Source organism: Sphingobium subterraneum, from assembly GCF_014199435.1.
GTDB lineage: Bacteria > Pseudomonadota > Alphaproteobacteria > Sphingomonadales > Sphingomonadaceae > Sphingobium > Sphingobium subterraneum.
In genome coordinates, this window is record NZ_JACIJP010000009.1 from 1 (window position 1) to 57,255 (window position 57,255).

Here is a 57,255-nt window from a genome sequence, read left to right on the forward strand (position 1 = left end):
ATACTTCAGTGCCAGGATTTCATGCACTGATTTCGTCACTCTATGATTTTATATCAATAGGTTACGTTGATTGTTTACTTCTTTGTCCCGTGACAGATCGCGGCAGCACGAACCTATCGCGCCCAGGCCAAGGCCGCCAATACCCTGCGCGCCTACACCAGCGACTGGAACCAGTTCGAAGGCTGGTGCGACGCACGTTCGCTCGACCCGTTGCCGGCGCGGCCTGAGGCGGTGGCAACATACCTTGCTTCGCTCGCGCTGGCGGGCAAAGCTGATACGACCATTGGCCGCCATCTCGCCGCAATCGGGTGGAAGCACCGGCAGGACGGGCTGGTCGCACCGGTCCAGCGCGATGAACGCATGGTCATCACCGATACGCTCGCCGGGATCCGCCGCGAGGCAAGAGTGCGGCCCAGCGCCCGCAAGGCTGCGATCACCGCCAGCGAGCTGACGAAGATGATCGCGGCGGCGGATGGGCAAGGCACGCGCGCGATCCGCGACCGGGCGATCCTGGCCTTGGGCCTGGCGGCGGCGCTGCGCCGGTCGGAGCTGGTCGCGCTGGAATGGCGCGATGTCGAATTGGTGGAACAGGGCCTGAAGCTGACGCTGCGCCATTCCAAGACCGATCAGGCGGGGGAGGGGCAGGTGATCGCGGTTCCATCCGGCAAGTCGTTGCGGCCGGTCGAGCGGCTGCAGGCCTGGCTCGCGGTGCGGGCGCGCGGCGCGGGACCGCTGTTCTATCGAATCGACCCGCAGGGGCGCATGACCGACCAGCCCATGTCGGACCGTTCGATCGCGCGGCTGCTCCAGAAATACGCGAGGCGCGTGGGGCTCGATCCCGAAACGGTGGGCGGCCATTCGCTGCGCGCGGGGTTCCTCACCGAGGCCTCGCGCGCCGGGGCGACCATCGCCAAGATGCAGGAAGTGTCGCGGCACAAGAAGGTCGAGGTGCTGCTGGGCTACGTCCGTTCGGCTGAATTGTTTGACGACCATGCGGGCGGCGCTTTCTTGTAGCGAATACATGTAATTAAAGCATTGATATCACATATGATAATTGCAGTTATCACATAAGCGGATTTGACGAGTCTATATAAGGTGACGTAGGCTCGGCACCGATGGAAGCCGAAGCGCCGAACGACGAGAATGCCCTAATTCCGGCCGAAACTGGCGCGATCGCGCCCGGATCGGCCGACGATCTGTCTTGGGCGGTGGTGAACATGCGCGCGGGCGAGCGCATCGTCGTCAACGAAGCGCTGATCGCTGCTTATCAGGCAGCCTCGTCACCCCACAGCATTCGCGCGCTCAAGTCCGATCTCGAGGCGTTCGACCTCTGGTGCCGGCGCCACAACCGGATCGCGCTGCCGGCGAGTCCTGAAACCGTGGCGGACTGTCTCGACGACCGCGCCGGGAAGGGGAGCAAGCCGGCCTCACTTGGCCGCTACAAGGCCTCGATCGCCAATATCCACCAGCTTCGATCTGAAAGATACGACCCGCGACCCGCTGGTGAAATTGCGGTTGCAGGCGATCCGCCGCACGGTCGGCGTGCGACAGGACCAGGCAAGGCCGCTGCGGTTCAAGGGGCCGGTGCGCAACGTCGTCGAGGACGGAGCCAAGAGACTCAATGTGCGCTCGCTGCTGGAGGCGTGTTCGGATGATCTGCCGGGTCTGCGCGATCGCGCGCTGCTCTCGCTCGCCTACGATACCGGTTTGCGGGCCGCGGAATTGGTCGCGGTCCAGATTGCCGATGTGATCGAGGCCCTCGATCCCGAGGCGCGGCTGCTCAGCGTTCATCGCTCCAAGGGAGATCAGGAGGGGGAGGGGGCGACCGCTTTCCTCAGTCCACGCACTGTGCGGGCGGTAGTCGCGTGGACCAAGGCAGCCGCCATCATTGATGGGCCGCTATTCCGGCGGGTCAATGTCCGGCGGTTCAAAGAGATGGCTGCGGTGAAGGGCAGGAGGATCGATTCCATCTCGGGCCGCGAGCGGTGGGATTTGCGCAAGACCCTCTTGAAGCCCGCAAGCGCCGGCGCGGGTCGAATATGATGTCGGAACAGCCGCGCTGCATCCCGGCTCAATCGGGCCGATTTTTCGCGCGATGGTTTGGCGCGCGTTCGAAGGGGGAAGTTACCTGATCTGACGGGCGATGACCTGACGCGGTTGCTCAAAGGGATCAGCGCACATTCGACGCGGGTCGGACTGACCCAGAACCTGTTTAGCGCCGGTGAAGATCTGGGGGGGATCATGAACGCGCTGCGCTGGAAGAGTCCGCGCATGCCACTTGTCTATAACCGAAACCTCGCTGCAGAAGCAGGCGCCACGGGCCGATTGCTAACGCGATTGGAATGAAATTCAAGCTGGATTGGCGCGACGCTTTATCGTGAAACATTCCCTTCTCAACCGTGTCCTAGCGAACCCGTTGTGGCTGAGTACGGCGTCGCCGGCGCAGATCAGCCGAACGAGATTCAGAGCCGCCAGGGACGATACCGGCAAGATAAGCTACCGCGACTCGGAAGCGCTCTTCACGCTGATTGATGCTATAGCGGCAGGGTTTTCCGTCTTGAGGAATGCCCGAAAATAGGCACGCCGATATCGAGTTTTGAACTCACCCCATGGGGCTTCGGCTGAAGCTATGACCTGGCCCTTCAGGTCCAGGCCTTCAACATGGAGGTGGCCAGGCACTACGCCCGCCAGGAAGTTGGTTCTCCTGACATCGCCGGCGACGAGAACGCCATTCTGCTTCAGCCTCGCGGAGGCTCGGACAACGACGATCTGGTCATCCGACACGAGCGCAATTTTTGCCCCTGAAAGGTGAGCCTGAAGCTCACCCGACGAGCAAAAGTGCCACGCCCAAAACAGCAAGTTTGCGGCTTGAGCGCAACGTGAGGCGACCTGTTATCCAGAGCATGTGTTCAACGAATTCGCTGGGTGATCGCTACCCTGATCATGGATCGCGTGCGAAATCCGGATGCTATCGATATCTGAGGCGGGGATGTCCGCCGAGGCAGAGAAGCGCCACTGGCCACGAGAGTGGAATCGGTATTTTCTCCAGTTGCTTTCCTGACATCCAATCTGCTGATCATTTTTGACGAAGGCGATGTGTAAGTCACCTCGTCTGTTGGCGAACCATTTCTTATTGCGAACGTATCCCGAAACAATCGTGCGTCCGTCTTCAGCTTTAACCGTCACCCATTGCACATAAACCCAAGAATTGGGCTGAATCTGAACGGGAATATCGACGCGGGTCGGACGCGCGTTAGCTGGAGCGGTCATGAGCACCGCAGGCGCAAGGGCGCCAAGAAGCAATAGTCGCATGTGATGAGAATCCTCAGAGCGAAAGAATAACCCGGACGGCGCGTGTGAAGTTGGGAAACTCAATCCCCAGGCCAAGCGCGAGAGCTTCTCTGCGACCCCCATCAGCCGCGGCGCCAACGCAGCTTCCTGCTGTCGCCTTGCCGCGCCGGTCAGAACAGCATCGTCGTTCGCCGCCAGTCCCGCCGGCATCGGGGCCTGCCCAAGTCGCGCAAGTGCAAGGTCGATGTCAGTCACGACGCCATTCTCCTCGTAGTCATCCACTTTATACGCGGCCGCCCTGCGAATCCCTCAGCAAAATATACTCGCGCAATTTGAGGGGAAGCTTTGTCGGCTGCGCAATGCCCCTTGAACCCATTTGCCGGGGCGTTCAGCGATCTCGATGCGGCGACGTTTGCTACGCTGCTCAGGCAAGTGAGTGTGCTCTCGACGCGGGTTGTAGTGAATCAGGACTATTTTGTTTGCGGCAGGCGAGGACCTCTCGGGGATTATGGATGCAATGCGCTGGAAAAGCCGGCGCATGCCACTGTTTTACAATCGCAACCTAGCCGCCGAGCAGGGAGCTGCAGGGCGGATGTTAGGTCATGCATAACTGAAACTAATGGATAGCTCTGCCAGGTCCGCGCTTGGCGGCGATGCGCAGCCTGAGCGGTGAGTTCGATTGCCCGATTGGGGGAATTGTATATTGCAACGCATTCGCAATAAGGCTAGGGGCGGCATTAGATACAATTCGGTTCAGGGGTTCTCATGAAAAAGTTTCTGCTCGTTTCCAGCGCGTTGCTGTGCGTGCCCACCGGGGCGTGGGCCTCTGAAGCTGATGGCGATGACGCACGTACCATTATCGTCACGGGCAAGGCTGATGGTTACAAGGCCGACAATTCGGTCACCGCCACCAAGACCGATACGCCGCTGCTGGATGTGCCGCAGTCGATTTCGGTCGTCACGCGCGAGCGGCTTGACGATCAGGCGCAGCGTAGCATGGCCGATGTCCTGCGCTATGTGCCGGGAACGACAGTGGGTCAGGGCGAAGGCAACCGCGACCAGATCACCCTGCGCGGCCAGAACACCACGGCAGACTTCTTCCTCGATGGCGTGCGCGATGATGCGCAGTACTACCGTAGCCTCTACAACATCGAACGCGTGGAAATCCTCAAGGGCCCCTTCGCGCTGATCTTCGGGCGCGGCGGTAGCGGCGGCATCATCAACCGCGTGCAGAAGACGCCGTCGGCCGATGCGCTGGCAGTGGGCGGCACGGCCAGCGTCAACACCTTCGGTGCGTGGGACATATCGGCGGACATCAACGCACCGATCAGCGGCAACGCGGCATTCCGGCTCAACGCCAACTACGAGAGCCTCGACAATCACCGCGATTTCTTTGGCGGCGAACGCTATGCTATCAATCCCTATTTCGCGGTCGATCTGGGCCAGTGGAAGCTGGGCCTGTCGTATGAATATGTGAACGACGATCGCGTCACCGACCGCGGCGTTCCGTCGATCGCGACCGTGACTGGCGAGCCGAACGTTCCCATCACCGGCTATCGCGATACATTCTTCGGCACGCCCGGCGTCAACCGCACGGGTCTGGAAGCGCACATCGTTAAGGCGCGCCTGGATGGCGAATTGGCCGAAAACCTCAGTTGGTCGAGCACCGTGCTCTATGGCGACTATGACAAATACTACACCAATGTCTTCGCCAATGGCGCGGCCATCGGCCAGACCGGCACGGTTGTGCTTTCCAGCTATATCGATCCGACCAAGCGCCAGAACTTCATCGCCCAGAGCAATCTGGTATGGGATGTGGACTTCGGTTCGATCGGCAACAAGGTTCTGCTTGGCCTTGAATATGGCGATCAGGATTCCACCAATCAGCGCCGCAACGGCACGCTGTCTAGCAGCACGCTGAACCTGGCCAACATCGTCTATCCGACGGTGACTTTCGGCGCGCTGGCCCGCAATACCGAATCCAATGTGCAGTTCTTCTCGGCCTACGCGCAGGATCAGATCAGCTTTGGTGAGCATGTCGATCTGGTGGTCGGGCTGCGGTATGACCGGTTCGAGATCAAGGGCACCGATCTGATCGGCACGCCGCGCCCATTCGCGCGCAAGGATGAAAAGGTTTCCCCGCGCATCGGCCTAATCGTCAAGCCGCAGGAAAACATCTCAATCTACGGCAGCTACAGCCAGTCGTTCCTGCCGCGCTCGGGCGACCAGTTCCTGACGATGGCCGCAACGCAGGCCAACCTCGCGCCGGAAAAGTTCACCAACTACGAACTGGGCGTCAAGTGGGACATCCGCCCCGATCTGAATGTCACGCTTGCCCTGTTCCAGCTTGATCGCACCAACGCAACGACGCCCGATCCGGGCAATGTCACCGCGACGATCAACATCGGCGAAACGCGGACCAAGGGCGTCGAACTGGCGCTGACCGGCCGGATCACACCCCAGTGGCAGATGACCGGCGGCTATACCTATCAGGATGCCGAGCTGCGCGGGAACAGCTTCGTGGCGCTCGCACAGGTGCCCAAGCATCAGTTTGCGCTGTGGAACCGCTATGACTTCAGCCGCAGTGTCGGCGCAGGACTGGGCGTGGTCCACCAGTCGAGCCAGTTCGCCGCCATCCGTACTGCCGCGAACACCACACTGCTTCAGGCTTTCACCCGCGTCGATGCGGCATTGTTCTTCAAGGCCAGCGACCGGCTGGACCTCCAGCTGAATGTCGAGAACCTGTTCGACCAGGGATATTTCTCGGATGCGCACAACAACAATAACATTACGCCCGGTGCACCGATCAACGCTCGGTTCACGGCTCGGCTGAAGTTCTGAACTGACTGGGGCGCAGGGGTGGTTTAAGCCGCTCCTGCCGCTCTTCAACTGACGATCGTGTGGCGCGCCCGGATGTTCTTCAACCGGCCTGACTTCGACCTCGAATCGGCCGTCCCGCCTACATTCGCCTTGTGTCCGGAGGGCTACATGTAAGACGCCTTGCGCCGTGACTATCAGGCAATGTCGACCATGATCTTTGGCGCCCCTCCGGGCGAACCGAGAAGCCGATCGTTATGGCGGACCATCCGAGGCCGCTCATATCGCCGTGATCGATCGCTCTGACCGTGTGGGCTGCCATGCCGTGCTTCATTTGAGCGGTAATAGGAATGTTCGCCATTGTGCCGGATGCGGTGCCGCTGTCGGCGGGTTTCGGCGCTTCGGCCTGCTTGCAGGCGGCGAGCGAGACCACAGCCAGGAGGCTGGACGCAATCAACAGGGTCGGCTTCACTTCACTTCTCCTTCGGGTTGAACAGGGAATGGGGATCGCCGGCGCATCAGCAGATAGGCGGCCGGAATGACGAGCATCGAGAGCAGCGGCGCGGTGAGCATACCGCCGACCATGGGCGCAGCGATGCGGCTCATCACCTCGGAGCCGGCGCCGCCGCCTACGAGGACCGGGAGCAGGCCGGCGAGGATCACCGCCACCGTCATCGCCTTGGGCCGCACGCGCAGCAGTGCGCCTTCGCGCACGGCGGCGGTGACATCGCCGTCACCACGCGCGTCGAGCACCTGCTTGAGGTAGATCAGCATGACCACGCCGAACTCGGCTGTGACGCCGGCCAGCGCGATGAACCCGACCGCAGTGGCGACCGACTGGTTGTAGCCCAGCCAGTAGAGCAGCCATAGACCGCCGGTGAGCGCGAACGGCAAGGTGCCCATGATCGGCAGTGCCTCGTCCCGGCGGCGGAAGGTCGGGTAGTGGAGCGGGAAGATGATCGCGAGCGTGACCGGAATCACGAGTTTCCTCCGTTCGACCGGGCGCACAAGGGACTCATACTGGTCCGAGTAGGACACGCCGATGCCGCGCGGCGGCGGTCCTCTCTGGCTCAAGCTATTCTCCTGCCACGGGCGTCAAAGCTTGACGGACTCGGGCACAAGGCAGAGAATGATGGCATGCGACGAGCGCTCTCCTTGATGCTGGTCGTCAGCTTCTTGTTCGGTCTTTTCGGACAGGCTGTGGCGCTACCTCCTGACTCGGTCCCAGCGACGGCGGTCGAGCATCAGATGGCCGCTCCCACGCCAATGGATTGCCTGGGCATGACGAACGGCAACGACGAGAACCCATTGCCTTGCGATCGGATGACGCTTGCTTGCATGGCCGGCATGGGTTGTCAGACGCCATATTTGCTGGAAACGTTGCCTGTCGCATGGAAGCAGCCAGTAACGGTCTCGCCATCACCCCTCTGGCCGCTGACCTCTGCCCTTGAGGGACGGTCGCTCCAACCGGAACCTCATCCACCCAGCCCGCTGATCTGACGCTTCGCGCGGCGAAGCTTTCGGAGCTGGGAAGCCCCGCTTCCTCAGATGTCCCTGATGCCTCGCCCAATTATCCTCGGATCAAGGACAATACCCATGAAGACCATGATGATCAGCGCGGCCTCGGCTGCCGCATTCGCCATTTTGCTTGGCATTTCCGCTCCGGTATCGGCGCAAGCCGACGCGCCAAAGCCGGCCGCGGACAAATGTGAGTGGCAATCGTCACCGCAAATTGGACCGCGAACACCACTAAAGGCGCCGATCTGCAGGAAGGCTGGAAACCAACGCGAGGCTTTGACGGGCATCGGAGGCCCTAACTGCGACCCGAGCTATACCGGCAAGACTGGCCGCTATGTTTGGCGGATGCGGCCGCAGCACGGCCCGAGGGCGCCCTTGCAGGCACCGGTCCGCGAATGGGTAGACGTCGAAGCCTGCTGATGGCGTAATGTGACGGCGAGGTAGCCAATGTGCCTCGCCGTCCATTGGACGATCCTCAACAACTGTAGCTTCGGTCTGCGAAAGTTTGCCCTGAAGTCGGCGGACGGCAGACTATTGTTTGCTGATCGCTGTCACTTCGCCAGCGCTGCCCGCGATCGTGACGTCGAACACAACCTTGTCGCCCACCGCCACGCTGTCGAGCAGTTCCGACTTCGCAGTGAAGGCCATGGTCATCGCCGGCCAGCTGACTTCTGGAATCGGCGCATGGGTAAGTGTTATCTTGCCCGTTGCCTTGTCGATCGCGGTGACTGTACCGGTACTCTTCGCCATTTTCGCGTCGGCAGACATCGCCATCCCGCTCATGCTATCAGAAACTTCGGCTGTGGCCGGCTTGTCAGTCGCGGCGGTGTCAGTCTCAGCCTGCTTGCCGCAGGCTGTGAGCATAAGAGCGGCGGCAATCGTCGCAGTCAGGTACAGAGTTTTCACATGTCTTCTCCTTGCACGTTAGAGGGGTTAGGAACGGGTCCTTGATCGCCGGCGCATCAGCAGATAGGCGGCCGGAATGACGAGCATCGAGAGCAGCGGCGCGGTGAGCATACCGCCGACCATGGGCGCGGCGATCCGGCTCATCACTTCAGAACCGGCGCCGCCGCCGGCCAGCACTGGGAGCAGGCCGGCGAGGATCACCGCGACGGTCATCGCCTTGGGCCGCACGCGCAGCAGCGCGCCCTCGCGCACCGCAGCGGCGACATCGCCGTCGGTTCGCGCTTCGAGCGCCTGCTTGAGGTAGATCAGCATCACCACCCCGAACTCGGCGGCGACACCGGCGAGCGCGATGAACCCGACAGCCGTGGCGACCGACTGGTTGTAGCCCAGCCAGTAGAGCAGCCACAGCCCGCCGGTGAGCGCGAAGGGCAGCGTGCCCATGATCAGCAACGCCTCGTCCCAGCGGCGGAAGGTGAGATAGAGCAGCGCGAAAATGATCGCGAGCGTCACCGGAACGACCAGCTTCATCCGTTCCCTGGCGCGGACCAGGAACTCGTACTGGCCGGTGTAGGAAATGCTGACTCCGGGCGGCAGAGCGACCTTGCCGGTAATCGCCCGATTGATGTCACCGACCAGCGTCTGCATGTCGCTCCCGCGCCCGTCGACATAGATCCAGGTCACCGGCCTGCCGTTCTCGCTTCTGAGCATCGGCGGGCCGTCGCTGATGCGGACGCTGGCAACTGTGCCCAGCGTGATCTGCTGGCGCGACGGGGTCAGGACGGGAAGGTTCGTAAGCTTGTCGATGCTGTCGCGCAGCTCGCGGGGATAGCGCACGCTGATCGGGTAGCGCGCCAGTCCTTCGACCGTCTGGCCGACGGTTTCGCCGCCGATCGCGCCCGAGACCACCGCCTGCACGTCGGCGACATTGAGGCCGTAACGTGCGGCAGCGGCGCGGTTCACATCGACGTCGATGTAGCGCCCGCCGGTGAGCCGTTCGGCCAGTGCGGAGGAGACTCCGGGCACGGTCTTCACCACCTGTTCGATCCGCTTGGCGGTGCGGTCGATCTCGGCGAGGTTCGATCCGGCAACCTTGATTCCGACCGGGCTCTTGATGCCGGTCGCCAGCATGTCGATGCGGTTGCGGATCGGCGGGATCCAGAAATTGGCGAGGCCCGGCACCTTCACCCGCGCATCGAGTTCATCGCGCAGCTTCTCGGGCGTCATGCCTGGCCGCCATGACCCGCGCGGTTTGAACCGGATCGTCGTCTCGAACATTTCGAGGGGAGCGGGATCGGTCGCGCTGTCGGCGCGGCCGGCCTTGCCGAACACGCTCTCGACCTCGGGCACGGTCTTGATCAGCCGGTCGGTCTGCTGGAGCAGGCGGCTGGCCTCGGCCGCCGAGAGGCCGGGAAGCGCGGAGGGCATGTAGAGCAGATCGCCCTCGTCCATCTGCGGCAGGAATTCGCCGCCGATCCGCGCCATCGGCCAAAGGCTGGTGGCGAAAACCAGCGCGGCGATCAGCAGTGTCTGTTTGGGGCGCGCCAACACCCAGTCGATCACCGGGCGGTAAGCATGCGCCAGCCAACGGTTGATCGGGTTGGCTTCCTCGCTGGGGATTCGGCCCTTGATTAGGAGCCCCATCAGCACCGGGATCAGCGTGATCGAGAGGAAGGCGGCCGCCGCCATCGCATAGGTTTTGGTGAAGGCGAGCGGCGCGAACAGACGGCCTTCCTGACCCTGCAGCGTGAAGATCGGCAGGAAGGAAAAGGTGATGATCAGCAGGCTCAGGAACAGCGCCGGGCCGACTTCCGCAGCGGCGTCCGTGACTAGCCGCCACCGCGTTGGCGCGTCGGGCTCTGCTTCCGGATTGTCGTGACGCCAGCGCTCGAGGTGCTTGTGGGCATTCTCGATCATCACCACCGCCGCATCGACCATCGCGCCGATGGCGATGGCTATGCCGCCCAGCGAGAGGATGTTGGCGTTGAGGCCCTGCGCCCGCATGACGATGAAGGCGATGAGGATGCCGAGCGGCAGGGTGAGGATTGCGACCAGTGCCGAGCGCGCGTGCCACAGGAACAGCGCGCAGACGAGCGCAACGATGATGAATTCCTCGACCAGCTTGCCGGTCAGGTTCTCGACCGCGCGATCGATGAGCCCTGAGCGGTCATAAGTGGTGACCACCTCGACGCCGGGAGGCAGGCTCTTCTTCAATTCGTCGAGCTTCCCTCGAACGCCGTCGATCACTGCCCTCGCGTTCTGGCCCTGGCGCATGACGATGACCCCGCCCGCGACCTCGCCCTCGCCGTTGAGTTCGGCCACACCGCGCCGCATTTCCGGGCCGAGCTGCACGCTCGCGACATCGGCCAGTGTCACCGGCACGCCGCCTGCTGCGGTGCGGACAGGAACGCTGCGGAAGTCGTCGAGCGTCTTGAGATAGCCGCTGGCGCGCACGGTGTATTCGGCCCCGGCCATCTCGACGCTCGCTCCGCCGACCTCCTGATTGGCGCGCTTCAGTGCCTCGGCGACGTCCTCGGCACTCACGCCATAGGCGGCGAGCTTCTGCGGATCGACCACGACCTGGTATTGCTTGACCATGCCGCCGATGCTCGCAACCTCGGCGACGCCGGGCACGGTCTTGAGCTCGAAGCGCAGGAACCAGTCCTGCAAGCTTCGGAGTTGCGCGAGATCGTGCCGCCCGGTCCTGTCGACCAGCGCATACTCGTAGATCCAACCAACGCCCGTCGCATCGGGGCCGAGCGAGGCCGTCGCTCCTTCGGGCAGGCGGCTCTGGACCTGGCTCAGATATTCGAGCACCCGGCTCCGCGCCCAGTAGAGATCGGTGCCGTCGTCGAACAGAACATAGACGAAGCTGTCGCCTGTGAACGAATAGCCGCGCACCACCCGCGCGCCGGGCACCGAGAGCATCGTCGAGGTGATCGGATAGGTGACCTGGTTCTCGACGATCTGCGGCGCCTGTCCCGGCCAGCTCGTGCGGATGATGACCTGCACGTCGGAGAGATCGGGCAGTGCATCGACCGGCGTGGTCCGAACCGCCGCCACACCGATTGCGGTAAGCACGAGTGCAGCCGCGAGGACAAGATTGCGTCCCTTGACCGAAGCGCGGATGATCGCGGCGATCACTTGCCGCCTCCGATCGGCCGCGCAGCTATTCCGGTGAGGCTTGCTTCGGAATCGAGCAGGAACTGGCCCGAGGCGACGAGTTTTTCGCCTGCGGCCAGCCCAGCCAGCACTTCGGTCTTGCCGCCGCCCTCGCGGCCGGTGCGGACCTCGGCCGGACGATAGCGGCCATCGGCGAGCGCCAGCATGACGAGAGTGCGCGCGCCCGTCCTGATCACCGCTTCGCTCGGCACCAGCAGCGCCTGACCTCCCTCGCTCCCCAATGCGACAGCAGCGAACATGCCGGGTCGCAGCCGTCCGCCACGGTTGGCGAGTTCGATCCGCGCCGTCAGCGTGCGGCTGTCGGCCTGCGCTGCGGGCAGCATCGCACTCACCCGTCCGGCGAAGCTTTCGCCCGGAAAGGCGGTCAGCGTGGCGCTTGCGCTTTGGCCTACGCGTACTATACCCGCCTGCGCCTCGGGCACGGCGGCGTTGAGCCAGACCGTGCCGATGCCGCTGACCTGCGCGAGCGTCTGGCCCGCGCCGAGCGTTACACCCTGACGCGCGTCGAGCGACTGGATCACGCCCGCGATCGGCGAGCGGATCGTCACCGTGCCATTGGTCCGGCCCGTCCGTTCGACCTCGCCGATCAGCGCATCGGACATGCCCATCAGCCGCAGCCGCTGGCGTGCGGCGGCGGTCAGCTCGGGCTTGCCGAGCCTCTTCACGGCAAGGAACTCGGTCTGCGCGCCGCCCCATTCGGGCAGCTGGAGGTCGGCGATGGGCGCGCCCGCGCCGATCACATCGCCGGGCGCGCGGGCGTAGACGCGGGTGACGAAGCCGCCGGACCGGGCCTGGACGATCGCCACGTCGCGCTGGTTGAAGTCGATCGTGCCGGTAACCGTGAGGGCAGAGGGCAAGGCGCCCATTTCGGCCGCGACCACGCGCATGCCAAGATTCTGCCGCGCAGCGGGATCGACGCTGACGCCGGGCATCGCATCGCCCATGGGGGCGTCGTCGGCATATTTGGGCACGGTCTTCATCCCCATCGACGAGAGCGAATTGGGGTTATCGTAGTGCTCGGCCGGCACCATCGGATCGTACCAGTAGAGGATCTTGCGACCCGATTGGGCCGATCCCGTTTCAGTCGTGGCCGGGCCGCCTTTTTGTCCGAGCCAATAGCCGCCACCACCGGCAAGCATCGTGACTGCCAGCACCCCGGTGCCCCAGCGCATTGCGTTTGTCCTGTCCAGCGTCATGGCCGAACTCCTCCATAAGTGTAGTTGATCCGGATCGCGTCGCGGGCGACCTCGGCTTCGCGCGAAAGCGCATCGACTTCGGCTTCGGCGAGCGCCAGGCTCGATAGCAAAGCACTTCCGAGATCGAGCTTGCCCGCGGCGTAACTCGCCATGTCGAGTTCGGCCCGGCGCTTGGCGAGCGGCACCAATGTATCGCGCGCATTCATCAGCCGCTGGTGATGCAAGGCATAGTCCGCAAGGTCGGCATTGAGTTCGGCCAAGAGGTCACGCTCTCCAGCTTGGCGCATCAACCCAGCACGTTGCGCCTCGCTTTCGCGCGCGGCGATCAAGGGATCTTGCCGGCGCTTTGCGAAGAATGGCAGATCGATGCTGACCGTGACCGAAACCATGTCGCCATAAGCGGGAGCGCGACGACCATAGGATGTTCCAACCCGCCAGTCCGGGCGTTTGTCAGCGCGGGCAAGCGTGACATCCGCCTCGGAAGCACGGGCTCGGGCGTCCAGAGCCTGAAGTCGAGGTAGGGAAGCCACATGGGTCCGCAAAGCAGGACCATACACCTCAAGCACCGGCGGGTCCCCGGTAACATCGGAGTCGGGGTCGCCGGTAAGGCGCGCAAGTCTCGCCTGCGCCTTGGTTACATCGGCCCTGAGCTCGCTGCGACGGTCGTTGATGGCTGCGCGCAACTGCTCGGGTTCAAGCGCCTGCGAAGGACGTGCCGAACCAGACGCGAGCCTCGCCGTGACGGTAGCTTGCAGATCGCCAAGGCTCGCGTCGAGCCGCTCAAGTTGGGCAAGGCGCCGCTTGGCATAGTAGAGATCGACCCAGGCTAGCGCGGTTTCGAGCCGCACATTCTGGGCATCGACCGCCAGATCGGCCTCGGCCACGCCGATGTCTGCTTGTGCTCGCCCCTGTTGAGCACGGCGCTTGGCGGGATTGGGAAACGCTTGTTCGATTCCGACGCGTGACATTGTCATGCTGTCCCTGTTCAATGTGAAAGCAGGTGGCCCCGAAACAGGGAAATTCTCGAGGCTTACCACCAAGGTCGGATCGGGCAGCCGACCGGCGGCAATTGCCGTCGACCGCGTGGCTTCGACGCTCGCCTCGCTCGCTGCAAGCGACGGCGCTTCGCGTGCAGCGCGGTCGAGCGCGGCATCGAACGTCATGGGTTCGGCCAGCACGGCGGCCGGGATGGCCACGAGCAGTGGCGCCAGAAAAATCTTTCGCATGGAGCTCTCCTGATCGGCGGAGGCCGGACCGAAACGTCAAACAATCAGGGGCAAAACGTGCGCCGGCGAAGCAATGAGTTGCCTCGCCGGCGACACGCGCCTGGCCAGGTTGCTTTTCGTTATCGGCCAGGCAATCGCCTTAACCAGCCGAAGGCATGGCGCGCTTGCCCGGCATGTCCATCATGCAATCGGCCGCGCTCATCTTCATCATGCTACAGTTGCAGTCCGCCACCTCGGTGCCGCTATCCTTGATCCAGACCCGGACCTGCTGGGGAAGGTTGGACTTGTTCGGGCCGGGGGTCGGGCGCGATTGCCATTCCCAATGGCCGCCGGCAGGCGTGCTCGCAAAACTGGCGGATGCGGCTGTGAGTGCCGCAATTGCTGCGGCCAGTGTCAGTAACGTCTTCATGTCGAAAATCCTTGATTGAACGGTGAGGTGACGCACCGCGAAAACAGGTTCGCGGGCGCGCCAGTGAGGTTCAACCAAGGCGTGCGGGTGGATGCGGTTCTGGACTGGTTTCACGCCCAACAAGCACCGCGACCTGCATCTGGCGAGGAATCGATGGGCGAAATTCGGTCGGACTGGCGCTCGGAAGCGGAGGAACCAGCGCCACAGCAACTGCACAGCCCATCTTGGCTACGCAATCAGGCGTCATGCCCTGACACGGCTTGTCGGGCTGTGGCTTCTGCTTCCCGAGATGCATCATTTCCGCGCATTCGGGGCTCATCGGTGCGGCGGTAGCCACAAGCTCTGCCCTTTCAACCGGAATGGCGTGCGCAAACGCCGCTTCTTGCCCGATCAGACCGAGGAGTGCTCCTACGAGCATCAGCAGAGAGAACCAGCGCTTCACGTGACTTCCTTCGACTTGTAATGGGCGACTGTCAATTCGACACTCGCTTCTTGCATCGCCGGCGCAACCCACTATCGCTTGACCGGAGTGCGCCGCACCATTTCAGATTCCAATGCCCTGCTGGGCAAGGGTCTTGGAATGATCAGGGACGAGGCAGTTGACGTCGCTACTGGCCCTTGTCTGGTTTCGCTGACCAGACCTTGCAATATCTCCCACGGATGGCGGGATGATTTCTCTTTCTTCGGTTTCAAGGCGGCCAATTTTTTATTGGCGCTAGGAAGCAAAAGTGGGTGCAAAGTGCTGATCGGGATTGTCATGGTGCTGCTCATTGGCGCCTTGCTGTGCCACGCTCTGAAGACGGGGCGAGCGCCGCTCGCATCTTCGCGTGTTCGGCGTCAGACCGCGCCAAAGCTATACTGGACGACCGTTCTGATCTGCGCCGTGCTTCTGGTGCTTGGCATGGCTTTGACGCTCGCTCCCATTCAGCAGAAGCACCGTGTTCCAGGTCCGACACCGGACCGTGCGGCTGAAATTTCCGTCGCGAGGCAAGGCGTGACCGGCTCAACAGGGAAGCAGCGTGCAGGCGGAGTGGTAGCGCCTGCGCAGGGCGATGATGTTGATCAGCGGTACGCCGAAATATCCGGCATCTGGAACGATGTTCCAGGTTGCGCGCCGGGATCCGGGTCGTCGCTTCGCATATCAGCTGACGGTTTGGATTTTGGGCACAGCCATTTTCACGTCGAAGAGGTCAAAATTCGCGGCAATGACCTGCTCCTGCACGGTCACTACGTTACTCACCGCGGCATTGAGAACAGCAGTTTAACGGTCACGGTGATCGAGGGTACTCCACCAAAGCTCAAGATCTCCGAGAAGTTGTATTTCAGTTGCTCCTAGGCGGTGACGGTGCGGCCGGATTTGCTGGCCGCAGTCAGGTTCCCGCCCTTGAACGCCGTCGATCCCGGGTCATGTCAATCGATCATTTGGCCGCATTGGCTAAGAACTCTGCCCGCACGCTCATTCGGGGCTAGGGCCAGAGTCGGTCACCTGCAAAACCGGGGCGAACCCGCCTCCCGGGGTGCGCATGTTGGTGGTTTGGCCCTGGTAGAGACGTGCTGCGGCCAGCAGCAGCTCGCCTGCATATGTGTAAAGTCGAATATCGGTCTTGAGAGCGATGCTCTCCCCCGCCACGGTCGCATTACGAACAGTGGGCGCGGCGAAGGTCTGCGCGACATATTCGCCGCTGACAATCTCGTCCCACACCCGCCGCGTGACTTTGTCACCTCGATATGCCGCCTTGCTGCCGTGGCCGCGCGCCGGTTTGAAAAACAGGTTCCGTCGTTCTCGCCAAAGATCCTCGCTGTTCGCGCGAGTGACGACAACAGTCTGCGGCAGGCCGTTTCGCAGAACGGCCCGATATGCAGCCGGTAGACCCCAATCTTCAAGCCGGGCATCATCCGAGAGCAGTGAAAGGTTGCGCTTGTCGGCCAAAAGCGCGTGCACGTGGGGTGACGGCGTCACGACCACTGCACCCTGAAGGTAGGCGGCCTTCAGCGCGGCATGTCGCGGCTCGTCAAGCGAGAAGTCGACCAATCGGTTGTAGACCAGGTCGATCACCTGCCCCTCAGCCGTGAGTTTCTGTCCATCGTAGACCATCTGCGCAGGGTCAACGATGACTGCCCGAATGCCCTGTTTCTCGAGCAAATCCTGCGCCAGCTGGAACTCCGGGTAGAGATGCTGCTTCTCGGGCATATCGTCGACAATTGCGATCAGCGCGGGTCGACCCTTGCTTCGCTGCCGCTGCCATTCGGCGACAAACATGCGCGCCACGCGCTCGGCGAAATCACTTTCGGTTGGGGCACGAACGGCAAATCGGTCCTCCGGACAGCAGGCACGCTGTGCGCCAGCCAAAAGCGCATTGAGGAAGGCCCCGCCAGCATTCGTGTTCACTTCAATCAGCTTGGGGCCGTCGGAAGCGAGGTGAAAGTCATAGCCCATGAATGCCCCAAGCGGGCCGAAGTCCTGCCTTGCCGAAAGCGGCGCATAGGCCAGCGCTGCCGCACGATAAGCCGGCAATCGCGCCGCCTCTTCGACGGCACCAACAATCAGCATCATTTGGGCCAGCATTTCCGATGGCACGAACACAGGAACATTCGAAAACAACGTCGGATGCGACGCGCCCAGGCGCGCCGCGAAGCCCTCGCTCCGGACTGCCCTGTCCAGGGCATCTGCCAGTTCCCTGCGATCGAGCGAGATGCAGAAGCAACCCAAGTTGAGCTGCTCTGCCACCGATTGGGGTGGAACCGGCAGGCCGTCAGGTGGGATCGCCCGCACGTCATTCCTTTCAGGCTCGAATCTGTGACTGGATCCGCCAGACCGGCGTGAACGTGAGGTGAGGGTTCTCCTGCGAGACGTCTGTCAGGTTATCCTTCTACACGGCCTTGCGACGGGCTTCATCCTGCGCGATGCCATTGATGATCGGACACTCGGGCCGTGAATCGCCTGAACATTGTTCGGCCAGATCCAGCAAAGTGGCGCGCATCTGTTCGAGTTGCAGCGCCTTGCCATGAAGCAGTGCTGCTCGCGCCAGCGCCAGGGCTTTGACATCTGCGCTCGACCGGTTCCGGTCGCCCCATAATGAAAGCAGTTCCCGTATTTCCTCGATCGGAAACCCGAGATCGCGCGCATTAGCAATGAACCGCAGACGATGGACGTCGTCAGGCGAATAATCCCGGAAAGTGCCGTTGCGCCGTGGTGGCGCGGGGATGAGGCCGATTTTCTCGTAATGCCGGATCATGCGCTGCGATACGCCCGATCCCTCGGCTACCTGACCGATGTTCATGGCCTACCTGCCTGTCGATGTTGGATTTCCCGCACCATATTATTGACGCACCAACGGGCAAACATGCCCCCAAATGCGCGCGCCAGCCAACGCGCCAAGCCGGGTTCTGGCAGTGCATAGTCGATCCAGACAAGGAGGAGATTCCCGGCGCCGGATGGGGTGATTGCAAATCCCATCCGGTAAGCACGTATGACGACAAGCTGCGGCATACCGATGGTCGCCCAGACCTTGCGCGTTGGCGGCACGCGAGCCTCGACGACTTCCTCAGCCGCTATGGTCAATCCAAAGGCCGTTCCGGCAAGCCGGATCACAGAGCCCGTAGCCTTTCCACCCAGAGCGTCAAGCTCGCACCGCATGGAGCCGCCGCCCATCATCAGCGAAGGGCCGCCCATATGCTTGGTCATCAAGTCCGGCTCGTCGGCCATCGCGAAGATGCTTTCCGCCGAGCGGGCGATTGTCGCGCTCGCCTCGTAGTGAAGCGGCAAATCAGTCATAGCCGGACAATCCGCAGGCGCAGGGCATTGCTAATGACGCTGACCGAGGACAGGGCCATGGCAGCCGCTGCAATGGCGGGCGAAAGCATCCAGCCAAATGCCGGGTACAGCGCGCCTGCCGCAATCGGGATACCCGCGACGTTATACGCGAACGCGAAGACCAGATTCTGGCGGATGTTGCGCATGACGGCCCGCGACAGCCGCCGCGCTCGCACGATGCCGCCCAGATCGCCCTGCAGCAAGGTCACGCCCGCACTTTCGATAGCGACATCGGCGCCCGCACCCATGGCGATCCCAACCTCTGCCGCAGCGAGGGCCGGTGCATCGTTGACGCCGTCGCCGGCCATGGCGACGCTGCGGCCTTCGGCGCGCAGCTTCTGGACGACGCTGGCCTTGTCCTCGGGCAGGACCTCGGCCTCGACATCATCAATTCCCAGACGGGCTGCAACCGCGAGCGCCGTGGTGCGATTGTCACCGGTCATCATGACGATGCGGATGCCATCGGCTTTAAGGTCGCGGATAGCCTGGGCGGATGTTTCCTTGATCGGATCGGAAATCCCCAGGAGCCCTGCCAGTTTACCATCGACACTGGCGAAGATCGCGGTCGCGCCTTCGGCGCGCATCGCTTCGGCGTCGGCGTTGAGCTGAGCCGTGTCGATCTTCTGCTCGGCCATGAAACGCGGGCCGCCAAGGAGGACATGCTTGCCCGACACTGTACCTGTCACGCCGCGCCCCACCGGAGAATCGAAATCGCTGGCCTGTTTTAGTTCGAGCTTGCGGTCCTGCGCAGCGCGCAGGATGGCATCCGCCAGCGGGTGTTCGCTTCCCCGCTCCAGGCTGGCGGCCAGGCGAAGGATCTCGTTTTCCTCCCAGCCACTGACAGTGCGGATACCGGTCACAGCGGGCCGTCCCTCGGTCAGCGTTCCGGTCTTGTCGACGACGAGCGTGTCGATCTTCTCGAAGCGCTCGAGGGCCTCGGCATTCTTGATCAACACGCCCGCTTGCGCGCCGCGCCCGACACCGACCATGATCGACATGGGGGTGGCGAGGCCAAGAGCGCAGGGGCAGGCGATGATCAGCACCGAGACCGCAGCGACCAGGGCATAGGTCAGGCGCGGGTCCGGCCCGAATAGCGCCCAGGCGGCAGCGGCAACAAGCGCGACCGCAATAACCACAGGGACGAACCAGCCAGAGACCTGGTCCGCCATGCGCTGGATCGGCGCGCGGCTGCGCTGCGCCTCTGCCACCATCTGGACGATCCGCGAGAGCAGCGTCTCACTTCCAACCTTCTCGGCCACCATGACGAAACTACCGGTCTTGTTGAGCGAGCCAGCGATGACCTTGGCGCCGGCTTCCTTGGTCACCGGCATCGACTCGCCGGTGACCAGCGATTCATCGATCGAGACCCGCCCCTCGGCTATGACGCCATCGACAGGCACCTTTTCGCCGGGACGAACCCGAAGGTGATCACCGACAACGATCAGGTCGAGCGTGACTTCTTCGTCCTGCCCATCCGCGGTGATGCGCCGCGCAGTCTTAGGCGCCAGATCGAGCAACGCCTTGATCGCGCCTGAGGTGCGCTCTCGCGCCCGAAGTTCCAGAACCTGTCCCAACAGGACGAGCACGGTGATCACGGCGGCCGCTTCGAAATAGACCGGAACGGTGCCCATCGTGTCGCGAAAGGCCGGGGGAAACAACGACGGCGCGAAATGTGCGACGAGGCTGTAGAGATAGGCGACGCCCACGCCCATGGCGATCAGCGTGAACATATTGAGGTGGCGCGACTTGATCGAGGCCCATCCGCGCACGAAGAACGGCCAGCCAGCCCACAACACGACCGGTGTTGCGAGCCCAAACTGGATCCAGTTCGATGTCTGCTTGCCAACGAACATCATGAGCCCGGTCAGGTGACCGCCCATCTCGAGCGCGAAAACGGGTAGGGTCAGGACGAGTGCAATCCAGAAGCGCCGGGTCATGTCGGTGAGTTCTGCACTGGGTCCGGTATCGAGCGTAACGGTCGCAGGCTCCAGGGCCATGCCGCAGATCGGGCACGAGCCCGGCCCGAGTTGCCGTACCTCCGGATGCATCGGACAGGTGTAGATGACGTCGTTCGCCCCTGCTGGCGGCGGTGCAGCCACCTTGGAGAGGTACAGATCGGGGTTGGCGACAAACTTGGTGCGGCAGCCAGCGCTGCAGAAATGGTAGTCCTGACCATGATGAGCAGCATGGTGTTCGGTCGCCGACGGATCGACTTTCATCCCGCAAACCGGGTCGATCGTGGCCGGACTGCCGGCCTTTTTCGCCGCACCACTGCAGCAGGCGCCATCATGGTGATGCGCCTTGTGATCAGTCGATGTCATATCGATTCTCCTCTAACGCATCATCATATGGGGTCTGACATCATGTCAGGGTCAAGCGTTCATTTTATACAGGCCAACGGACTGGCATCTCACCTGGCGCTTTCACTATGCCATCTGGGGAAGAAGCCACCGGTTTGCGCCATATAGTCACGATAGGCATCGCCGAATTCCGCAATCGCAGCTTGCTCTTCATGGCGCGCTAGGCGGACGTACATCACCACCAGAACCGGATACATCACAACCGTCAGCAGCGTTGGCCATTGTAGCAGGAAACCGGTCAGGACCATGATGAAGCCGACATATTGCGGGTGTCGCAGACGTTCGTAGATACCGGTTGTCGCCATGGCGCGATTCTGCTGGGCGGCATGGAGGACGGCCCAGCCTGCAGAAATTAGCCAGAAGCCGGCACCGATCAGGACGAAGCTTGCCATGTGGAAGGGGCCAAAGTGCGGGTTGACCCGCCATCCGAACATCATTTCGAGCAGATGGCCTGCGTCGTGACTGAACCAATTGACGCCAGGATAATGCGACTGCAGCCAGCCCGAGAAGAGATAAATGGTGAGCGGAAAGCCATACATTTCGGCAAAGAGCGCAACGAGAAACGCACTGAAAGCGCTGAAGCTGCGCCAGTCCCGCGCCGACTGCGGTTTGAAGAAGCTCAGGGCAAACAGGATGAAGATCGCCGCGTTGACGAAGGCGAGGCCCCACAGGCCGAAGCCCTGCATGTCATGCGTTCCCATTGTCGCCTCCCTTTTCCGGCGTTGATTCTGACGCAGGCGGCACGGCATGGGTGCGACCGTGATTATGGCCGTGATGCATGAAGAGATGCATGATCGGGCAGGATAGGAAGAGGAGCAGTGGCAGTGCGGTCAGGACATGAGCTGCATGCTCCGTCATTAGGTAATAGCCTGCGACGACTGCGAATCCGATAAAGACCACTTTTGCCCCGGTCGGCATTCTTGTCCTGCAATGATATTGAGCGTCCGGCATATATTATTCCTCCTGCTCCGCTGCCGATTATTTAAAAACAATCGAGATGGCCGTACGCAATTCAATAATTAATGCACTTTCACCATGCCAACTCTTTTAATGTTGTTGAACGAGTCGGTTTGATGGCAACTGTAGCACTGATCGACTCGGGCATTGTGTTCGCCTGAAATAGGCTGATCCATCATTTGAAAATGCATCATGTAATGGCTCGGAGGTGCCTTGTGGCACTGTGAACATTCGGTCGATCGTGGACTGGGATGGAGATAGCCCGGAATTTTCCAGCTCGAAGTCTGGTGGCAACTGGCACAATCTTTCCCGAAATACCCTTTGTGCCTGTCGATCGGGGCATGACAGGATAGGCAGTCGAGCGTGGTCGCGGAGCCGCCTTTTTGAATGGCGATCCGTTCAAGCAGACCGTGATCCATCTTTGTTGGCCTGATACCGAACCCTTGATGTTCAACATGACAACCGGCGCATTCCGATATCTTCGCGTGGAATGCGGTCGCAGGTTTCATCAGCAAATCCGTGGCGGCTGCGTGGCATGTTATGCAGTTTTGTGCCTTCACGCCGCTGTTGGGGGTGTGGCAACTCTCGCACTTGTTCTCGAGGAAGGCATGTGCCTTCGAGAGCGGCCCTGGTTCGACAGCTGACACCCAGCGCGGAGCTGCGGCGCTACTCGAACGATAGACGCTAACCGGAATGGCGATGGCGGCAAACAGGGCGATGGCTCCCAAAGCCAGGTACAACAGGTTGCTGGGTTTCATGGGAGCCACCGCAGGCCGAAATAGTAGCTGCTCCAGACATGGATGAAGAGGAGCCCGTACATTGCGATCGCGGCACCAATATGCAGGATGAGCCAGCGTGAAAGAGTGCGCTTGATCGCGTCGCGGGCCATGATGGCAAATTCGAGGTCGGATATCGCGCCAAGCAGGTGGCCCAGAGGTAATCCTGCCGGGCCTATACTAGGCGAACCAGGTATCTGCGCCGGGGCTGTGCGTGCAAACGCGTCGAACTGGTCTCGCAGCAGTTTAAGTTCGCGCTGCTGCAGTTTCAGTTCTTGGCCGATCTGGGCTAGATAGTACCGGCCGATAAAGCCGGTGAAAGCGACAATCAGCATAGTTGCAACCAGCGCCACGCCAAGCGTGCTGTCGAACTTGTGTCCCGAATGAACAATTCCGAGCAAGGCGCCGATGCTTCCGGCATAGGCGTGGAAGGTCATCAAGGCGCTGAGCGAAATCCGGCCAGTCACTAGTTGCTTGAGCCTGGGCTGGTGCTTGACCGCCGTGTACACCATCAACAACAGGAACAGCGCCGCCGCGACAATGCCGATTATGCTGCCCGTCAGGCTCCCGGGGAACCTCGGTGCAGTGTGGATGATGAATGCGGGCACAAGCAATACGAGCGCCCCGATCAGCCCACTGATTGTGGTTTTCTCGGTCTCGGTCATTTCACGCGTCCACGACCAGGTTTCCGGTGGACTTGGCCTGACAGGCCAGAATCACTCCCGACGCTTTTTCGGCCGCCGAGAGGGCATCTTCGACCTCCATTATGACCTGGCCTTCGCGCAGCGGCACTTTGCATCGGCCGCAAGTTCCCTGACGGCAATCGTAGTCGATGGTGACCCCTAGTGCTTCCGCCGCTTCCAGCACCGACTGGTCCGGCGCCAATGGACTGGACTTCCCCGACCCCGAGAAGGTGATCGATGCATGTGCGGAAAGCGCGGGAACAGGCGGTGAGGCGTCGGTTCCGGTTTCTGCCGAGGCCGAGGCCGAGGCCGACGCCTGCGGCAACGCTTCAGCTTCCAGTACCGGTCCGCCTTTCGGGGGAGCGAAGTCCTCAGTTTTGACTTGTTCGGAAGGCACTTTAAGCTCTTCGAGCGCGGTCTTTACCGCTGCCATCATGGGTGGGGGTCCGCACAGGTGAATGCGGCGGCGAGCTATGTCCGGAACGGTCGAGGCGATGAATTCGGCCGTGATATAGCCAACCGGGCCCGTCCACTCTGTGCCCTCAGGCTTGGCGACAACGGAAGCAATGTGCAGCCGGGGGTGACGCCGGGCGAGATAGTCGCATTCCTCGGCAAAGATCAAATCCGCAGGCGTATTCACTCCATAGAGCAAAAAGACGTCGTAGGCGTACGATCGGTCGGTTAGGCTGCGCAATACACTCATCATCGGGGTTATACCGACGCCGCCAGCAATCAGGACGATTCCTTCAGCCTCTTCGCCGGTGAAGAAAAACCGGCCCGCAGGCGCGGCGATCTCGAGGAGATCGCCGGCGAGTGCGTGATCGTGCAAATGGCGCGATTCCAGGCCATTCTGCTCGCGTTTGATGGTCAGCTCGATATAGTCGCGTTGGGTTGGCGACGATGAGATTGTATAGGATCGTCGCACCTTCTGGCCGTCGATCTCCGACGTGATGGTGGCATATTGCCCCGGCAGGAAGCTGAAGGGAATGGCCCCGCCACTTGGCTCCATCAGCCGGAAGGTCTTCACAGCGGGTGTTTCCTGGAAGATCGCCTTGATCCGCAAGGTACCCTTCCATGGCTTTTGCTGTGCTGCGGCAGGCGAGGACGGCATGGTGGTTGGCGGCGGGGGCGGACTTGCGGGACCGGTGGTTACCGGAGCTCCCGAAGCCAAACGCTCGACAAGCCCGGCAACACGCCGGCGCCGGGCGTTCCATGACAGCAGCGCTGCCGCGACTGCAGCGGCAAGGAGTGCCATTGCGATCAGGTGCCACCATGACAGACCTGCAAGATCGCCATGAGTCGGCATCTGTTTGTCTCCTCCAATTGCAGTCTCGGTTTTGAACCAGCTGAGCGCCATATCGCGGGGCGCGCGTTCCTCGGCGAGCCCCTTGAGCACGCTTGCGCCGCTCTCCGCGAGCGCTATATTCTCGCGTGCCCGTGAAATGGCCGTGGAAGCGGCGGCAAAATCGTTCATGGACATTGCATGGTGGATTTGCGTCTGCTGTGTCGAAAGCGCGACCATTCCGGCATTGAGCCGCTCAAGCGCCAAGGGGCGCACGGCACTGCGTGCGTCGTCGGTCAGCGCCGGCCATTCCATCAGGGACGCGTAATAGGGTTTTACTCCGCCCATGCCGCAGCAGCCTGCAGCCATACCGCCCGGCGATGAGCCGGCCGGAGCCATCATCTTCTGCATCATCTGAGCCATTGCACCGCCCGCAGCCGGGCTGCCCGAATTGCCGGGCATTTGCGCGGCGCTTCCTGGAGGAGGGATAGCTTGCGACGATCCGGCAGCGGTTCCGGGATGATGGGAGGCATGCTCGGCTGCGGGGTCCTGCGCCACAAGCGGCTGTGCCGCCACAAGCGCCAGGCCGGCCAAGAGGATTCGCGGGCGTCCAGCTACGCGCCGGGAAGTTGCTCTGGTTAGAGAGTTAAAATGGACCTGCAACGCCCCGATCCTTCATTCATTGGTGTCATTACGTCGAACTGATGCGCGGGGCTGAAGGGATCGAGCTGGACCGACCGATTTTCGGCCCCCCTTGGCGGCGTAATTGAGATACGACAGTTAACCATGCATGCCCCGGGCAAGGCGATCGAACCTGAATTGCGCGGGAAGGGCGCTTTCAGGTTCGATCTGCCTCACGGTGCAACCCGTGTCCAAACGGACATAGACAATAGCGCGCTCGTCGGATCGACAAGCCTGCTTACATATCCTTCATGGGTGCTGCCGGGCTGTCGCTCGGCGACGGGCTGGCTCCTGGCCCCATCTGTGGGCCCATCTGGTTCCCTTGGCGCATGGAATCATGGTCCATTTTCTGGCGGTGACGCTCAGCCATATCGTTTGGCATCGTATCCCCGCTTGCACGGTTGGCATCATCAGCTGCGCTGGCCGCGGCCTCGTTACCGGTTGCAGCCGGTGCATTGGTCGTTGCGCTCGCGGTAGGCGTTGCTGTTGTATCGCTGGCCTTCTTGTCACAGCCGGCAAGCAAGCCAGCCAGTGCAAATGCACCAATCGCCGACGCGGTGATCTTGGTAAACAGTGTCATGACGTCTTCTCCTTGTGATGTAGTGAGTGGAGCCGCCGAGGCGAAGCAACGACCTGCTGCCAGCCTCGGCGGCTCCAGGCGGCTATTGCTTGAGAATCTGCTGGCAGCGAGCATGCGACAGGTTCATCGGATTGATACCCCGTCCCTTCATTTCGTTATGGTCGTGGGTCTGCCCGACGCCCATCTCGCTTTCCATTCTCTGACAACTCTCGACCTCTGCGCTCGTCGGCGGAATGGTTGCGCAGGCGCCCAGCAGGCTGGCCGGCAGAAGAGCCAGGATCATTGCGTACCTCATGTTAATTCCCTCCTTGTTGTAAGAGTGGTGGTCCTCTCCATCTTGCTCGTTTTTTGTTCTTTCGACCCGAGTTCCACAAAGTCCCCATTTGAGAGGAAATCGAGGATCGGGCAGGCATCGGTCGCGGCATCCTGGGGGCAGGCATCGGCCAGCTTTTGAAGAATCTCGCGGATGTGGCCGAGCCGCTCGACCTTGAGTTTGGCTTGATCCAGTTTGGCCAGTGTCACGGCCAGAATATCCGAGGCCTTGGCATGATCGCTCGCTTTCAACTCGAGCAGCGATTTCGTTTCGGCGAGGGTGAAATCGAGCGATTGGGCGGCACGGATAAACCTCATCCGATCGACATCCGACTGGTCATAGAGCCGGTACCCCGAACTGGTGCGCTCGGGGGGCGATAGCAGACCGGTGCGCTCGTAATAGCGAATGGTATCCCTCGGTACATTTGCAGCCTGGGCCAATTCGCCGATTTTGAATCGAGTCATAGCCGATCACATTCCAAAATAACCCTTGGACCATGGTCCAAGGTCAAGAAGGATTCTGCGCCGGAACTGCTCTGAATTGTCGTCGTCAGTTCAGGAGTGCCAGCTCAGGCATTGCGGCGGTGGGCGTGGAAACAGCCGTTTGCTGTCTCCACGCCCTGCGTTTAGCGCCGAGTGCGGCGCAATTCGACAATGTCGTGTACGGCCGGAGCGCCATCGACGACGCTTACGTGGGCGAAGTGAGCGTCATAGACGTGGTCGATACGGACATGACCAGTCCGTTCCCGGCGAAATGTCGGGCCCGCGCCTTTATTGCCGGGGCCTGGGTTCTGCACGACCTTGTAGGCATCGAGAATCTGGCCAACCGTCGCCCCATCTTCGCTGCCGATGCAGACGACCTTGCCTTCTGCTTGCTCGCCAACGATCGAGCCGCGCATGAACCAAGAGTGGCCGACGCTAGCGGCAGCTACGGGGACGGCGCCCAGCATGGCGATGCTGGCGATGGCGAGAGAAATTTTGGTCTTGAGCTTCATTTTCGGTCTCCGTGTGTGAAAGTGGTTGTTCGCCTCTCCGGAACCAGAGACTATGGACCCTACTCCCGGTTCTATATCCGCAATGTCCCCAAGGTGGCGAAGCTGCGCAAACCGCCAAATTGAGGTACGCTTCGACGATGACCGGCATTTGTTCCATGTGCTCAGACGGGTCGCTGGCGTTGCCCTGAGAGCTTGGCTACAGCACCTGGGTGGTGTTGGGTGGTGTTGGGTGGAGACCTTGACTTTGGCTGATTTCGACATGCGGGCTCGACAACTGATCCAGCGCTGGAAAGAGGATCCCAACGCCACCTACCAAAGCTGGTTTTTGTGGGACGAACGCCTGAAGAACTTCCGTTCGATCCGTCGCGGTCTTGCCCAAGTCGTTGACGCTATTGAGGATGGCAGTTTTGGCGTGGCGTACCGCGGCTCTTCGCTCGAGACCGTGGTCCATTCAATCGCCGAGCAGCGGCAGATTTTCAAAGGTGCCGACCACGCCTTTCTCTGGAAGCCGAAGCTGCGGATACCCGACATCTACGAGAACCCGGTCAACCAGCGCGCGTTTGGACAGCTACTGCACCATTGCGCCTGCTGCGATACCGCCGAAGAGGTTGTCGCCGGCATTCACGAGATCGATGCGCTGAAAATAAAGGGCTTGGGCCCGGCGGTTGCCAATCTTCTCTATTTCTTGCACCCGACTCTTGTACCCCCGTTCAACACGGCTATCGTGAACGGGTTTAACAAGCTGACTGGTGCGAAAGTCAAACTTGGCAGTTGGCAGCACTTCCTCGCGATGCGTTCCGGCATGTTGGACCTCAATGAGCAGTTTCGGGATCTGCTGTCCAATGACCTCGGGGCAATCGGAGGTTTGTTGTTCGATATTGGTTCCGGAAGGTACCCAGCGCCACCCCGTGACGATGTAGACGAAAAACCTGGAAACTGGATTGCGCGGCTTGAACAGGCACGCATTGAAGCCGCGGCCCTAAACAAGCCGCTCGCCAAACAGGGAGAAAGTGACCGCACGCACTCGGAGATACAGGCCTGGCTGAGAGACCTCGGCCATGCACTCGGATATGATGTCTGGATTGCGGCGAACGATCGCAGCCGCCTGCATGATGGCCGCAGACTAGGCGAAGGGTGCCTGACGTCATTGCCTGAAACTATTACGACCTCACGCGGCGGTGATGCCATTCGTCTGATCGATGTGCTCTGGTTGGACCAGGGCGCTGCCACGGTGGCGGCCGCTTTCGAGGTCGAGCATTCAACGTCGATTTATTCGGGCATTGTGCGTATGCTGGACTTGGCCTTGAGTGGCAGCGACCTTCACGCCTCGGCCGGTCTTTATCTGGTTGCCCCCGATGCGCGCGAAGCTGAAGTCCGCGCCCAGGTATCCCGGCCCGCATTCAGCCGCATAGCCGATCTGGAAATTGCTTACCTTTCCTACGGCGAGCTTGAGCGACATAAAGACGCGATCTCGCGATTTGGCTCGGGCCTCAAGGCCATAAAATCGATCGCGCGGCCTTTGCCTTGACTACTTACATAGCTGAAGCCGGCGGTGGGAGCAGACCCAGCCACGCAACAAGACCCAGGACCAGCAATGCGATTGTGCTTTCCAAGGCGAGGCTTCTTCGCAGCGATCGGACTGCTGATCCGGTATCCCCGGTCTCCATAGCGGTTGCCAGCGCTGGCGTATAAACAAACCGGTTCGCTCCGGCCAGGACGAGCATCAGGGCGAAGAGCATGAGTTTGACGAGCAGGAGTTGCCCGTAGAGCGTCGTAAACAGGTCGCCAAGATGGGCGGGCCCGACTAATATCCAGCTGTTGACCAGGCCCGATGCGATCAAAGCCGCGACCGCTCCCGAGCCGACGATGCCAAATCCATGCAGTGCCCGGTGCGACAGCACAACACGATCGTGGCTCTCGTCAATCGGCGGCATGAAAAGTAGCAGCAGCATTGCCAGCAAGGCACCGATCCAGATCCCGGCGGCCCAAAGATGGAGAATATCTGCGCTGAGATGGACCCATCCGGTCAATCCCTCGTCCGCAGCGCCATGTCCCGCCCAGGCAAGCGTCGCCAATGCTATTGCGCCACAGAGCGAGGCCGTCTGCAGGACAAGAATTGGTCGCCACCTGAGCAGCAAAGCGCACAGACCGCTCGCCACAAGTGCCAGCAGCCGAACCAGCCATGCGGTACCGATTGACGTCCCTGTTATCAGCATGGTCAAGGTCGCGCGATCGACTTCGGTGATCGGCACGTCCGCCATCGAAGCGGCAAGAACCATCATTGCTAAAACCGACAGCGCTATACCGAGGATTGATCCCCAAGCGAGGATCGATCGAAATGGCAGGACCGAGCCAGTTGCCCGTTCGGCTCCGCGAAGTGCATAGAGCCCGAACAGCGGAAGCCCAAAAAGCGCCATCAGGTCGAGGTAGAGCCCCGACCTGATGGCTATGGAAACCGCTTCCGTCATCAACTTAGTTCACCTTGAAAGTATAGGTACCCTGGATCCGGTGCGTGTCGGCAGACACAACATGATAATTGAGCTTGTAGGTACCCCGCGCCAGCGGGCGGGCCAGCGCTACGACGAGGGTCTTTCCGTCCGGCGCTACCGTCGCAGCCACGCCATTGATCTTCATCGGTCCCATCTTCATCCCCGGCATTTCGGTCATGGTGAGATCGATGCCGGAAAATTGCCCGACAAGGTTTTCCGAGAAGGTCAGTTGGATGCGGGTGGGTGCTGCGACCGTAGCATTGGCCGCAGGCGTAGCACCGATGAGGCGCGGATGTGCCATGGCGGCGGTGGCCGAGAATGCAGCCGACGTAAGCGCCAGGACATAGAGTGCTTTGCGAAACATTATCTTCTCCAATGATGCGGAGGTTTCCGCCAACACTGATTATTACGCACGGCAAACGACGACCCCTCATGGCGAAAACAAAAAAGTCGGCGCAGCCCGAACATTTTGTTGCGATTGCGGGGAGTGCAGCAAATTTTTTGAGGGCTTCGCTCCCGCGCCGCGTATTTGCTAGTAGGTCAAGACAAAACTGCGTTGTGTCAGGCTTTTTGAGTAGGAGTCGCCACATTGCTTGAGCGAACCGGCGATGCTGGCGCTGGCCGTGAGGATTGGAGAACGGGCAATGACGAATGACCTTGATGTTTTGCTCCGTCGTTTGCGCGAGGAGCCGCTCCCTTCCGGGCTCGACCGTCTGGACCAGATGGTGTTCGAGCGTTTGGCATTGATCCAGCAATTTCCGCCTGAAGCGCTCAGACGGGCGAGCTTGTTTGCAATCGTCGGGGCAGCCCTGCTCGGCATGGCAAGCAGTGCGTTCTTGCCCTCGGAGGCGGCCAGTTCACCTTTGACATCCTTTGCGCTGGCAAATCCTCTTGCCCCATCGACGTTGCTATTGGGTGCGCGATGAACAAGCGTGCCTTGTTCCTGATCATTTTGGCCGGGTTCTCCGGCGCCCTGGGCGGGGTATTAGTTGGTCGGCAAGTTTCCGCTCCGCCTGAGGCAGGTGCTGCGCTCCATCAGCTTCTGCACCGGGATTTGGATTTGGACCCGCGTCAAAATGAGCAGATTGAAGTGCTTGAGCGTCAGTTTTCGGTCAAGTTGCAGGCGCTTCAACTCGAGATGCGCGCGGACAACGCGCGGCTCGCAGCGGCTATCGAGGCCGAACACGACAATGGCCCCCAGGTGGTTGCTGCAATCACAAGGAGCCACGAGGTCATGGGCGAGCTGCAAATTGCAACGCTTGGACACATCTTCGCGATGCGGAAAGTGCTTCGTCCGGAACAGGCAGATAAATTTGACCGTGCCGTAGTTCAGGCGTTGACCGCCGACGTGCGGTGAGCATCGACTTTGCTACCTGTACCGACGGAGAGCTTGCGGCGCTTACGCTGGCGGGCCGCCAAACTGCCTTCGCCGAAATCCTGAATCGGCATCGAAAGCCGATCTACCGTCTCGTCCGCGGATTGGTCGGGGACAGCGAAGAAGCAATCGATTTGACGCAGGACTGCTTTGTCGCCGCTTATTCCCATCTGGGATCCTATGATGGGAATAGGCCCATGCGGGCGTGGCTGTCCCGTATCGCCATAAACAAATGTCGCGACTGGCGCCGCCGACGCTTGGTACGCCGCCTCTTTTCCGGGGCCGAGGTCTGGAGTGAAGAGGAGGTCAGAGCAGTACCCGATGACGGACCATCAGCTTTTCAGACGCTGGCAGCAAAGGGGGAGCTTGGCCGCCTGACCAAGGCGATCGACCGGCTACCATCATCGCTTCGCGAAGTCCTGCTGCTGCGTACTGTAGAAGGATTGAGTCAGGCAGAAGCCGCCGCAGTTCTCGCAGTCAGCGGTAAGGCGGTCGAAACGCGCCTGCATCGCGCCCGGACGCGTCTTTCCGAATTTCTCGGCGATCGTTGAGGGAAAATGGGAGTTCGTGCGTAAGGCATTATGAGTGGTTTCTGTCCCCGGCTCAGGGGACCTGTTAGCGATCGAGAGGGAACGATATGCGCCGGGCGCTGAATCGCCGTGCTTTTATTCGCAATGCAACCTTGGCGGGCGGCGGTTTCGCGGCTTCGGCATGGTTCCCGGCTTGGGCCCAGTCGGGATCGGCGGGAATTGTGAAGCCGCTCCCGACTCTGGCAGGTAATGACATTGCCTTGCGGATTGCACACCAGGTGATGATGATCGATGGTCACCAAAGCCATGCGATCGGGATAAACGGTACCGTACCTGCGCCCTTGATACGGCTGCGCCAGGGCCAGACGGTTCGCCTGGCTGTGACCAACGATCTTGAGGAAGACAGTTCGATCCACTGGCACGGCCTTTTGGTTCCCTTCCAGTTTGACGGTGTGCCAGGCGTCAGTTTCCCGGGCATCAAGCCAAGAAGTACGTTTGTATATGAGTTCCCGGTCGTCCAGGCCGGAACGTACTGGTATCATAGCCACTCGGGCCTTCAGGAGCAGCTTGGCCATTATGGTCCGATCGTAATCGATCCCGCCGGCGAGGACCCCATCCAATCTGATCGAGAGCACGTCATCGTGCTTTCTGATCACAGTCAGATGCACCCGCACGCGATCTATCGCAAACTCAAGCAGGTTGGCGGCGGCTATTTCAACCACCAGAGGCAGACCTTGGGTGGCCTGGCGAAGGGTGAGGATCAGCCGCTCAAGGACCGTCTTGAGTGGGGCAAGATGCGGATGGATCCTGCCGATATCTCGGATGTGACCGGTTCGACCTACACCTATCTGGTCAACGGGCACGGGCCAAAAGACAACTGGACGGCGCTGTTCCGGCCGGGTGAGCGTGTCCGGCTTCGCGTTATCAATGCCTCGGCCATGACCACGTTCAACGTCCGAATTCCCGGCCTCAAACTCAGTATCGTCCAAGCCGATGGACAAAATGTCAGACCGGTCGAAGTCGATGAGTTCCAGATCGGGGTTGCCGAGACCTACGATGTAATTGTCTCGCCGTCCGACGATCGCGCCTATACTCTCGTTGGCGAATCCGTTGATCGCTCAGGCATGGCCCGGGCAACGCTTGCCCCCAGGGCTGGAATGGCCGCGGACGTGCCAAACCTGCGCAAGCGTCCCCTCGCGACCATGAAGGACATGGGTATGGACATGGCCGCCATGGATCCAGGCGCGGCCCAAGCAGGGGGCACCCCGGCAATGCCGGGTATGGATCACGCGGCCATGGGGCATGACATGACGGGATCCGCAGCTGGCGGGATGGCCGGGATGGATATGGGGTCAGGTCAGTCTGCTGGAGGCATGAACCATGGCTCGGCAGGGAGCGCGGCACCCGGCGGAGCTGCCGACAGCTCGATGGCTGGCATGGCCATGGGTTCGATGAGTATGCGGGATCCTGCCAATGCACCGCAAGTCAAAATGGGTCCTGGCGTGCAGACAATTTCTCCGATGCCGATGGATCGTACCGGCGAACCAGGGCAAGGGCTCGACGACGTCGGGCATAAGGTCCTTGTCTACCGCGATCTGATGGCCCTTGAGCGCAACCCCGATGTCCGTGCGCCCGATCGCGCCATGGAAATCCATCTGACCGGGAACATGGAGCGCTACATGTGGTCGTTCGACGGCGTGAAGTTCAGCGACAAACGCGAGCCCATTCCCTTTCTTGCGAACGAGCGCGTGCGCGTGACGCTTGTGAATGATTCGATGATGTCTCATCCAATTCACCTGCACGGACATTTTTTCGAACTGGTCACGGGCCACGGCGAGTTTTCGCCGCGCAAGCATACGGTCAACGTGCAACCGGGCGGGAAGGTAACGTTCGACTTTACCGCTGATGCCGTGGGCGATTGGGCGTTCCACTGCCATATGCTTTACCACATGCATGCCGGGATGATGCGCGTTGTCTCGGTCCGTCCGCGAGGAGAAGCATGATGCGCTGCTTTCATCTTTTCGCTGGCGTTGCTGCCTTTGCGGTCCTTGTGACGGGTGAGGCGCAGGCCCAATCGATGCCGGGCATGCCGGGCATGAACACGCCACATGTCGCAGTCCCGGTGCCTAAAAAGAAGGCAACGAAGGCCCCACCAGGGGCGAATAAACGAAGGGCTGTGGCGAGGCCCCCTGCAAGGCGCGCGCGAGCCCCTGTAGCACATCCCGCAGCTCCGGCTCCAGTAGACCACACGGGGCATGACATGTCAGGGATGCAGATGTCTGCGCCGTCCGCCGAGACTCCCGTAGTGTCGCAATCCGGCGAGCATGCCGGGCATGATATGTCTAGCATGCCCGTCATGGCTCCGTCTTCCCAAACAAACGGCGCCGCAGCTGACGAAATGTCCGGCATGGATATGTCGCAGGGTTCCGGATCGGCCCTGGACCACAACATGGCCGACATGCCCGGAATGAAAGATCGGCACAGTGGGGGAACAAGCCTTTCTGCCGGTGAAGCGCCGGCTCCGGCACCGCCGTCAGATCACTATGCCGATCGCGTGTACGGGCCTGCTGCCATGGTGGATTCGCGAAGCTCGCTTCAGCGCGAACACGGCGGGACCAGCACTTCTTTCGTCTCACTGAACATCGCTGAATATCAGGTCAGGAATGGCAAGGATGGGTATCGCTGGGACGGCGAGGCCTGGTATGGCGGCGACGTCAACCGCCTTACCTTGAAGAGCGAGGGAGAAGGCGAGTTCCGGGGCGGCAAAGCGTTCATGGAAACCGCGGAGATCCAAGCGCTTTATAGCAGGGCAATCGACCCGTACTGGAACCTGCAGGCAGGGGTCCGCTATGACTTCAGGCCCGATCCGTCCCGGACATATGCCACGATCGGCATCGAGGGGGTGGCACCTTACTGGTTCGAAACAGAAGCGGCAGTTTTCCTGTCCAACAAGGGAGAAGTGCTTGGCCGTATCGAAGGGTATTACGACCAGAGAATCACCCAGCGGTTGATCCTCCAACCGCGCGTAGAGATCAATTTGTCGGCACAGGATGTTCCGGAAACCCGCATCGGGGCGGGCATTACCAATGCCGAGTTTGGCCTCAGGCTGCGGTACGAGCTGAAGCGCGAGTTCGCGCCCTACATCGGAATTTCGTACGATCGGCGTATGGGCCGAACGGCCGACTTTGCACGGGCGGACGGCGAGAATGTTTCGGCGACAAGTTTCGTCCTCGGTGTACGGACCTGGTTCTGAGTCCCGTCCGCCATCGCTTCCATGTCAGGTCGAGCCGACTGCACCGCTGGCTCGCGCTCATTATTGGCACCCAATTGCTGCTCTGGTTTGCAAGTGGTCTGCTGATGAGTGTCCTTCCGATCGAAAGGGTGCACGGTGATCACCTGATCGATCGGTCGGCGCAAAATATCACGATCGATGCTGATCATTCCGCGCTCGGCAGGATCCTGCAAACGGTAGGTCGTCCAGTCCGGGAAGTGCGGCTGCGCAGTTTGCTCGACAGACCGGTGGTCGAAGTGGAAGGTGTCGACAGTTCCTTGCAGCTCTTTGATGGGCAGAGCGGTCACCGACTTTCTCCGCTAAACGAACAGTGGGCGCGGTCGATAGCCATGGGTGTCTATCGCGGGGCTGGAAAGCAGCCCCCTACGGCTTTGCATATTGCTCAAGCATCGACGGAATATCGCGGGCCACTTCCAGCTTGGCAACTGGCTTTTCCGGACGAAGAATCGACCCGAATCTATGTATCTGCAAACACAGGGAGAATTACAGCTGTCCGAAATGGGACTTGGCGGCTCTATGATTTTTTCTGGGGACTTCACATCATGGACTGGAAAAACCATGAGGATTTCAACACGCCTTGGTTGATGGCTTTTGCGGCAGGCGGTCTGGTTTTGGCATTGTGTGGAACAGTGCTGCTGTATTTCCGCTGGCCAAAGAAGCGGCGTAAACCCAAAGCCCTTTGACCACTCCAGTTTATTTTCCCCCGGCATTCACGACGAGGAATTTGACTAAGTAGCGTTGTCAGATTTGATATAAAGCAAAGAATTTCTGAAAATTAAGAGTATCTCGCGCAAGCACAGAAGCGTAAAAATGTTTTTACCTTCTTGATACCTGGAGCGTACGATGAGGACATCTTCAATTCTCGCAGCATTGCTTGCATTCGCCATCCCTTCTGCAGCAATGGCTGCCGCGGACATTGCCGTTCACAGAGATCCCGGCTGCGGATGCTGTGAGAAATGGGCTAACCAGGTGCGCCAACAGTTCGCGCGCCGGGTTGTCATCATCGACGATCTACAGCGCGTGGCGTTTCAGCGCGCGAAAGGCGTCCCAGGCAGACTTTCGTCCTGCCATACCGCGATCGTTGATGGCATGGTATTCGAAGGACACGTGCCCATCGCGGATATGAAGCGGGTGCTTGCGCAGCGACCTCGCGGCGTCGCCGGCCTCGCGGTTGCTGGAATGCCAATGGGATCGCCGGGCATGGAAGTGCGCGGGCAGGCACCGCAACCTTATAATGTGATCGCATTTGGCCCAGGCGGAGAGAAGGTCTTTGCCCGCCACGGCAGGTAAAGTGGCCCGTCCGTACGCAGAATATCAGTACGCCATAAGCTTTGGCGGCTATTCCTATCCGCTCGCTCACATGCCCTCGGCACGACGCAAGCGTCAGCTTGTTTGCGCCTAATAACCTGGGCACCTCCATCAACCCGTTGATATAAGCGGATTTGGGGAAGCGGCGTTGGATTTGACGTGATTTCAAGCCTCTTGGGGCTCGATATCGGCTGTTTTCGGTGGTTTTCCTTTCTTTCGGACGCAGCTATCCTGTCGCTGCCCGTCGCTCGTGGAATATCAGGCGGTGCATGTTGTAGGCGAGGTTGGCGAGTGCGATCTTGGCCTCGGCGCGCTTGATACCGATGGTGCGGATGAACAGCCCCATCTGGTCCTTCTGCCGGGCGAAGACGTGCTCGACGCGGGCGCGGACCTTCGATTTGACGGCGTTGGCCTTGGCGGTGCGCTCGGTCATCGGCCTGCCGCGCGGTTTCTTGCGGTGGATGCGGCTGACCCGGCTCTGCCGCTTGAGCCACGCCTCGTTGGCCTGGCTGCGATAGGCGGTGTCGGCCCAGACATCGGAGGCGGTGTTGTCGCTGCTGACGACGTCGCGCAGCATTTTCCCGTCAAAGCGCGCCACATCGGTGACCTTGCATTTGCGGATGAAGCCGAAGGTCCGGCAGATCGACACGCTGCTCTTGTAGCCGAAGCTGGGGATGGCGATGTCGATGCCCGGCCTGCCGTCAGATAAGGGGCTTGGCTTTGACGAACTTCAGCGTCCAGCGCGCGTCCGTATCCTTTTGCGCCGCCCGGGCAGGCTCGTCAGGCCATATCTCGCTGGCGGTCTTGCCTGCCTTGATGGCGTCCTTCTCAGGCGCGGTGTTGCGCTGCTTGGGCGCAGCCACCAGCGTGGCATCGACGATCTGACCACCCATGGCGAGATAACCGCGTTCCTTGAGCTGCCGGTCGAAGTCTGTGAACACCGCGTCAAGCGCACCCGCCTCGGTCAGCTTCTCGCGGAACAGGCGGATCGTGTTGGCATCGGGCGTGGCCGCGCCAAGGTCAAAACCGAGGAAGTGCAACCAGCTCAACCGGTCCCGGATCAGATACTCCATCCGCGCGTCGGCCACGTTGTTCTGCGCCGCCAGCACCAGAACCTTGAGCATCGCCACCGGATCATACGGCGGGCGGCCGCCCTTGGCACCGTCAGCATAGGCCAGCGCCGCAGCCAGTGTCGGACGAAAAGCCTCGAAGTCGTTGATCCGGTCCAGTTCTTCCAGCGGATCGCCATGCGCCGACAGCCGCTTCAGATGTTCCGACAAACCAAACAATCCCGCCTGACGCATCGCTGTCCCGTCAGGAAGACTGAATCAAATCAGGCCGGAAATGTCGAGGGGTTGTTGGAGGTGCCACCTTGTCGAGCAAATACTTGCTGCAGACATCTCCCGCAAGCGGCATCCGTAACATTCCTCATATCGCTAGCAGATGCAAAACTCCATTCCTGCGGGCGATCAGCACGGGTCCTTACGCAGTTTTGGTCCCAATGCGAAACAAGGAGTGCAGACGTGAGCAAGATTTTCAATCGTACGGTCATGGTTCCGGTTATTTCCGCCCTTGTGGCGTTTGGTGGTGGCTACGCAATCGCCGACGAGATCCCGCCGGGAATGAAGGATCTTCCGGCAAAGCCGCAAGCCGCTGCAACGACGGGCCAAACCTCCAATCCGTGCGGCACTGCGACACAAGCGGCGCATCGAGCAGGGATGCGCCATGGTGAGCGTGACATGCACGGCACGATGATGGAGGAACACCAGATGGGCGCGAGCGGATCGCAAGCCATGCCGATGGGCGGTGGCGGTATGCAGTCCGGTTGCGGTGGCAAGGCCGGATGCGCCAAGGATATGCCCAAGGGTTCGACTGGCGGCTCAATGGCACCAAGCCAGGGTAGTTCTCCGATGCCAATGAATGACATGTAGCAGCAACATTCACTAGGTGGGCCGGCAAAGGAAAACTGCCGTCCCACCTGGTCGACGTACTGACCTCGCTCGGCTCAGCAGCGCGGTCATGCCTGCGGTCTAATGGCACCCCTCAAAATTCTGGACAGACCATCACAATGCATGATTTGTACCGTGTACCGCAACCCGCTGCCAAGCTCGGACGTCGGCAGTTTGTTCAGGCGCTTTCCTTGGTAAGCGGATTGTGCGCCGCCGGTTTGGCTTGGAATCCAGCCAACGCGGCACCGGCAATCAGGCGGTCTGAGGAGCTCAGCGGCACGGAATTCGATCTGGAGATCAGCCGGATACCGGTGAATTTCTCAGGACGGACCCGGTTCGCCACCGCCGTCAATGGCACGGTTCCGGGACCACTGCTGCGCCTTCGAGAGGGCGATACCGTCACGATGCGGGTCAAGAACAGTCTCGATGAAATGACCAGCGTGCATTGGCATGGTATTATCCTACCGACAGACATGGATGGTGTGCCCGGGATCAGTTTCAAAGGCATCGCGCCCGGAGAGACATTTACCTACACGTTCGAGCTTAAGCAGGCGGGTACGTACTGGTATCACGGACATACTCTCGCCGAGCAGACCGGACTATACGGCCCGATCGTAATCGAGCCTCGATCCGGGCCAGGGACAGCCGCGGATCGTGACTATACGGTTATGCTCAGCGACTGGACGGATGAAGCGCCTCTGCAGGTTTTTCTCAATCTCAAGAAGATGAGTAGCTATTACAATTTCGCCCAGCCAACGGCAGGCGATTTTGTCTCCGATGTGTCGAAGCTTGGTTGGACGGCAGCAGTGGCCAAGCGCGAGATGTGGAACAAGGCGCGCATGAATCCGACGGATCTCAGCGATATCTCGGCAGCGACCTACACCTATCTTTGCAATGGGAGCAACAACACTCGCAACTGGACCGGGATTGCGCGCAAGGGCGAGCGGGTGTTGTTGCGTTTCATTGGCGCGGGCACTGCGACTTTATTCGACGTCCGCATTCCTGGGCTGAAGCTGACCGTGATCGGCGCCGATGGTCAACCGGTTGAACCTGTTGACGTTGATGAGTTCCGCATCGCGCCGGGCGAGACCTACGATGTTCTGGTGACGATCCCCGATGACCGGGCTTATACGATTTTTGCGCAATCCATGGACCGGTCCGGATCCGTGCGCGGCACGTTGGCTCCGACGGAGGGAATGGCGGCGGAGGTCCCGAAGAGGGACCCGCGCGCGTGGCTCGACCCGATCGACATGATGGGGGCCATGGGCGCCATGACGGGCGGGGAGCACGACCATGGCGTTGTCCAAAAAACTGAGGTCGCCCATCACGCTCGCACCGAATATGGCCCCAATGTTGATATGCGGGTCGACTCTCCCCGCATCAACCTCGACGATCCCGGCGTGGGCCTGCGCGGCACGGGACGCAGAGCACTGACCTATGCTGACTTGCGGACGTCCGGTGGGGCAATCGACCCACGCTCACCCGAGCGGGATATCGAACTCCATCTGACCGGCAACATGGAGCGCTTCATCTGGTCGATTGACGGCGTCAAATTGAATGATTCAAAACCGCTGCATTTCAAGCCCAACGAGCGTCTACGGATCATCCTTGTGAATGATACCATGATGACCCACCCGATGCATCTTCACGGCATGTGGAGCGACCTGGAAGACCCGGGGGGCAATTTCCAGGTCCGCAAGCACACCATATCGGTGCAGCCGGCACAGCGCATTGCCTTTCGCGTCACAGCCGATGCCATGGGCCGATGGGCGTTCCACTGTCACCTCCTTTACCACATGGCGGCGGGCATGTTCCGTGAGGTTGTCGTCGCATGAACCGGACCCTTATCATCGGCGTCGCGGCCATTTCGACGTTTATGGCCGCACCCCGGGCCTGGGCTCAAACCACCCAGGAACAGCCTGCAGCGCATGACCAGCAAACGCCGCCAGGCATGGTCATGCCCGACCCACAGCAGCCCGCTACGGCCAGTCCGCGGCCTTCCGATACGACTATGGCCGGGATGGACATGGGGGCGATGCAAAGTAGCAAACCGGCTGCCGATGCCCGTGACACCGACGCCTATTCGGACGGCTATGTGAACTCGACACTGCCCGGATACGAAATGGCAGATCGCCTGTCCGTATCGAAGGTGCTTATCGACGAAGCAGAGTTCACGACTAACAATCAGGGTCAAGGTTTCAGTTGGTCCGGTGCGATCAGCAACGGCCCCGATAACAACAAGCTCTGGCTGCGCAGCCAAGGCCTGAAGCAAGCGGGGGAGCAGCTCGATCCGGAATCTTCGGTCGAGGCGATGTGGTGGCATGCCCAGCGCCCCTATTGGGGGAGTCTGGTCGGTGTGCGGCAAGATATAGGTCCTGGCGCCCATCGCTGGCTGGCTGCAGGTATTGAGGGTCTTGCCCCCTACTGGTTCGACATTCAGCTGACAGGCTATGTCGGTGACGACGGCCGCTTGGCGGCGCGGCTCAAGGCGACCTACGATGTCCTCTTGACGAACCGGCTGATTGCTACCCCGCAACTTGAGACGAATGTTTATAGCAAGAGCTCAAACGACCGCAAGTTGGGGGCAGGGCTGAGCAATCTCGAACTAGGCTTGCGCATCCGCTACGAAGTTGAACGCAAAATTGCGCCTTACATCGGATTTGTCTGGGAGCGATCCTTCGGCAAGACAGCAGATTTCAGGCGTGCAGTCGGTGAAAATCCGACCGAACGCCGCTTTGTCGCCGGCTTTCGCATTTGGTGGTAACATGTCCGAATATCGAGGCGGTTTGCTTTAATATTGCGGAAAAGGGAGGCTGAAATGCTCGATCGGCGTGCGGTTATAGGTTCGGGCGCTGCGCTGGCAGGGGTGGCTCTGACCAGCTCGGCGGCAGCGGAGGCGACGGCCTCTGGGCGAGACTCGATGGGGGCGATGAACTTCGATGCATGCGTTGACAAATGCATGGCCGCCCATCGCCAGTGTGTCGAAACTGCCACTTATGCGATCGGGCAGGATCGTTCGGCGGAGTCCGCGAAGCGTATTGCCATTCTGCTCGATTGCGCCGAGCTCTGTCAGGTAACAGCCAATTCGATGCTGCGAAAGTCGTCGCAGCACGCGCTGCTTTGCGAAGCCTGTGCCCGCCTCTGCGAGAACTGTGCCGAGGCATGCCTCTCGAAAGACAGCGATGCCGTGATGCGCAATTGCGCCACTATATGCCGCGACTGCGCCCGTGCCTGCCGTGATATGGCGAGTATGCGGATGTGAGGAGTCTGCAGAACCGAAATTGAGTTAGTCGTTTCCGCGTTCTGATGTGCCTGGGTGTCAGCAGGAGCACTGGTCGTTCGCGGCGGCATCGAGCAGACGTCTGATCGATGCCAGCAGCATGTGTTCGCCAAATGGCTTTTCCAGGACATTGGAAAAGCCGGCGGCAATTGCCCGATCCGCCAGTTCCTGCGAATAATGCCCGGTGATCAAGATCGCGGGCTTTGTCCAACCAGCAGCGCGCAAGGCTGTCAGCATGGAAATACCATCGATATCGGGCATGAAGTAATCAACCACGAGGCAATCGCTCTGATGCGCGCCGGGATCGAGCAGCAAGGCCTTCGCCGTCGTGTAGGACCGCACATCATAGCCTTTCGATCTGAGCAACAGTTGCAGCGAGCGCCGCACGCCGACATCGTCCTCCGAAAGGATAATTCTGCAAGCACACACTTTGCCGTGCTTGGTGCTAGGGCGCATACGACCGCATTGCCTCGTCAATTTGCTTGTTGGTAGCATATGGAATGACAAGATACGGCGATGGCGTCGTTACGTATTGATCCCATGGTTTGGGAGGACGCTGACCCTGTCAGCCGATTCTAGTCCGATTTCTGTTCGTCGCCGTCGTCGTTTTTCAAGACGCCCACATCACCTGAACGGCCGAGGCCGGCAGCAAATGCTATTCGCAGGACATCGGACAAACTGATTGCGCCAAGTTTTGTCATGAGGTTCGCGCGGTGAACCTCGACCGTACGCGCCGAGATACCAAGATCATAGGCAATCGTTTTGTTGGGGTAGCCGTTCGCCAACCCTTCAAGCACGTCGCGCTCCCGGCCAGTCAAACCGGCGATCATCACGGTCGCCTCGGTAGAGCGGGCCGAACGGCCTAGTGCATCGTCAAGTCTCTCAAAGCCTTCTTCGATGGCCCGCAGCAAAGCCGCCTTTTCGAACGGCTTCTCCAGAAAATCGACGGCACCGGCGCGCATGGCACGCACTGCGAACGTTACGTCGCCATGCCCGGTCAACACGATCACCGGCATTGTTATTCCGCGCTTCGCCAATGCGGCCTGAACTTCGAGGCCGTCCATATCTGGCATGCGAATGTCGAGCAGGACACAACCTGCCTCCGCTGACCGGGCCGTCTTGAGAAACTCAACGCCCGACGCATAGGTAATCACCTTGATGCCGATCGTCTTGAGCATGAAACCCACCGACTTGCGGATGGCTTCTTCGTCATCGACAAGATGAATGATCTTATTGGGCGACATGGTCGTCCTCCGTCTGCGCTTGCATTAAGGTGAAATGGAAAACGGTGCCGCCGTTCGGCACCGCTTCGGCCCAGATTCGACCGCCATGCGCTTCGATTATTGTGCGGCAGATCGACAGGCCGAGCCCCATCCCATCCGCCTTGCTGCTGACGAACGCCTCGAACAGTTGCGGTAGGATACCGGGAGCGATTCCGGGTCCGGTGTCCGCGATGGACACGAGGATAACACCTCCGCTCATCATCTCGGTCGAGACCACTAGGTCGCGCACAGCGCTGCCGGCCATTGCCTCGATTGCGTTGCGAATGAGATTGATCAGCACCTGCTGGATCTGAACGCCGTCGACCAGGACCGGTGTGGCGGCGGGATCAAGCTTGAGAATGGCACGTACACCCCGCTCGCGAGAACCGACGAGCGCAAGCGCGCTGGCATTTTCAATCAGCTGTGGCAGATCTTCGATGTGCTTTTCGGTTTCGCCATGCGCCACAAAATCACGAAGCCGCCGAACAATGTTGCCCGCCCGGAGCGCTTCCTTGGCCGCCTCTTCCATAGCTTCGCGGACGATTTCAATGGAATTGTCACTACCGTCGATGAGCAGGTCTCGGCATGCCTCCAGGTAATTCGCTACTGCGGTCAGCGGCTGATTTAGCTCATGTGCGAGCGTCGATGCCATCGTGCCCATTGCACTCAGCCGCGAGACATGGATCAATTCTGATTGCAACTCCTTGAGCCGCAAATCGTCGCGCTCCCTGGCAGTCAGGTCGCGGATGAAACCGGTAAAGAGCTGGCGTCCGTGGGCGCGCGCCTCTCCGACCGAAAGCTCCATCGGGAAGGTCGTGCCATCCCGCTTCTGCCCTGCAACGATCCGCCCGATCCCGATAATCCTGCGCTCGCCAGTTTTGTGATAATGATCGAGATAACCGTCATGCCTGTCCCGATCGGGCGAGGGCATGAGGCAGCTGACGTTTTGCCCGAGCAGTTCCTGTTCGGTATACCCAAACAGGCGTTCCGCGGCCGCACTGAATGACGTGATCCGTCCCTGCTCATCAATGACAATCATGGCATCGGGAACGGTGTCGAGAATGGATTGGAGGTGCTCCTCACGCTCCTGGACTGCCCTTTCCGTTGCCGCCTCGTCCGTGATGTCACGGCATATCCCGCCAAACCCCATAGGCGCGCCGAATTCATCGTGGAGCGCAGTCAACGTCGTGCGCGCCAGAAACTCGGATCCGTCCCGGCGGACGCGCCAGGCTTCATACTCAATCTTCCCAGCCGCCAAAGCCCGGCTGAGTTCTTCGGCGGGATCCCCGCCCTCCGTTTCGTCGTGAGGATAGAGAAATGCAATGTGCTGACCGCGCACATCCTTCTCGATCCAGCCACTCATGGTCTCGAAGCCGGCACTCCAGAGCGTCACGTAGCCGGATGTGTCGAGCACAAAGAAACCGTAAGTGTCCGCGCCGTCGAGGAACTGCTCGAGCACCCCAGATCGAGCGGGCCTGGTCGCATGCGGTCGTTTAGTGGTCATATGACTTTCGCGCGCCCTTTCCAGGACATCTGGCACGACTGCACGCGAGGCGGATGGTACACATCCCTTGAATTCACCCTGCAATGGCCCTTGTTATAAGTTACGCATCAGCCGACGGTACCCCTCACAAAAATCAAAAAATATTCAAACTAAGCCCGCTATGACCGTTTGTGTGCCGGCGGATCGAAGCACCAGTCTTTGCTGCCTAACGATTGCGCGGCGACGACACGACCGTCCCGGTTTTCGCAATGGGCAAGATCGATACCGGCGGGCTGTGGGTCTACGTCCGCGACGACGTTCCGTTCGGCGTACCTGAGCCACCTGTCGCATTGTTCCAATTTTCCCGCGACCGGCGCGGAGAGCAAGGATTTCAGCTGGTTGATGTCGATGGTATTAGCGCACCAAGCCCATTCCCCCAACCAGCCCGCCGAAGTCCATGATTCTGGGGTAGGCACCCGGCTCCCACAGACCTTCGATTAAACCTGCGCCAGGATAGGCGACGAGCAATTCGACACCTGAATCAAGGCGCAGCGCGGTCTCACCCTCTGCGAGCCACACTCCGCCTGCCTCGAAGCACTTGTTGTCGATCGTACCACTCCCTTCGAGCGGTACTAGCCAGATAGGCCGGCCGTCGCTGGCGAGCGTCGCCTCGCCGGAGCGCTTCCAGCGCTCAAGCACGAAGGAGGCGTTGTCTGCAAGGATGGTTCGACCCAGCGCGACCTCCTTGGCAACGTACGGTGCGACATACGGCACAGGATTGCTCACCGCGATGCCATCTTCGAGGTGCAGCTCTCGCGGCCGACCATAGTCGTAAAGGCGGTAGGTCAGGTCGACATTCTGTTGCACTTCGACCAGCGTCAGGCCCGGCCCGATCGCATGGACGGTGCGCGCGGGCGAATAATAGACATCTCCCGCCTCGACCGCCTTCCAGTCGACAAGATCCTCGATCGTGCCGTCAAGCGCGGCGCGGCGAAGTTCGTCTTGGGTCATGGGTATCACCGTCCCTATCGCGATGGTTGCACGCGGTTCTGCGGCAAGTACCACCCACGCCTCATCCTTGCCGCGCCGATAACCGTGCGCCTGCGCCGCCGTATCGTCGGGGTGAACCTGGATCGACAGCTTCTCGCTGGTGAAGAGATATTTTATGAGCAGCTCGGGATCGCCGGGGGCCTCGAACCATATCTCGCCGACGGGGTCGTCGCCTGGCGGCACGCTGCCAAAGCACGGCCACAGGTTGGTCCGCCCCCAAGGTTTCCTTACCCGCTTGGTGGTGAGGCGGATGGCGGGCATGGCGGGCTCCTTCAACCGAGGGTGGCGAATATCAGGGTGAGCGATGCATCGCGCGTGTCATTGAGACGTCGCAGGGCTCATGCCACTCTCCTTGTGGAGAATTCGAGAATTTGCGCATTGCCTGTCCGGTCCGACCGCCGCGCTGTTCGCGTTCAGCTCAACCCGATTACGGTCAGGCGCAGGCTGGAAAAATACACTCGAACCTGCCAGTCTTCGCGGCAATCGCTCTATTTTGTGCGCGGCGATTCCGGCAATCCGCTCAAGCGCTTCCATCTGCGGAATGTCGCACGGAAATCGCCCGTACGATTCTGTGCGTTCGCCCATGCTGGGACCGGTCCATATTTCCAAATCATACCCAGATGCTCGAGGAGGATGAACGCACATGCCGACGATCAGCTTTTCGTCGGCAGCGAGTCGCAGAAGCTTGGCAAACATTATCATCTCCTGTGTGTTTGAGGGCCTATCTGCTGATCAGGAAATCCAGCCACGATCTACCTCCGAGATCCTGATTCGGCGAGAATGACCAAATCGAGTCCATAAGTCCTTACGTATTGATCCCCTGGCCGGTTCTGCCTGAAGAGACCTTATTGTTATGTGCGGCACTGAAGTGGTTACGTAAAAATCCCAATTCAGCGCGAAGGCACCGTGCCCTACCGACGCGACAGTGCCATCCACCGAGGGCGAATGTCGGACCAGGACAGGCTCGCGCAATTTGGCGCTCGCGTCTTTATTGATCAGCGCGGATTATTCGAATGGAGACCGATCAGCATGACCGCACGCGCAAAGCTGAACTTCTATGATCGCGTTCTTCGGCCGGATCCATCGCGCACCGTCGTCCGTCCTTTTGAGCCGAATTATCCCAGAGATTTCGACGGCGGCACGTCGCGCACCCAGGAGACTGTCGATCTGATCGTGGCGCTCGACGAGGCTGAGTTGGCGCGTCAGCTGAAAGGCGTCACACTATCCCTGGACGAGAACCACCGCGACGTCGATGCGATGTTGCTTCGCCGGTTCAACGATATCGCCGGGCGGATTGAGGGCGCCGACCGGATCACCGTTGAGCAGCAGCGGTTGATCGGTGCCTATTGCAGTGAAGAATTTGCATACGAGGCCGCTGCGCTGTTCAACCCAAGCGCGGTACTTCATCCTGATCAGTCGGGGCTCCCTGTAGGCACCATCCGTTTCGTGATGTCGCTGCGAGGCATCGGCGAGGGGCATGTATCTTCCGTGACGTTCCGCACCGGCACATGGACGCCTGGCGGCGCACTTTTGGTCGATGATCCCAGCCCGACATCGGTATCGCCCCTCATCGATACGTGCGGGAGAGGGGAGGGCATAGCAGCACGCCTGTGTTGCGCCGGCAGTCGCACGATCTCGGAGACAGTGCTTTTCCCGGTCCTGCCGAGCCAAACGCAGGGTATCGAGGATACGCGCCTTGTTCGCTTCTGCGAGGATGATGGCAGCATCAGCTACCATGGTACATATACAGCGTTCGGCGGTGGCCAAGTGCGATCGGAATTGCTGAGCACGGCCGATTTTAGATCGTTCGAGATGCGCGTCCTGACCGGCCAGGCCTCGAGTGGAAAGGGCATGGCCCTTTTCCCTCGCCGCATAGCGGGAAAATACGCCATGCTTGGGCGTCAGGACAGCAAAAACATCTGGCTTCACTTCTCCGATGAATTGCTTAACTGGGCAGGTGGCGAAAAGCTCATTACACCAAAATTCCCTTGGGAATTCGTCCAGATGGGCAATTGCGGGTCGCCGATCGAGATTGACGAAGGCTGGTTAGTGATGACCCACGGCGTTGGTACGGTCCGCAACTATTGCATTGGCGCATGCCTGCTCGACAAGAATGACCCATCAAAGCTGCTGGCGCGCACGCCGCGCCCGGTACTGGCCCCGAGCCCGCACGAGAGGGACGGGTACGTACCCAACGTCGTCTATAGCTGCGGTGTGATCGTTCACGATCGAACGATGTTACTACCCTATGGAGTGGCCGATAGCTTCACTGCCTTTGCTACGGCCTCGATTGATAACCTCCTAAGTGTGATGGAGTAGGTCACTCGAACTGATTGGGAATTGCTGACTGTTCGAGCGGTAGATGCCGTTCAAGGAAGACGAACGTCAATTCGGGGCGGCCGCGCGTCGTTTAGCGATGTTGGCTGTGCACAGGGGATACCATGCCATAGCAATCGGATCAGGGTTTGAGGCAAGCGAGAATTGCCATCATCGCGGTCCGGGTCTCCGCCACGTCTCGCACGGGGATTACGTCGATTCCGGCTGTGCGAACGGGATCATCGTTGCCACCGGGATAGATCGCGTCTCCCATGAACAGCATCGCCGACTGCGGAATGCCGGATTCCTCGGCAAGACGGCGCATTCCATAAGCCTTGTCGATGCCCTGGCGAGTAATGTCGATGGAGGTTGATCCCCCCACGTTGACGGACAGCTCGGGCAGTCGTGATCGAAGCGCTGCCTGCAGTGCCTTGCGCTTGGCGAAGTCGGGATCCCACGCTTTCTTTGCGTCGAGCGGCGCCTCCTGTCCAAGTCCAGAGAAAGTAATCTGGCTGCCGCGGTCCTCAATCCGCTCACCCCATGTCCTCTCGTCAGGAAGGCCCACTTCCCTTGGGGCCAGTTCAAACGCCTGAAGAATGCGCCTGCGCTCGTCGGGGTCGAATACATCAGCATAGACCGGCTTCCAGGCATCCGTGAAGCGGTAGAGCTTGGTGCCCGTGGTTGGCATGATGAATAACTGACGGAGGTCAGCTCTGACGGGCAATCGCGACACGACTTGTGCTTCGAACTGAGGCCAGTCGCCACCGGAGATCACCGCGACGCCGACGAGATCAAGCAGCTTGGCAAGCAACTCGGCCGTTTCTTGGCCTATAGGCTGTTTGCTCTCGGCCAGGGTGCCGTCAAGGTCGAAGGCGATAAGGCGCTTCATCGCGGGACTCCAATCAGGGTGCTGTCGCTCGGCGGATAGGCGGCGCTCGAGCGATCGGGTTCGATATTCTTCAGGCGGACGGTAACCGGTGCGACGGTTGCATCGAGGATCGCCTGCGCGATAGCCGGCTTTGACGGCCCTCCGAACGCGATGAACTTTTCCAAGATGTCGCGGCGGATCCGCTCTTGGCCAGGCTCGATCATCTCGAAGCCTCCATCAGGATGATATTGTCTATCGCTTGGGCAGCGCCGTCCTCCTCGTTCGACAGGGTCACCTGGTCAGCGGCGGAGCGGACCGCATCGGGACCCTGCCCCATCGCAATCGAGAAGCCGGCGCGCGCGAACATCGGCAGGTCATTACGCTCGTCGCCGAGCACGGCAACGTTGGCGAGCGGTACGCCGATCGCGGCTGCCAGCGCGGCGACGCCATCGCCCTTGTTGGCCTGGGGAGCGGTAATGTCGAGATAGTAAGGCTGCGAACGGCCGACAGTCGCAAACTGTCCGAGCGCTGCCGCGATCTCGCCGTCAAGTCGCGCGAGGAATGCATGGTCACCGCTGACGCCGACGATCTTGTCGGGATGAGCGAGCAATGCCGCGAAGTCGTCCTTGATTATCGGCTCGATGCTTGCCGCGCGTCGCTCGCGCGGAACATACACATCGTCGGTTGCTTGGGCATACCAGAGGCCGCCCGAGAACAGCCACGGCGTGACGGCCGGGTGCTCAAGCAGGGCGAGTGCTCGCGCGGCGCATTCGGGATCAAGCTGATCTGCCGAAACGACAGTCCCGTCGGGCCGGACGATCGTGCCGCCGTTGAAGGCGCCGATGACGCCTGTGAGCTCCAGCCGCTTCGCGATCCAGAGCATGCCGCTGGGCGGGCGGGCACTGATCAGGCTCACCGCAATACCAGCCGTCCTGGCCCGTCCAACCGCAGAGATCACGCCGTCGGAGAGGGTTTTGTCCTGGCGGAGGAGCGTGCCATCTATATCAGAGACGATCAGGCGAATAGGGTCGCTCATCCGAGGTGATGCCAGCGTCGATGCGAGCGGTGCATCAGCGCATCTGCACTTTCGGGGCCGGCGCTGCCTGCGGCGTATTCCTCGGGGGTGCCTTGCGCCCACAGATCGAGGAGCGGCTGCACGGCGCGCCAGCCGCCTTCGATCTGCGCGGCACGTTGAAACAGCGTCTGGTCGCCCGATTGCACGTCATACAGCAAAGTTTCGTAGCCGGTCTGGTGGCCCACGTCGAAATGGTCCCGGTAGCGGAAATCCATGGCGACCGGCGCAGTGTTCACGACGAGCCCAGGCCGCTTGACCACAAACTCAAGGCTGATGCCCTCGTCGGGCTGAATTTGCACCACAAGACGGTTGGGGGGCAGCCGGTCCACCACCGTCTCCTGGAAAAGCGCCAGCGGCACGTCGCGGAATTGGACGACGATCTCAGTATCACGGGTCGCCAGCGCCTTCCCGGTGCGCAGATAGAAGGGCACGCCCGACCACCGCCACGTCTCCACGTGCAACTTGAGCGCGGCGAAGGTCTCCGTGCGGCTGGCAGGGTCAACGTCGGGCTCATCGAGATAGGCGGAAACGGCCTTGCCAGCGATGGCGCCGGAGCAATAGCGCCCGCGAATTGCCTCGGTCGGGTCGATCGGGCGGATGGCGGCAATGACCTTCTCTTTCTCCGTCCGGATCGCATCGGCATCGAAGCTGATCGGCGGCTCCATCGCTATCAACGCCAGCAGTTGGAAGAGGTGATTGGGAACCATGTCGCGCAATGCGCCGGTGGCATCGTAGAATCTGCCGCGCGTGCCGACGGTCACCGCCTCGGCCGCCGTTATTTGGACATGATCGACGTAGCGGTTGTTCCAGACGGCTTCGATCATGGTGTTGCCGAAGCGTGTGACCATGATGTTCTGCACGGTCTCCTTCCCAAGGAAATGATCGATCCGGTAGATCTGGGACTCGCTGGCGCGGGAAAGGATTTGCCGGTTCAGCGCCTGTGCAGAGGCAAGGTCGGTCCCGAACGGTTTTTCGATCACGACGCGGCGGAAACCATCGGTCTCGTTGAGCAGCCCTGCATCGCCGAGCTGATTGACGACGGTCCCGAAGAAGGCCGGCGCGGTGGCGAGGTAGAAGATCGCGTTCCCGGTAAGTTGGCTGCCGAGAGCCTGATACATTGTCGAATCGGCGAAATCGCCCTTCAAATAGCGGATACGACTGCGGAGCCATGGCCAGTTGGCATCGTCCTTCACGAATTCGTCAAGCGCCTGGCGCAGCTGCTCGTCGTCGCTGTCATGATGGCTGACACCGACGAGCGCCATGTCCTCATTCAGCAAGCCGGCCCGAGCGAGGTTAACGAGCGCGGGTATCAGCAATCGGCGGGCGAGGTCCCCAAATGCGCCGAAGATAACGAAGGTAGCAGAGGGTGCAGTCAGAGCATCGCTCATTGCGGCATCTCGACATGGCCGCCGAAGCCGAACCGCATCGCCGAGAGCAGCTTGTCGCCGAACGTCGTGTCGACCCGGCTGCGGTAGCGCGCGAACAGTGCCGCTGAGAGCACGTAGGCAGGGACTGCCTCCTCCATTGCCGCCTCGATCGTCCAGTGACCCTCGCCGGAATCCGCGACCTGGCCCGAGAACTGCTCCAGCATTTGGTCTTTGGCGAGCGCCGTCGCGGTCAGATCGAGCAACCAGGACGAGATCACGCTGCCGCGGCGCCAGACCTCGGCGATGTCAGTGAGGTTGAGGTCGAAGCGCTCGTCTTCCGGCAGCTTGGCGGATGACTTGCCCTTCAGGATGTCGAACCCCTCAGCATAGGCCTGCATCAAGCCATATTCGATGCCGTTGTGAACCATCTTGACGAAATGGCCCGAGCCGGCTGGACCGGCATGGATATACCCCTTCTCGGCGCGGGTGTCCTCGTTGGGACCGCCGCGATCCGGCGTGCGTGCGATCGTCCCAAAGCCTGGTGCCATGGCCTCGAAGAGAGGATCGAGACTGTCGAGCGTCGCGGCATCGCCTCCGATCATCATGCAATAGCCTCGGTCAAGGCCCCACACACCGCCCGAGGTGCCCACATCGACATAGTGGAGCCCCTTCATGGCGCACAGCTTCGCCCGGCGGATGTCGTCCTTGTAGAAGCTGTTGCCGCCGTCGATAATTATGTCGCCTGGGGAGGCCAGGCCCATCAGCGTCTTGATCGTGCTCTCCGTCGGCGGCCCAGCCGGCAGCATCACCCAGAAAATGCGCGGGCTCTCCAGCTTGGCTGCGACCTCCTCAAGCGAAGCGGCGGCGGTCGCGCCTTCGCCGGCCAGCATGTCCACCAGCGGCGGGTTCCGATCGAAGGCGACGATCTCGTGACCGCCGCGCATCAGACGGCGCGCAATATTGGCTCCCATTCTGCCGAGGCCGATCATCGCTATACGCATGTGCTCATTCCTCAGTTTTGGGTCGCCGCGATGACAGCTGCGCGCAAGGTTTCGATGCCGCCGCCGTCCTTCTTGATGTGGACCCGCAGCACTGGCCGCCCGCGCGCAGCAAGCACGGCCATGTCGCCGCGCGCCTGCGCAATCTGAATGGTGCCGAAGCTCGCTTTCCTGCCTGGGATCGACAGATCGGGATGGGGATCGCGCGTGATCGTCAGAAACAACCCGCTCGCCGGGCCGCCTTTATAGGCCTGGCCCGTCGAGTGCAGGAAACGCGGCCCAAAACCCGCGACCGTCGCCACCGCCTTGGTAGCGCGCACCGCCACCCGCATCGCAGCCATTGCCGCCGCGTTCGCCTCGTCGCGCTCGATAAATCCGAGGAATCCGGCATAATGCCCGGGCTCCAGCCGGGCAAAGTGGAGCCGCAGCAGGTTCGCCGGATCGCCCGAGCCGAATCCGCTTTCGCCAGCAGCGTAGATCGCCAAGTCTGCGTCTTCCGCGATCGCAATCTCTGGTTCAAGCGCACTGGAAGCTTCATAAGCATCGACGAGCTTGCGCGTGGCGATTTTGGCATCCTCCACGTCGGGCTGGTCGAACGGATTGATCCCAATAATGGCGCTTGCAATTGCCGTCGCGATTTCCCAGCGGAAGAACTCCTGGCCGATCAAATCGCGTGAGGCGACCGTGATCCGGATGAGGGGATGGCCGGCCTGCTTTAGCTGCGCGAGCTTGCTGTCCAGCCCGTCCTCCGCGTCTCCTTCGAGGTGAAGATGCACGAACAGGCGATCGCTCCCGTAAACCTCCGGCGGTCCCGCGGGCTCAAGGTCGACCGGAATAATCCCCTTGCCTTTCTTGCCCGTCGACTCAGCAAGCAACTGCTCGAGCCAGGCCCCGAACGGTTCTAGTCCCTTGGATGCCAAGATGGTTAGCTTGTCGCGCCCGCTGATAGCCGCCTCGCCGATTATCACCCCAAGGCGCACGCCAGGGTTTGCTGCAGGAGGTGAATCGGCACCGCAGGCGAAGACCATTGGCTGGGTTTTCTCGTAGAAATCCTGGATATCGATGCCCATCGCGGCGGCGGGAACCATGCCGAAAGCCGACAGCACCGAATAGCGCCCGCCGACCGCGGGATCGCCTGCGAAGATATGTGCGAAGCCATCCGCCTTCGCGGTCTTGTCCAGCTTCGATCCAGGGTCGGTGACCGCAACGAAATGGCTGCCGTCCCGGCCGGCCGCTTCATAGAAATAGGCGCGCAGGAGCTCAGGCTCCATTGTCGATCCCGATTTGGAGGATATTATGAACAGCGTGTTCGCCGGGTCAATCGCTGCCGCGACCGTCGCGATCTGGCCGGGGTCGCTGGTGTCGAGCACGTGCAGCTTTGGGCTACCCTTTGCGCTGCCGAGGATGCGCGCGATCACCTCGGGGCCGAGGCTCGATCCGCCCATGCCGAGCAGCACCGCGTCCTTGAAGCCTTTGGCTTCTTCACCGAGCATCTTGAGCGTGTCTGGATCAACCTGCTCACTGCGGGCGGCGGCGAGCCACCCGAGCCATTTGCCCTCGTCCTTGCCGGTCCAGAGCGAGGCATCGCCCTTCCACAGCCGGCGCGGCCACGCCTCGGCGCGAGCGGTTTCGAGGCGCGTGGCGACAGCCTCCTGAAGTCCTGCCGGGAGATCGACTGCCATCAAGTTTTGTCGGCGGCCGAGGAACGCGGTACGCTTGCCCGCGACCGCGCCAAGCAGTGCATCCGCCGCATCGGCGAACAGCGTCACGCCCGCCTCGACCAACCCGGTGGTGACGTCGCCCAGTTTGAGGCCGAGACGCTCGGTTTCGGCCAGCACATGGAGTGCTTTATCCAGATTATCGGTCAGTGTGGCCAGGGCCGTGCCATGGTCACGGAACGCGTCCATCGTCCCAGGCGGCATCGTGTTGACAGTGTCGGGTCCGATCAGCGAGTCGATGTAGAGCGTATCGGGGTAGGCGGGGTCCTTAACCCCGGTTGAGGCCCACAGTAGTCGCTGCGGCATCGCTCCCCTGGCGGCCAGCGCCTGCCAGCGGTCGCTCGCCAGCATCTCCTGGAACCAGGCATAGGCAAGCTTGGCATTGGCGATTGCGACTTGGCCGCGAATTGCATTTAGAGCCTCGCTCTCCGGGTCGCCTTCCCTGACGCGCGCATCAATCGTCTTGTCGATCTGCGCATCGATGCGGCTGACGAAGAAGCTCGCGACGCTAGCGATCCGGCTGATCGCTTCTCCCTTCTTCACCCGAGCCTCGAGGCCGGCCATATAGGCCTCCGCGACCGCCTGATAAGCGGCGAGCGAGAAAAGCAATGTCACATTGATGTTGAGCCCATCCTCGATCAGTCGACGGATCGCAGGAATGCCAGCCCGTGTGCCGGGCACCTTCACCATCAGATTGGGCTCGGCCACCATCTGCCACAGTCGCCTTGCTTCCCCGATCGTCTCCTTGGTGTCGGTGGCGACATAGGGCGAAACCTCAAGGCTTACATAGCCGTCTTTGCCGCCGAGGCGGTCGTACACCGACCGCAGATCCGCGGCGGCTGCCTTGATGTCCGCCGTCGCCTCGCTTTCGTAGGCATCAGTGACGCTCGCGTCGGCCTTGCCGAGGAAGCTTCTGAAACCCTCGTCATAGGCGTCCCCATGGCCCATCGCCTTCTCGAAGATCGAGGGGTTGGAGGTGACGCCGGTCAGACCGTCCTTCTCAATCAGCTTGCGCAGCCCGCCTTCGTTAAGAAATTTGCGGTCTACGAAGTCTAGCCACACGGCCTGTCCCGCAGCACCAAGGTCTTTGAGAAGGCTGGTCATTTGTTCTTCTCGATCAGATCGCGCGCCACGGCGCAGATATTGTCGACGGTGAAACCAAATTTTTCCTGGAGATTGGCGAGCGGCGCCGAGGCTCCGAAGGTCTTCATAGTTATTGTCCCGCCGTCATGTCCGACATAGCGGTCCCAACCCATCGACCCGCCCTGCTCGACGGCGAGCCGCGTGCGCACCGCATCGGGGAACACGCTCTGGCGATAGGCGTCGTCCTGCTTTTCGAACAAGGACCAGCTCGGCAGCGAAACCACTCGCGATCGGACGCCTTCGCCCGATAACTTCTCGTGGGCGGCCACCACCATCGGCAGTTCGCTGCCGGTACCGATAAGGATGATCTCGGGATCTCCGCGCTCGGCGTCGCCAAGGATGTAGCCGCCTTTCTCCAGCCCGTCGGCGGATGCATATTTACGCCGATCGAGCGTCGGGATCGCCTGGCGCGAGAGGATCAGCGCGGTCGGCTCGTGGCTATGGCTGAGAGCGACCTTCCACGCTGCCGCCACCTCGTTTGCGTCGCCCGGCCGGATCGTGTCGAGCCCGGGGATGGCTCGAAGCGTGGCCAGATGCTCGATCGGCTGGTGGGTTGGCCCGTCTTCGCCGACGCCGATTGAATCATGCGTGAACACGAAGACGACCGGCAGTTCCATGATCGCTGCCAGCCTTATCGGCGCGCGCATATAATCCGCGAAGACTAGGAATGTGCCGGTGTAAGGGCGCAGGTACGATAGCGCCATGCCATTGGCGATCGATCCCATTGCATGCTCGCGCACACCGAAGTGCAAGTTGCGACCTGAATGGTCGTTCTTCCCAAACGAAGCCGCCCCCTGAAAAGTCATGCTAGTCTTGGTCGAGGGCGAGAGATCCGCCGCGCCGCCGATCAGCAGCGGCACGTGCGGTGCGATTGCGTTCAGCACCTTGCTGCCGCTGTCGCGCGAGGCCAGCCCCACGGCATCGGGAGGGAAGGTAGGGATTGCCGCCTGCCAGCCGCTCGGCAGCTTGCCCTGACGCAACAAGGCCATCTCGGTGGCTTCGGTGGGAAAGCTCTCGCGGTACCGGGCGTACATCGCTTCCCATGCTTCGCGCGCGGGCCGACCTCGACCGGAAACAGCATTGCGGAAGGCCTCGGCTATGCCATTTGGCACAAGGAACTTGGCTTCTTCAGGCCAGCCATAGGTCTTCTTGGTCGCACGGACATTGTCCTCGCCCAATGGCTCGCCATGCGCCTTCTCGCTGCCTGCTTTTGGGCTACCCCACCCAATTACGGAATGAACGACAATGAAAGTTGGCCGATCATCGGTAGCACGAAAGGCGTCAATCGAGCGGGCAAAGGCTTTGGTGTCGTTGGCATCGTCGACATGGATGACGTTCCAGCCATAGCCCTCGAATCGTTTGCCGACATCCTCGGTGAAGGCGAGCTCGGTCGAACCTTCGATCGAGATATGATTGCTGTCGTAGATCCAGCAGAGATTTGACAGGGCGAGATGTCCGGCGAGTGATGCGGCCTCACTCGAGACGCCCTCCATCATGTCGCCGTCGCCGCACAGCACATAGATGTTGTGATCGAACAGCTCGAAACCGTCGCGGTTGAAGCGCGAGGCAAGCGCCCGCTCGGCAATCGCCATGCCGACCGAATTACCGCACCCTTGGCCCAGCGGACCGGTGGTCGTCTCGACACCAGTAGTCATGCGGTATTCGGGGTGGCCCGGGGTCTTCGAGCCGAGTTGGCGGAACTGCCTGATGTCGTCGAGACTGACTGCGGGCTCGCCCGTCGGCTTGCCGTCAGCGTCGATCTCCTTGATCCCGGCCAAGTGCAGCACCGCATAAAGCAACATGGACGCATGGCCGATCGACAAAACGAAGCGATCACGGTTCGGCCAGTCGGGCATATCCGGATCGTAGCGGATGAAGTCGCGCCAGAGCGTGTAGGCCACCGGCGCCATCGCCATCGGCGTGCCCGGATGGCCGGAATTGGCCTTCTGTACGGCATCCATCGCCAACGTGCGGATGGTGTCGATCGCGAGCCTTTCGAGCGCTTCGTCCTGTCGGACCAGCTGTGTCGAAGCCGTGTTCATGAACTTGGGCCTCCTCGGGAGACATTGGGCGTGGGTTGGCTTTCGTATCCGGGATTTGTCAGAAGACATGTTTGGTGCATGCAGACCGTTCTGGATGGCGAGTCGTGCGTGAGTTGGTGGACTAGCCAACTGGCAGCGCAGATATCCGCCGACCGGTTTCCGAGGACTGCGCTTGGTGCATCCGACCCGACCATGATGTCGGGCTTGAGCGCGCTTGCTCCGCTGTTGGCGAGGGCAAGGCCTTTGCGAGCACCTTTGATGGCGTCCTGGGCCGTGCCGACGTCATTCGACATCAGTGCATGGTGAAGCCGCGCCTGCTCGGCCGTTAGAAGCTCGGCACCCGATCCCAGGCGATTGAGCGCTTCGTCACGTACTGCGCCCCGTGCCTCGTTGAACAGCTTTGGCCAGTCCATCATCGGCGGATGAAAGGGCTTAGCGCCCATAGGCCCGCAACAACCGGTTGGTGCCGCGCCCATTTTGGCTCCCAGTGACGGCCCCATCATCTGCTTTATCATAGCGGCCATCGGATTGCCCGAAACCGGCATGGCGGATGGCGCGCCACCACCACCACTCGGGTGGCGTGAGGCATGGTCAACCGCGGACGTCAGCGCAACTGCGCTCATCATCAGCGGCCGCGACAACGTGAGAGTATTGATGTTGCTGCGCGCGTGCTTCATTTGGGCGTATTTCTACATGTCATCCTGCATGGGCATCGGTTTGTCTGCGG

Annotated in this window: 54 protein-coding genes and 4 pseudogenes (1 of these 58 only partly in view); 19 read left to right on the plus strand and 39 right to left on the minus strand. The window is 61.0% G+C overall.

Features of this window, described 5'->3' with window-relative positions; translation table 11 throughout:
• Positions 1 to 96 precede the first annotated feature (96 nt).
• Positions 97 to 1,014: a site-specific integrase gene (locus FHS92_RS16480; RefSeq protein ID WP_343056757.1), complete on the plus strand. Its 918-nt coding sequence runs from the start codon at positions 97 to 99 to the stop codon at positions 1,012 to 1,014.
• A gap of 203 nt (positions 1,015 to 1,217) precedes the next feature.
• Positions 1,218 to 2,346 (plus strand): annotated as a pseudogene (locus FHS92_RS16485) (tyrosine-type recombinase/integrase).
• 546 nt (positions 2,347 to 2,892) lie between these two features.
• Here the strand turns inward: FHS92_RS16485 and FHS92_RS16490 are convergent.
• A complete protein-coding gene (locus FHS92_RS16490; protein WP_184081786.1) occupies positions 2,893 to 3,546 on the minus strand; it encodes a hypothetical protein in 654 nt (217 codons plus the stop codon).
• A gap of 126 nt (positions 3,547 to 3,672) precedes the next feature.
• Here FHS92_RS16490 and FHS92_RS18435 point away from each other — a divergent pair.
• Positions 3,673 to 3,901, plus strand: a pseudogene (locus FHS92_RS18435) (integrase); the annotation flags it as partial.
• A gap of 155 nt (positions 3,902 to 4,056) precedes the next feature.
• The gene (locus tag FHS92_RS16495; RefSeq protein ID WP_184081787.1) at positions 4,057 to 6,132 is read left to right on the plus strand and encodes a TonB-dependent receptor; all 2,076 of its coding nucleotides are present in this window, start codon (positions 4,057 to 4,059) and stop codon (positions 6,130 to 6,132) included.
• A 444-nt stretch (positions 6,133 to 6,576) separates the two neighbouring features.
• On the opposite strand, the pseudogene FHS92_RS16500 reads toward FHS92_RS16495, so the two are convergent.
• The 8 genes and pseudogenes from FHS92_RS16500 to FHS92_RS16535 all read right to left on the minus strand — a co-directional run.
• Positions 6,577 to 7,161 (minus strand): annotated as a pseudogene (locus FHS92_RS16500) (efflux RND transporter permease subunit); the annotation flags it as partial.
• Between the two features lie 491 nt (positions 7,162 to 7,652).
• Positions 7,653 to 7,913 carry a hypothetical protein gene (locus FHS92_RS16505; protein WP_184081789.1) on the minus strand — a complete coding sequence of 87 codons (261 nt, stop codon included), beginning with the start codon at positions 7,911 to 7,913 and terminating at the stop codon, positions 7,653 to 7,655.
• A gap of 244 nt (positions 7,914 to 8,157) precedes the next feature.
• Complete coding sequence (locus tag FHS92_RS16510; RefSeq protein ID WP_343056754.1) at positions 8,158 to 8,532, minus strand: copper-binding protein; 375 nt, start codon at positions 8,530 to 8,532, stop codon at positions 8,158 to 8,160.
• 27 nt (positions 8,533 to 8,559) lie between these two features.
• Complete coding sequence (locus FHS92_RS16515) at positions 8,560 to 11,673, minus strand: CusA/CzcA family heavy metal efflux RND transporter (RefSeq protein WP_184081790.1); 3,114 nt, start codon at positions 11,671 to 11,673, stop codon at positions 8,560 to 8,562.
• Positions 11,670 to 12,908: an efflux RND transporter periplasmic adaptor subunit gene (locus FHS92_RS16520; RefSeq protein WP_184081791.1), complete on the minus strand. Its 1,239-nt coding sequence runs from the start codon at positions 12,906 to 12,908 to the stop codon at positions 11,670 to 11,672. Before FHS92_RS16520 ends, FHS92_RS16515 begins: the two co-directional genes overlap by 4 nt.
• Positions 12,905 to 14,134 carry a TolC family protein gene (locus FHS92_RS16525; protein ID WP_183956216.1) on the minus strand — a complete coding sequence of 410 codons (1,230 nt, stop codon included), beginning with the start codon at positions 14,132 to 14,134 and terminating at the stop codon, positions 12,905 to 12,907. Before FHS92_RS16525 ends, FHS92_RS16520 begins: the two co-directional genes overlap by 4 nt.
• A 139-nt stretch (positions 14,135 to 14,273) precedes the next feature.
• On the minus strand, positions 14,274 to 14,543 hold the full coding sequence (locus FHS92_RS16530; protein WP_184081792.1) for a hypothetical protein: 270 nt from the start codon (positions 14,541 to 14,543) through the stop codon (positions 14,274 to 14,276).
• A gap of 70 nt (positions 14,544 to 14,613) precedes the next feature.
• Positions 14,614 to 14,985: a hypothetical protein gene (locus tag FHS92_RS16535; RefSeq protein WP_184081793.1), complete on the minus strand. Its 372-nt coding sequence runs from the start codon at positions 14,983 to 14,985 to the stop codon at positions 14,614 to 14,616.
• Between the two features lie 78 nt (positions 14,986 to 15,063).
• Here FHS92_RS16535 and FHS92_RS16540 point away from each other — a divergent pair, with 78 nt between their 5' ends.
• Positions 15,064 to 15,879 (plus strand): hypothetical protein, encoded by an 816-nt coding sequence (locus FHS92_RS16540; RefSeq protein WP_221231122.1) that lies wholly within the window; start codon positions 15,064 to 15,066, stop codon positions 15,877 to 15,879.
• Between the two features lie 120 nt (positions 15,880 to 15,999).
• On the opposite strand, the gene FHS92_RS16545 is transcribed toward FHS92_RS16540, so the two are convergent.
• From FHS92_RS16545 to FHS92_RS16605, 13 genes are all read right to left on the minus strand, one after another.
• The gene (locus FHS92_RS16545; RefSeq protein WP_184081795.1) at positions 16,000 to 17,316 is read right to left on the minus strand and encodes a hypothetical protein; all 1,317 of its coding nucleotides are present in this window, start codon (positions 17,314 to 17,316) and stop codon (positions 16,000 to 16,002) included.
• Positions 17,317 to 17,413: 97 nt separating this feature from the next.
• Complete coding sequence (gene cueR, locus FHS92_RS16550) at positions 17,414 to 17,824, minus strand: Cu(I)-responsive transcriptional regulator (RefSeq protein ID WP_184081796.1); 411 nt, start codon at positions 17,822 to 17,824, stop codon at positions 17,414 to 17,416.
• Entirely contained in the window at positions 17,821 to 18,318 is a 498-nt protein-coding gene (locus FHS92_RS16555; RefSeq protein ID WP_184081797.1) for an SRPBCC family protein, read from the minus strand. The genes cueR and FHS92_RS16555 overlap by 4 nt, the downstream gene beginning before the upstream one ends.
• A complete protein-coding gene (locus FHS92_RS16560) occupies positions 18,315 to 20,678 on the minus strand; it encodes a heavy metal translocating P-type ATPase (protein ID WP_184081798.1) in 2,364 nt (787 codons plus the stop codon). The genes FHS92_RS16555 and FHS92_RS16560 overlap by 4 nt, the downstream gene beginning before the upstream one ends.
• Before the next feature lie 89 nt (positions 20,679 to 20,767).
• Entirely contained in the window at positions 20,768 to 21,418 is a 651-nt protein-coding gene (locus tag FHS92_RS16565; RefSeq protein ID WP_184081799.1) for a methyltransferase family protein, read from the minus strand.
• The gene (locus FHS92_RS16570) at positions 21,405 to 21,668 is read right to left on the minus strand and encodes a DUF2933 domain-containing protein (RefSeq protein WP_184081800.1); all 264 of its coding nucleotides are present in this window, start codon (positions 21,666 to 21,668) and stop codon (positions 21,405 to 21,407) included. The genes FHS92_RS16565 and FHS92_RS16570 overlap by 14 nt, the downstream gene beginning before the upstream one ends.
• 68 nt (positions 21,669 to 21,736) lie before the next feature.
• Entirely contained in the window at positions 21,737 to 22,432 is a 696-nt protein-coding gene (locus FHS92_RS16575) for a cytochrome c3 family protein (protein ID WP_184081801.1), read from the minus strand.
• Positions 22,429 to 23,115: an iron reductase gene (locus FHS92_RS16580; RefSeq protein ID WP_184081802.1), complete on the minus strand. Its 687-nt coding sequence runs from the start codon at positions 23,113 to 23,115 to the stop codon at positions 22,429 to 22,431. The genes FHS92_RS16575 and FHS92_RS16580 overlap by 4 nt, the downstream gene beginning before the upstream one ends.
• A gap of 1 nt (position 23,116) precedes the next feature.
• The gene (locus tag FHS92_RS16585; protein ID WP_246352072.1) at positions 23,117 to 24,682 is read right to left on the minus strand and encodes a 2Fe-2S iron-sulfur cluster-binding protein; all 1,566 of its coding nucleotides are present in this window, start codon (positions 24,680 to 24,682) and stop codon (positions 23,117 to 23,119) included.
• A 652-nt stretch (positions 24,683 to 25,334) separates the two neighbouring features.
• Entirely contained in the window at positions 25,335 to 25,676 is a 342-nt protein-coding gene (locus FHS92_RS16590) for a hypothetical protein (RefSeq protein ID WP_184081804.1), read from the minus strand.
• An 82-nt stretch (positions 25,677 to 25,758) separates the two neighbouring features.
• A complete protein-coding gene (locus tag FHS92_RS16595) occupies positions 25,759 to 25,959 on the minus strand; it encodes a hypothetical protein (protein ID WP_246352073.1) in 201 nt (66 codons plus the stop codon).
• Between the two features lie 8 nt (positions 25,960 to 25,967).
• Complete coding sequence (locus FHS92_RS16600; RefSeq protein WP_184081806.1) at positions 25,968 to 26,453, minus strand: heavy metal-responsive transcriptional regulator; 486 nt, start codon at positions 26,451 to 26,453, stop codon at positions 25,968 to 25,970.
• Positions 26,454 to 26,614: 161 nt separating this feature from the next.
• Entirely contained in the window at positions 26,615 to 26,983 is a 369-nt protein-coding gene (locus FHS92_RS16605) for a hypothetical protein (RefSeq protein ID WP_184081807.1), read from the minus strand.
• 259 nt (positions 26,984 to 27,242) lie between these two features.
• On the opposite strand from FHS92_RS16605, the gene FHS92_RS16610 reads away from it, so the two are divergent.
• Positions 27,243 to 28,511: a type II restriction endonuclease gene (locus tag FHS92_RS16610; protein WP_184081834.1), complete on the plus strand. Its 1,269-nt coding sequence runs from the start codon at positions 27,243 to 27,245 to the stop codon at positions 28,509 to 28,511.
• Positions 28,512 to 28,515: 4 nt separating this feature from the next.
• On the opposite strand, the gene copD is transcribed toward FHS92_RS16610, so the two are convergent.
• Positions 28,516 to 29,451, minus strand: coding sequence for a copper homeostasis membrane protein CopD (gene copD, locus FHS92_RS16615; protein ID WP_184081808.1), 936 nt, complete (start codon positions 29,449 to 29,451; stop codon positions 28,516 to 28,518).
• A gap of 4 nt (positions 29,452 to 29,455) precedes the next feature.
• Positions 29,456 to 29,836, minus strand: coding sequence for a copper homeostasis periplasmic binding protein CopC (gene copC / locus FHS92_RS16620; RefSeq protein WP_184081809.1), 381 nt, complete (start codon positions 29,834 to 29,836; stop codon positions 29,456 to 29,458).
• A 229-nt stretch (positions 29,837 to 30,065) separates the two neighbouring features.
• Here copC and FHS92_RS16625 point away from each other — a divergent pair, with 229 nt between their 5' ends.
• From FHS92_RS16625 to FHS92_RS16655, 7 genes are all read left to right on the plus strand, one after another.
• Positions 30,066 to 30,398, plus strand: a complete 333-nt coding sequence (locus FHS92_RS16625; protein ID WP_184081810.1) for a hypothetical protein — start codon at positions 30,066 to 30,068, stop codon at positions 30,396 to 30,398.
• Positions 30,395 to 30,829, plus strand: coding sequence for a periplasmic heavy metal sensor (locus FHS92_RS16630; RefSeq protein WP_184081811.1), 435 nt, complete (start codon positions 30,395 to 30,397; stop codon positions 30,827 to 30,829). The genes FHS92_RS16625 and FHS92_RS16630 overlap by 4 nt, the downstream gene beginning before the upstream one ends.
• Positions 30,826 to 31,398, plus strand: a complete 573-nt coding sequence (locus tag FHS92_RS16635) for an RNA polymerase sigma factor (protein ID WP_184081812.1) — start codon at positions 30,826 to 30,828, stop codon at positions 31,396 to 31,398. The genes FHS92_RS16630 and FHS92_RS16635 overlap by 4 nt, the downstream gene beginning before the upstream one ends.
• An 86-nt stretch (positions 31,399 to 31,484) precedes the next feature.
• Entirely contained in the window at positions 31,485 to 33,380 is a 1,896-nt protein-coding gene (locus tag FHS92_RS16640) for a copper resistance system multicopper oxidase (protein ID WP_184081813.1), read from the plus strand.
• Positions 33,377 to 34,630: a copper resistance protein B gene (locus FHS92_RS16645; RefSeq protein WP_184081814.1), complete on the plus strand. Its 1,254-nt coding sequence runs from the start codon at positions 33,377 to 33,379 to the stop codon at positions 34,628 to 34,630. The genes FHS92_RS16640 and FHS92_RS16645 overlap by 4 nt, the downstream gene beginning before the upstream one ends.
• A gap of 38 nt (positions 34,631 to 34,668) precedes the next feature.
• The gene (locus tag FHS92_RS16650; protein WP_281377841.1) at positions 34,669 to 35,352 is read left to right on the plus strand and encodes a PepSY domain-containing protein; all 684 of its coding nucleotides are present in this window, start codon (positions 34,669 to 34,671) and stop codon (positions 35,350 to 35,352) included.
• Positions 35,353 to 35,569: 217 nt separating this feature from the next.
• The gene (locus FHS92_RS16655; RefSeq protein WP_425506262.1) at positions 35,570 to 35,959 is read left to right on the plus strand and encodes a DUF411 domain-containing protein; all 390 of its coding nucleotides are present in this window, start codon (positions 35,570 to 35,572) and stop codon (positions 35,957 to 35,959) included.
• 244 nt (positions 35,960 to 36,203) lie between these two features.
• On the opposite strand, the pseudogene FHS92_RS16660 reads toward FHS92_RS16655, so the two are convergent.
• Positions 36,204 to 37,281 (minus strand): annotated as a pseudogene (locus FHS92_RS16660) (transposase).
• 219 nt (positions 37,282 to 37,500) lie between these two features.
• Between FHS92_RS16660 and FHS92_RS16665 the strand changes: the two are divergent.
• The 4 genes from FHS92_RS16665 (at position 37,501) to FHS92_RS16680 (ending at position 41,188) form a co-directional block, all read left to right on the plus strand.
• The gene (locus FHS92_RS16665) at positions 37,501 to 37,908 is read left to right on the plus strand and encodes a protein kinase family protein (RefSeq protein WP_184081816.1); all 408 of its coding nucleotides are present in this window, start codon (positions 37,501 to 37,503) and stop codon (positions 37,906 to 37,908) included.
• Positions 37,909 to 38,045: 137 nt separating this feature from the next.
• The gene (locus FHS92_RS16670) at positions 38,046 to 39,761 is read left to right on the plus strand and encodes a copper resistance system multicopper oxidase (RefSeq protein WP_184081817.1); all 1,716 of its coding nucleotides are present in this window, start codon (positions 38,046 to 38,048) and stop codon (positions 39,759 to 39,761) included.
• A complete protein-coding gene (locus tag FHS92_RS16675; RefSeq protein ID WP_184081818.1) occupies positions 39,758 to 40,690 on the plus strand; it encodes a copper resistance protein B in 933 nt (310 codons plus the stop codon). The genes FHS92_RS16670 and FHS92_RS16675 overlap by 4 nt, the downstream gene beginning before the upstream one ends.
• A 54-nt stretch (positions 40,691 to 40,744) precedes the next feature.
• A complete protein-coding gene (locus FHS92_RS16680; protein ID WP_184081819.1) occupies positions 40,745 to 41,188 on the plus strand; it encodes a four-helix bundle copper-binding protein in 444 nt (147 codons plus the stop codon).
• Between the two features lie 57 nt (positions 41,189 to 41,245).
• Here the strand turns inward: FHS92_RS16680 and FHS92_RS16685 are convergent, their stop codons facing one another.
• The 3 genes from FHS92_RS16685 to FHS92_RS16695 all read right to left on the minus strand — a co-directional run bounded on the left by FHS92_RS16685 (position 41,246) and on the right by FHS92_RS16695 (position 43,972).
• Positions 41,246 to 41,662, minus strand: a complete 417-nt coding sequence (locus FHS92_RS16685) for a response regulator transcription factor (RefSeq protein ID WP_184081820.1) — start codon at positions 41,660 to 41,662, stop codon at positions 41,246 to 41,248.
• Between the two features lie 119 nt (positions 41,663 to 41,781).
• Positions 41,782 to 42,450, minus strand: a complete 669-nt coding sequence (locus FHS92_RS16690) for a response regulator transcription factor (protein WP_184081821.1) — start codon at positions 42,448 to 42,450, stop codon at positions 41,782 to 41,784.
• Positions 42,437 to 43,972: a PAS domain S-box protein gene (locus tag FHS92_RS16695; RefSeq protein ID WP_184081822.1), complete on the minus strand. Its 1,536-nt coding sequence runs from the start codon at positions 43,970 to 43,972 to the stop codon at positions 42,437 to 42,439. The genes FHS92_RS16690 and FHS92_RS16695 overlap by 14 nt, the downstream gene beginning before the upstream one ends.
• A 212-nt stretch (positions 43,973 to 44,184) precedes the next feature.
• Here FHS92_RS16695 and FHS92_RS16700 point away from each other — a divergent pair, with 212 nt between their 5' ends.
• Positions 44,185 to 44,412 carry an IS66 family transposase gene (locus FHS92_RS16700; RefSeq protein WP_425506263.1) on the plus strand — a complete coding sequence of 76 codons (228 nt, stop codon included), beginning with the start codon at positions 44,185 to 44,187 and terminating at the stop codon, positions 44,410 to 44,412.
• Here the strand turns inward: FHS92_RS16700 and FHS92_RS16705 are convergent.
• Positions 44,366 to 45,262 carry a class I mannose-6-phosphate isomerase gene (locus tag FHS92_RS16705; RefSeq protein WP_246352075.1) on the minus strand — a complete coding sequence of 299 codons (897 nt, stop codon included), beginning with the start codon at positions 45,260 to 45,262 and terminating at the stop codon, positions 44,366 to 44,368. The two genes, FHS92_RS16700 and FHS92_RS16705, sit on opposite strands and share 47 nt — an antisense overlap.
• A gap of 57 nt (positions 45,263 to 45,319) precedes the next feature.
• Positions 45,320 to 45,697 carry a hypothetical protein gene (locus tag FHS92_RS16710; protein WP_184081823.1) on the minus strand — a complete coding sequence of 126 codons (378 nt, stop codon included), beginning with the start codon at positions 45,695 to 45,697 and terminating at the stop codon, positions 45,320 to 45,322.
• A 333-nt stretch (positions 45,698 to 46,030) separates the two neighbouring features.
• Between FHS92_RS16710 and FHS92_RS16715 the strand changes: the two genes are divergently transcribed.
• Entirely contained in the window at positions 46,031 to 47,320 is a 1,290-nt protein-coding gene (locus FHS92_RS16715; protein WP_184081836.1) for a glycoside hydrolase family 130 protein, read from the plus strand.
• A gap of 139 nt (positions 47,321 to 47,459) precedes the next feature.
• On the opposite strand, the gene FHS92_RS16720 is transcribed toward FHS92_RS16715, so the two are convergent.
• The 9 genes from FHS92_RS16720 to FHS92_RS18170 form a co-directional block, all read right to left on the minus strand.
• Positions 47,460 to 48,206, minus strand: coding sequence for an HAD-IIB family hydrolase (locus tag FHS92_RS16720; RefSeq protein ID WP_184081824.1), 747 nt, complete (start codon positions 48,204 to 48,206; stop codon positions 47,460 to 47,462).
• Positions 48,203 to 48,409 carry a hypothetical protein gene (locus tag FHS92_RS16725; protein ID WP_184081825.1) on the minus strand — a complete coding sequence of 69 codons (207 nt, stop codon included), beginning with the start codon at positions 48,407 to 48,409 and terminating at the stop codon, positions 48,203 to 48,205. Before FHS92_RS16725 ends, FHS92_RS16720 begins: the two co-directional genes overlap by 4 nt.
• On the minus strand, positions 48,406 to 49,221 hold the full coding sequence (locus FHS92_RS16730) for a Cof-type HAD-IIB family hydrolase (protein WP_184081826.1): 816 nt from the start codon (positions 49,219 to 49,221) through the stop codon (positions 48,406 to 48,408). The genes FHS92_RS16725 and FHS92_RS16730 overlap by 4 nt, the downstream gene beginning before the upstream one ends.
• Complete coding sequence (gene zwf / locus FHS92_RS16735) at positions 49,218 to 50,648, minus strand: glucose-6-phosphate dehydrogenase (protein WP_184081827.1); 1,431 nt, start codon at positions 50,646 to 50,648, stop codon at positions 49,218 to 49,220. The genes FHS92_RS16730 and zwf overlap by 4 nt, the downstream gene beginning before the upstream one ends.
• Positions 50,645 to 51,628, minus strand: coding sequence for a phosphogluconate dehydrogenase (NAD(+)-dependent, decarboxylating) (gene gnd / locus FHS92_RS16740; RefSeq protein WP_184081828.1), 984 nt, complete (start codon positions 51,626 to 51,628; stop codon positions 50,645 to 50,647). The genes zwf and gnd overlap by 4 nt, the downstream gene beginning before the upstream one ends.
• An 11-nt stretch (positions 51,629 to 51,639) precedes the next feature.
• Positions 51,640 to 54,447, minus strand: a complete 2,808-nt coding sequence (locus FHS92_RS16745; RefSeq protein ID WP_184081829.1) for a bifunctional transaldolase/phosoglucose isomerase — start codon at positions 54,445 to 54,447, stop codon at positions 51,640 to 51,642.
• Entirely contained in the window at positions 54,444 to 56,528 is a 2,085-nt protein-coding gene (tkt, locus tag FHS92_RS16750) for a transketolase (protein ID WP_184081830.1), read from the minus strand. The genes FHS92_RS16745 and tkt overlap by 4 nt, the downstream gene beginning before the upstream one ends.
• Entirely contained in the window at positions 56,525 to 57,205 is a 681-nt protein-coding gene (locus FHS92_RS16755) for a hypothetical protein (protein ID WP_221231123.1), read from the minus strand. Before FHS92_RS16755 ends, tkt begins: the two co-directional genes overlap by 4 nt.
• Before the next feature lie 12 nt (positions 57,206 to 57,217).
• Positions 57,218 to 57,255: part of a hypothetical protein coding region (locus FHS92_RS18170; protein ID WP_221231124.1), annotated on the minus strand (this coding region is incomplete at its 5' end). 465 nt of the annotated region lie beyond the right edge of the window; the window shows 38 of its 503 annotated nt.

Coding starts and splice junctions, on each gene's coding strand:
- FHS92_RS16570 (WP_184081800.1), bottom strand. CDS start 21,668: ATGCCGGACGCTCAATATCATTGCAGGACAAGAATGCCGACCGGGGCA.
- FHS92_RS16610 (WP_184081834.1), top strand. CDS start 27,243: ATGCGGGCTCGACAACTGATCCAGCGCTGGAAAGAGGATCCCAACGCC.
- FHS92_RS16730 (WP_184081826.1), bottom strand. CDS start 49,221: ATGAGCGACCCTATTCGCCTGATCGTCTCTGATATAGATGGCACGCTC.
- FHS92_RS16695 (WP_184081822.1), bottom strand. CDS start 43,972: ATGACCACTAAACGACCGCATGCGACCAGGCCCGCTCGATCTGGGGTG.
- FHS92_RS16680 (WP_184081819.1), top strand. CDS start 40,745: ATGCTCGATCGGCGTGCGGTTATAGGTTCGGGCGCTGCGCTGGCAGGG.
- cueR (WP_184081796.1), bottom strand. CDS start 17,824: ATGAACATCGGTCAGGTAGCCGAGGGATCGGGCGTATCGCAGCGCATG.
- tkt (WP_184081830.1), bottom strand. CDS start 56,528: ATGAACACGGCTTCGACACAGCTGGTCCGACAGGACGAAGCGCTCGAA.
- FHS92_RS16690 (WP_184081821.1), bottom strand. CDS start 42,450: ATGTCGCCCAATAAGATCATTCATCTTGTCGATGACGAAGAAGCCATC.
- FHS92_RS16705 (WP_246352075.1), bottom strand. CDS start 45,262: ATGCCCGCCATCCGCCTCACCACCAAGCGGGTAAGGAAACCTTGGGGG.
- FHS92_RS16525 (WP_183956216.1), bottom strand. CDS start 14,134: ATGCGAAAGATTTTTCTGGCGCCACTGCTCGTGGCCATCCCGGCCGCC.
- FHS92_RS16605 (WP_184081807.1), bottom strand. CDS start 26,983: ATGAAGCTCAAGACCAAAATTTCTCTCGCCATCGCCAGCATCGCCATG.
- FHS92_RS16710 (WP_184081823.1), bottom strand. CDS start 45,697: ATGTTTGCCAAGCTTCTGCGACTCGCTGCCGACGAAAAGCTGATCGTC.
- FHS92_RS16645 (WP_184081814.1), top strand. CDS start 33,377: ATGATGCGCTGCTTTCATCTTTTCGCTGGCGTTGCTGCCTTTGCGGTC.
- FHS92_RS16670 (WP_184081817.1), top strand. CDS start 38,046: ATGCATGATTTGTACCGTGTACCGCAACCCGCTGCCAAGCTCGGACGT.
- FHS92_RS16520 (WP_184081791.1), bottom strand. CDS start 12,908: ATGACGCTGGACAGGACAAACGCAATGCGCTGGGGCACCGGGGTGCTG.
- FHS92_RS16565 (WP_184081799.1), bottom strand. CDS start 21,418: ATGGGAACGCATGACATGCAGGGCTTCGGCCTGTGGGGCCTCGCCTTC.
- FHS92_RS16595 (WP_246352073.1), bottom strand. CDS start 25,959: ATGATCCTGGCTCTTCTGCCGGCCAGCCTGCTGGGCGCCTGCGCAACC.
- FHS92_RS16675 (WP_184081818.1), top strand. CDS start 39,758: ATGAACCGGACCCTTATCATCGGCGTCGCGGCCATTTCGACGTTTATG.
- FHS92_RS16530 (WP_184081792.1), bottom strand. CDS start 14,543: ATGAAGACGTTACTGACACTGGCCGCAGCAATTGCGGCACTCACAGCC.
- FHS92_RS16640 (WP_184081813.1), top strand. CDS start 31,485: ATGCGCCGGGCGCTGAATCGCCGTGCTTTTATTCGCAATGCAACCTTG.
- FHS92_RS16655 (WP_425506262.1), top strand. CDS start 35,570: ATGGCTGCCGCGGACATTGCCGTTCACAGAGATCCCGGCTGCGGATGC.
- FHS92_RS16755 (WP_221231123.1), bottom strand. CDS start 57,205: ATGAAGCACGCGCGCAGCAACATCAATACTCTCACGTTGTCGCGGCCG.
- FHS92_RS16495 (WP_184081787.1), top strand. CDS start 4,057: ATGAAAAAGTTTCTGCTCGTTTCCAGCGCGTTGCTGTGCGTGCCCACC.
- FHS92_RS16685 (WP_184081820.1), bottom strand. CDS start 41,662: ATGCGCCCTAGCACCAAGCACGGCAAAGTGTGTGCTTGCAGAATTATC.
- FHS92_RS16715 (WP_184081836.1), top strand. CDS start 46,031: ATGACCGCACGCGCAAAGCTGAACTTCTATGATCGCGTTCTTCGGCCG.
- FHS92_RS16505 (WP_184081789.1), bottom strand. CDS start 7,913: ATGCCCGTCAAAGCCTCGCGTTGGTTTCCAGCCTTCCTGCAGATCGGC.
- FHS92_RS16630 (WP_184081811.1), top strand. CDS start 30,395: ATGAACAAGCGTGCCTTGTTCCTGATCATTTTGGCCGGGTTCTCCGGC.
- FHS92_RS16590 (WP_184081804.1), bottom strand. CDS start 25,676: ATGACACTGTTTACCAAGATCACCGCGTCGGCGATTGGTGCATTTGCA.
- FHS92_RS16600 (WP_184081806.1), bottom strand. CDS start 26,453: ATGACTCGATTCAAAATCGGCGAATTGGCCCAGGCTGCAAATGTACCG.
- FHS92_RS16575 (WP_184081801.1), bottom strand. CDS start 22,432: ATGAAACCCAGCAACCTGTTGTACCTGGCTTTGGGAGCCATCGCCCTG.
- FHS92_RS16560 (WP_184081798.1), bottom strand. CDS start 20,678: ATGACATCGACTGATCACAAGGCGCATCACCATGATGGCGCCTGCTGC.
- zwf (WP_184081827.1), bottom strand. CDS start 50,648: ATGAGCGATGCTCTGACTGCACCCTCTGCTACCTTCGTTATCTTCGGC.
- FHS92_RS16555 (WP_184081797.1), bottom strand. CDS start 18,318: ATGACTGATTTGCCGCTTCACTACGAGGCGAGCGCGACAATCGCCCGC.
- gnd (WP_184081828.1), bottom strand. CDS start 51,628: ATGCGTATAGCGATGATCGGCCTCGGCAGAATGGGAGCCAATATTGCG.
- FHS92_RS16745 (WP_184081829.1), bottom strand. CDS start 54,447: ATGACCAGCCTTCTCAAAGACCTTGGTGCTGCGGGACAGGCCGTGTGG.
- copD (WP_184081808.1), bottom strand. CDS start 29,451: ATGACGGAAGCGGTTTCCATAGCCATCAGGTCGGGGCTCTACCTCGAC.
- copC (WP_184081809.1), bottom strand. CDS start 29,836: ATGTTTCGCAAAGCACTCTATGTCCTGGCGCTTACGTCGGCTGCATTC.
- FHS92_RS16725 (WP_184081825.1), bottom strand. CDS start 48,409: ATGATCGAGCCTGGCCAAGAGCGGATCCGCCGCGACATCTTGGAAAAG.
- FHS92_RS16720 (WP_184081824.1), bottom strand. CDS start 48,206: ATGAAGCGCCTTATCGCCTTCGACCTTGACGGCACCCTGGCCGAGAGC.
- FHS92_RS16580 (WP_184081802.1), bottom strand. CDS start 23,115: ATGACCGAGACCGAGAAAACCACAATCAGTGGGCTGATCGGGGCGCTC.